Genomic DNA, 56,276 nt, shown 5'->3' with positions numbered 1-56,276 from the left:
CCCCGGGCTGACCGCGTTGATCCTGATACCGTCCCCGATGCACTCCAGCGCCGCCGTACGGGTCAGGGCACTGACGGCCGCCTTCGACGCGGCGTATGCGCTCAGCCCGGCCCGGCGCGTGTGGGCCCCGATGTTCGACGCGATGTTCACGATCACGCCCGATCCCTGGGCGCGCATCGCGGCGATCTCGTGCTTCAACGCGAGGAAGACGCCCGTCGTGTTGACCTGGAGGACACGTGCCCAGTCCTCCTCCGGCATGTCCACGACGGTGCCCGCCGCGAAGATCCCGGCGTTGTTGACCGCGACGTCGAGGCGGCCGAACCGGGCGACGATCTCGCCGACGAGCCGGGCCACGGCGGCCGAGTCGGTCACGTCGACCGTGATCGCGGCGGCCCGGCCGCCCTCGGCCTCGATCAGCTTGACGGTCTGCTCCAGCGCCTCCGGGCTCCGTGCGGCGGCCACGACGGTGGCGCCCTCCCGGGCGAACCCCTGGGCGAGCGCCCGCCCGACGCCGGAACCCGCTCCGGTGACCAGCACGACCTTGTCCGTGAATCTCATTTATCGCTCCCTTGTCTGCGTGAGGGCTGTCCGGGTGAGGACTGTTCGGGTGAGGGCTGTTCGGGTGAACGCGACGGCGACCGCCGCCGCCGTGAGAAGGAAGACCGGGGCCATGGCGGTGAGGGCGAATCCGTAGCCCTCGGTCACGGCCCGGGCGCCGCCCGCCGATACGTGGCCCGCGCGGGCCTCGGCGAGCGCCACGAGTACGGCGAGGCCCACCGTCGGCCCCGCCTCCATGGCGGTGTTGACCAGTCCCCCGGCCGCCCCCGCGTCCTCGGCGGGCACGTCGTCGAGGGCCGCCACGGTGGCGCCGGAGAAGGCCAGTCCCGAGGCCACCGGGAAGACCAGCAGCCCGGCGAGCACGCTTCCGCCGGCCGCGACATTGCCGAGCAGCAGCATCGACACCGCCGCGAGAAGCAACCCGGCGACCAGCACGCGCCGCACGCCGAAGCGGCGCAGCAGGCGGCCGCTCACCGGCCCCATGACCACGACCAGGAGAAAGGGCAGGAAGGCCAGGCTCGTGGAGATCGGCGACATCCCGCGCACCTGCTGCATGTGGAGACTGAGCAGGAACGTGGTCGTCGCGCTGGCGGCCGCCGTGACGAAGACGACGAGCAGGGCGGCGCCCCTGCGGCGGTGTGCCACGAGCCGGGGCGGCAGCAGCGGCCGCGGCGACCTCGTCTGAAGGACGAAGAAACCGGACGTCAGCAGCAGTCCGGTGACGGTGACGGCCGTCGCGCCCTCCAGCAGGCCGTAGGCGAACGTCACCAGCCCCGCCGTGGCGAGCAGCGCACCGGGCACGTCGAGGCGGACCTCCGCACGAGGCGCGGACGGCAGCAGGAAGGCCCCGGCGGCCACGGCCGCGACGCCGACGGCGGCGGGCAGGAGGAACGACCAGCGCCACGAGCTCACGGCTGCGACGAGGCCGGACAGCAGGCTGCCGGCGACGGCCCCGGTGACCGACAGGGTGCCCCACACGGCCAGAGCGCGCTCACGCTGCCGGACGTCCGGGCGGAGCCGCGTCACCAGGGAGACGGCCGCGGGGGCGGCCATCGCGGCGCCCACTCCCTGGGCGAAGCGCGCGGCGAGCAGGACGGCGTGGTCCGGAGCCAGCCCGCCCACCGCCGACGCCAGTGCGAGCAGGGCCATCCCGGCGAGGAACACCTCCCGGGCGCCCCACCGGTCGGCGAGCTTGCCCCCGAGGAGCAGCAGCCCGCCGAAGGTCAGCCCGTACGCCGAGGTCAGCAGCGCCAGGTCTCCCTGTCCGAGGCCGAACTCCCGCTGGACGGCCGGCAGCGGCACGGTGAGGAGAGTGATCGCCGCGACCAGCGTGACCTGCGCACCGCCGAGCACGGCGAACGCCGCCGTATTTCTAGACTGATCAGTCAAGAATGAAGGCATGAAAAGCGCACTCCTCTTTCCACGGAGAGATCAGCGGAGCATCGCGAGGGCGTGGGCGGCGGCGTCGCGGATGCGCGCGGGGTCGCCGCGGCTCTTCCCCATCACCCGCAGCCCCTGCAGGAAGACGAGCACGAACCGCGCCAGCGCCCGAGGGTCGGCGTCGGCGGAGATCTCCCCCTGGGCCCGGGCGCGAATGAGCGCCGAGGTCAGCGCCGTCTCCAGGCTCGTCCAACTGGCCTCGACGAGCCGGGCGACCGGCTCGTCGTCGGGCATGAGTTCGGTGGCCGCGTTCACGACCATGCAGCCGCGCCGGTCGGGATCGCGGATCGAGTCCTCGGTGTAGCGCTCGACCAGGGCCCGCACGGCCGGCAGGGCGGGACCGGGCTGCGACAGCATCTCGACCAGGTTCGGGTCGCACATCTGCGCGTACCGCTCCAGCGCCTTCACGTAAAGGTCGTGCTTGCCGCCGAAGGTGGCATACAGGCTGGCGCGGCCGATGCCGAGATGCTCGACCAGGTCGGCCATCGACGTGGCCTCGTATCCGCGGCGCCAGAACAGGTTCAGGGCCCGCCCCAGCGCGACGTCGGGGTCGAACTCCTTGGTCCTCGCCATGCCCTGAACTCTAAGCCATATGAGAACGATCAGTCAATTAAGCCGTGACGCGCTCGTCCCAGGCGATGCGGTGGTCGTACATCCAGGCCAGCGCGTTCCGCTTCTCCACCTGCCGCATGATCACGGGAAGGATCAGGTCGCGGACGAAGGCCCCGCCGGCGCCCGGCGCCTTGCCGTCCCCGTTGCGCTTGCCCTGCGCGACGACGCGCTCGACCCGCTCGCGCCGCAGCCGCTCGAAGGCGGCGAACGCGTCCGCGGTGTCCGGCAGGTCGCGCAGGCACTTGGCCAGCACCACGGCGTCCTCGATCGCCATCGACGCGCCCTGTCCGGAGGACGGCGAGGTGGCGTGGGCGGCGTCCCCGACGAGGACCATGCGCTCGGTGAACCACTTCGGCACGGTCGGGAAGTCGTAGGTGGTCCAGCCGGGCAGGATGTGCGGGGTCGCGGCGATGATCTCCCGCATCGGCCCGGTGTCGCCCTCGAACAGGTCCATGAGGCGGGCCCGCCACCGATCCGGGGTGATCGCGGCGAGCTCCTCCCGCGTGGGCTCCCTGCGGCTCGGCGGATTGGCGAACCACCACACCTCTCCGTCCGGGTGGATCAGATACCCGAAGAAGCACCGCCTGCCGAAGACGAAGTAGTAGCCCCCCGGCCTGCCCGGCACCCGCACCCCCTCGACGAAGCCGCCCGTGTTCAGCAGCCCGACGTACCGGGCGCGGGGGGCGTCGGGGTCGATGAGGGCGCGGGTGCGCGAACGCAGCCCGTCGGCGCCCACCAGCAGGTCGCCTTCGGCCTCACTGCCGTCCGCGAAGACCGCGCGCACCCCGTTCGGGGTGGCCGAGGCGTCGGCGAGCCGCTTGCCGTAGTGGATGGGTACACCGCGCCGTACGGCCTCGTCGCGCAGTTCCCGGTAGAGGTCGGCGCGCCGGAGCGAACGGCTCGGCTGGCTCGTGGTCGCCAGCAGCCTGCCGCGGGCGTTGCGCATCTCCATGAACGGTGTGTCCATGCCGAGGTCGCAGACGAGGTCGCGCAGATCGAGCAGCCGCAGGGCCTCCAGGCCGTTGCGCGCGAGCGTGAGGAAGGAGCCGACACCCTCGGCGCCCCGGTCGTAGGCCTCGAAGATCTCGCTGTCGATTCCGGCGCGCCGCAGCGCCATGGCCGTCACGGGACCCGCGATCCCGCCGCCGATGATCAGAGCTTTCTTGGTCATGCAATGACTATACATATTATGACTATTTTGCGGCAAGACCTCTATGATGGGCGCCATGTCCACACGGCGTTCTCCCCTGGCCACGGCCGTGCTCGCCCTGGTCTGCGAGTCGCCGATGCACGCGTACCGGATGCAGCAGTTGATCAAGGAGCGGCACCAGGACGACGTGGTCAACGTGGCGCAGCGCAACAGCGTCTACCAGACGATCGAGCGCCTGCTCCGCGACGGGCTGCTGGCGGTCCGCGAGACCACCCGCGAGGAGAACCGGCCGGAACGCACCGTCTACGAGGCCACCGAGCTGGGCCGGGAGACGCTCAAGCAGTGGATGCGGACCATGCTGTCCACCCCTGCACGGGAGTTTCCCGAGTTCCCCGCCGCGCTCGCCTTCCTGCCCGTGCTCACGCCGGAGGAGGTGCGGGCCGCGCTGCGGCAGCGGATCGCGGCGCTGGAGGGGCGGCTGTCCGCGCTCGACGCCGAGATGGCCGACAGCCTGAGCTTCGTGCCCCGCCTCTTCCTCGTGGAGTCCGAGTATCAGCGGGCCCAGATCGCCACGGAGCTGGAGTTCGTGCGAGGCCTCGCCGACGACCTGAACGAGGGCCGCCTCGCCTGGGACTACCGGATCTGACGCGCGCCGGGCTCGACTGGAGTCCACTCCAGGTACCTAGGGTGGGGGCATGGAATACGGACACCTTGGCCGCACCGGCCTGCTGGTCAGCAAGCTCTGCCTGGGGACCATGAACTTCGGTCCGCAGACCACGGAAGAGGACTCGTTCGCGATCATGGATCGCGCTCACGAGCTCGGCCTGAACTTCTTCGACACGGCCAACGTCTACGGCTGGAAGAAGGGCGAGGGGATCACCGAGAACATCATCGGCCGCTGGTTCGCCCAGGGCGGCGGCCGTCGTGAGCGTACGGTCATCGCCACCAAGCTGTACGGCTCGATGGGCGACTGGCCGAACGAGGAGAAGCTGTCCGCGCTGAACATCCGGCGGGCGGCGGAGGCCTCGCTGCGCCGCATGCAGACCGACTACATCGACGTCTACCAGGCCCACCACATCGACCGGGACACCCCGTTCGACGAGTTCTGGGAGGCCATGGACATCCTCAAGCAGCAGGGCAAGATCCTGTACGTCGGCTCGTCGAACTTCGCCGGCTGGCACATCGCCAAGGCCCAGGAGTCGGCCCGCCGCCGGAACACCCTCGGCCTGGTCAGCGAGCAGTCCCACTACAACCTGCTCGTCCGCGCGCCCGAGCTGGAGGTCATCCCGGCCTGCGAGGACTACGGCCTCGGGCTGATCCCGTGGAGCCCGCTGGCGGGCGGCCTGCTCGGCGGCATCCTGCGCAAGATCGACAAGGGCCGTTCGGCGTCCGACATGATCGCTGCCCAGCTCGACAAGCACCGCGACAAGATCGAGCGGTACGAGGCGTTCTGCGACGAGCTCGGCGAGGACCCGGCCAACGTCGGACTGGCGTGGCTGCTGCACCAGCGGGCGGTCACCGCGCCGATCATCGGCCCCCGCACGGTCGAGCAGCTCGACGGCACGATCCGGGCACTGGAGATCGAGCTGGACGACAAGGCACTCGCCCGGCTCGACGAGATCTTCCCCGGCTTCAAGACCGCCCCCGAGGAGTACGCCTGGTGATCAGGCGGTGTTGAGGAGTGCGCCGACGATCACGATGAGCACGAGCAGCGCGAGCACCGTGGGCAACAGCCAGCGACGAGGACGATCCACGCCATGGAGCCTAGTCGCGGACTGCCAATGGGTACGCCTCGACCTGCTCGTACCGCACGCTCGCCCCGGTGTGGCTGCGTACGAGGTGCACCGACGACACCTCCCAGCGCCGTCCGCCGAAGGCGCTCAGGGCGCCGACCAGGGGGCGCAGGTCGTCGCCGTGGCGTGACCGGGTTCTCGAACGGGCCAGGGTGAGATGGGGATGGAACCGCTTGCGGTCCGTCTCCGCCGCCCCGGCCCGCCGGGCCCCGGCCGCCACCGAGCCCGCGAGCCGGGTCAGTGCCGGTCCGGCGTCCAGGCCGACCCAGAAGATGCGTCCGCGGGAGGCGGAGGGAAAGGCCCCGGCGCCGCCGAACGACACCGTCTCGGGGGAATAGCGGCCGGCCGCCCGGGCCAGCCGTACGCGCAGCTCGGGCAGGACATCGTCGGGCACCTCGCCGAGGAAGGCCACGGTCACGTGCCACAGCGCGGGGTCGACCCAGCGCAGCTCCGTCCACTCGGCACGTACGGGCTCGACCGCCGTGGCGATCTCCGCCAGCGCCTCAGGCGGCGGCAGCAGCGCCACGAACAATCTGCTCACGTGCCGATTCTTCCCTGGCAGCCACGCGTGCCGCGACCATCCGGGTCACCAGCACCGCCAGGCAGACGCCGCACATGCTCAGCACGCCGGCGGCCACGACCGAGACCCGGGGACCGGCCAGTTCGGCGAGCCAGCCGACCAGCGGGGATCCGATCGGGGCTCCCCCGGTGAAGACCAGCACATAGATGCCCATCACGCGGCCGCGCATCTCGGGCGAGGCGCCGAGCTGCACGATCGTGTTCGCGGTCGTGTTGACCGTGATCATCGCCATGCCCGCGGGGACGAGCATCAGCAGGAAGGCCGGGTATCCGGGGACGAGACCGGCGGCGACCTGGAACAGCCCGAAGCACAGCGCCCCGGCGATCAGGAAGCGGGGGCTCGGCTTGAGCCTGCGCGCGGCCAGCAGCGCCCCGCCGAACGCCCCGACGGCGAACGCGCTGGACGCCACGCCGAAGGAGGACGCGCCCGCGCCGAACGCCTGCTTGGCCATCAGCGCGATGCTGGTCGAGAAGCTCTGCGCGAAGATCGCCATGAACGCCACGAGCAGCAGCGGCAGCAACAGGTCGGGGCGGCCGCCGACATAGCGCAGGCCCTCCCGCAACTGCCCCTTGCCCCGTGGCACCGGCTCCGGCGAGCGCAGCTCGGACGCCCGCATGAGCGCGAGCCCGGTGATCACGGCGGCGAACGACACCGCGTTCAGCACGAAGATCGGACCGGTGCCCATCCAGGAGATCAGCAGGCCGGCCACCGCCGGGCCGACGACCCGGGCGAGGTTGAAGGTCGAGCTGTTCAGCGCGATGGCGTTGGGCAGGTCCCGGCGCCCCACCATCTCGACCACGAACGACTGCCGCGTGGGCACCTCGACACAGGACACCAGGCCCAGCGTGAACGCCATGGCGTACACGTGCCAGACCTGGGCCGTCCCCGTGAGGACCAGCACGCCCATGGTGAGCGCCAGCAGCCCCATGAGGGTCTGGGCGGCCATGAGGATCCGGCGCTTGGGGTAACGGTCCGCGATCACCCCGCCGAACATCCCGAACAGCATCGTCGGCAGGAACTGCAGCGCCACGGTGACGCCGAGCGCCGAGCCGCGGCCGTGCGCGAGGTCGAGGACCAGCCAGTCCTGAGCGGTGCGCTGCATCCAGGTGCCGACGTTGGAGACGACGCCGCCGGAGGCGAACAGGCGGTAGTTGTAGTTCCGCAGCGAGCGGAACATGCCGCCTACATCGTGGACAGCTTCTCCAGGATCGGCGCCGCCGCGCGCAACGTCGCCCGTTCCTCCGGCGTCAGGTCCTTGAGCCGCTGCGCCAGCCAGGCTTCCTTCGTCCGGCGTTCCTCCTTGAGCAGCGCCGCCCCCTGGGCCGTCACCCGCACCGTCACCTGCCGGCGATCGGTCGGATGGGGGCTGCGTTCCAGCAGGCCGCGCTCCTCCAGCTTGGCGATCACGCGGGTCATCGAGGGCGGCTGCACCTTCTCGTGCTCCGCGAGCTCGCCGGGGGTCATTGCGGTGTGGCGCTCGACGGCGACGAGCGTCGCGAGCTGTGTGGGCGTCAGTGAGTGGTGCGCGGCCTGCTTGCGCATCCGTCGCGTCAACCGGGCGAGGGACACGCGCAGGGCGGACGCGAGAGCGGCGTCGCTGCGCAAGTTCTGGGCGTTCGTTAGCATGACTCATTACCTTTGCTAACTATATGTTTCATGCCCGCATTCCTCCAAATCGTCCGGCTCTGCGTGGGGATCGCGACACACCGTACCGGCGCGGTCCGGGGCATGAACGATCAAGGCCCGGCCCCCGTGTGGGGGCCGGGCCTGTGTACGCGCATCGCGTCAGGCGAAGTCCTCCGGCGCGAACTCCTTCGGCTCGACCAGGACGAGCCAGTTGCCCTGGTTGTCGCGGATAACCGCCTCCACACCGTACGGCCGGTCCGCGGGCTCCTGCAGGACCGTCACGCCCTTGGCCGTGAGCTCCCGGCAGGTCTTGCGGCAGTCGTCCACGCGCAGCCCCAGGGCGCCGGCCTGGCCCTTGTCGAGCTGCCTGCGATAGAAGTCGGCACCCTCCTCGTCGAGCGGCGGCCCCGGCTTCATCAGCGTGATCTCGAGTTCCGGCTGGTCCGGGTGGTTGATGGTGACCCAGCGGAACCCGTCCAACTGGACGTCGGCGTTGGGGACGAAGCCGAGGACGTCCACGTAGAAGTCGCGGGCCTCGTCCTGGTCCCGGCAGTAAAGCGTGATCAAGGAGACGTTCCGAATCATGCGCCAGATGCTACTTTGACCCCTCTGACCTGGGCTTCTCCGAAATTGCACAATCGTCGTCCCGCTTCGGCGCACCACGCAGGTCGAGCACTCCGTTCATGAACAGGAAGCAGCCGGGGACGCGGGGGCCGCCGCGCGCCGCCCACCGGTCGCGGTACTCGCTCGGGCTCTCTCCCACCATCCGGCGGAACTTGGCCGAGAACGACCCCAGGCTGCTGAACCCCACGGCCATGCAGACCTCGGTCACGGTCAGGTTGGCGAACCGCAGCAGGTCCTGGGCGCGCTCAAGCCGCCGCCGGGTGAGGTAGCGCATCGGCGTCTCGCCGTACGCCGCCTCGAAGCAGCGGACGAAGTAGAACTTGGAGACCCCGGCGACGGCCGCGAGCCGGTCGAGATCGAGCTCGCTCCGGTAGTCGCGGTCCATGCGGTCCCTGGCCAGGCGCAGCCGCGGCAGCAGCTCCACCGGCACCGTCCGCTGTCCCCTCACGGCCACGTCACGACCCTAATCCGGCCCACCGACAAACAGAGGCCGCCGCGGCACGGCCACGGCGGCCTCCGTACGGCGCGGGTCAGGACAGCCCGAGCAGGCTCTTGATGGGCTCCAGCGCGAAATACACGACGAACAGCGCGCCCACCAGCCACATCAGGGGGTGAAGGTCGCGCGCCCTGCCGCGGAACACCTTGATGGCGATGTAGCTCACGAAGCCCGCGCCGATGCCGGCGGTGATCGAGTACGTGAACGGCATGAGCACGATGGTCAGGAACGCGGGGATCGCGGTCTCGAAGTCGCTGAAGTCGATCTCCTTGACCTGGGTCATCATCAGGAAGCCGACGACCACGAGAGCCGGGGTCGCCGCCTCGAACGGCACGATCTCCGTCAGCGGGGCGAAGAACATGGCCAGCAGGAACAGCACGCCGGTGACGATGCTCGCCAGACCGGTACGCGCGCCCTCGCCGACGCCGGCCGCCGACTCGATGTAGGTCGTGTTGGACGAGACGCCGGCCGCGCCGCCGGCCGCCGCCGCGAGTGAGTCGACGAGCAGGATCTCCTTGGTGCGCTCGACGGTCCCGTCCTCCTGGACCAGGTTCGCCTGGCGGCCCACGCCGACGATCGTGCCCATGGTGTCGAAGAAGTCGGCGAGCATGAGGGTGAAGACGAACATCACGGCCGCCAGGCCGCCGATCTTGGCGAAGCTGCCGAACAGGCTGAACTGGCCGAGCAGCGACAGGTCGGGCAGCTCGATGAAGTTCTTCGGCCACGCGGGCACGTTGAGCGACCACCCGTTGGGGTTGCTCCCGTCGGGAGTCTGCGGCCCGATCTTGCCGATCCACTCGACGATCATGGCGAGCACGGTCGTGCCGACGATCCCGAGCAGGATGGCGCCCTTGACCCTGCGGGCGACGAGGAAGGCCGTCACGAGCAGGCCGACGACGAAGACGAGCGTGGGCCACCCGGTCAGCGAGCCGTTGCCCAGCGCGCCGAGCTTGACCGGGACCGTGGTGTTGCTCGCGTCCGGCATGCGCCGGACGAACCCGGCGTCGACGAACCCGATCAGCGCGATGAACAGGCCGATGCCGACGCTGATCGCGGTCTTGAGCTGTGCCGGGATGGCGTGGAACACCGCCACCCGGAAGCCCGTCACCACGAGGATCGCGATGACGATGCCCTCGAGCACCACCAGGCCCATCGCGTCCTCCCACGACATCTGGCTGGCGATGCCGAAGGCGAGGAAGGCGTTCAGTCCGAGGCCGGTGGCCAGGGCGAACGGCACCCGGCCGAAGACGCCCATGATGATGGTGAGGATGCCGGCGGCGAACGCGGTGGCCGCGGCGACCAACGCGATGTTGGGGTTCTCGCCGTCACCGAGGAACTGGCCCGTCTTGTCGGCGACGGTGCCGATGATGAGGGGGTTGAGCACCACGATGTAGGCCATCGTGAAGAAGGTGGCGAAGCCGCCGCGGACCTCCTGTCCGACGGAGGATCCACGGGCTGAGATGGAGAAGTATCGATCGAGAAAATTAGGGGTGTTCATGGGGTTCGCATTCACGCGCGCAGAGTCGCAGGCCCTTACCATCCGCGGAAAGAGCCAGGGGAGCAGCGTTGTCCTTTCGTGACCGGTTTGTCATGAAGATACCGGGTCGCTGCCGTGACCTTCTAAGCTGGCTGGCGTGAGCGAGCGCCGCCCGGACCCCATGCCTCTCAGAACGAGGGACACCCTCACGATCCTGGCCGGGACGGTCATGTGGGTGATCGCCCTGGCCGTCGTGCTGCTGGTGGTCAAGCCCGCCGGCCCGCGGCCGGTCTGGGTCTGCGTCGCCGGGATCGGCCTCGGCCTGTTCGGCCTCGTGTACGTCCGCCGCCGCGACGCCCGGCTGAGCGAGTCCGTCCCCGCCGCCGACGTGGGCGAGTCGGAACCCCGCCGCCCCTGAGGGGCGGAACGCGACAACCGTCGCCAACGCCGGCCCGTGGCCGGTCAGTGATCAGCGGGTTCCCACCACGTCAGGTGGGCGCTCGCCTCGGACACCGGCTCGATGATCTCCCACGCCTCCGCGATCAGCCCGCCGTCGAGCCGCCAGATGTCGACGACCGCGATCTCCGGCCCGGCACCGGGCAGCCGGCGCCGCGAGTGCATCACGACGTGGTCACCGTCGGCCAGCACGTGCCGGATCTCCACCTGCATGCCGGCGAGCGGGACGAACGCGGCGCGGACGGCGGCGAGCCACTCCGCCTTGGTCCTCGTCGCGTCCGGCCGGTGGTGGACGAAATCGTCGCTCAGCGACGGCGCGAGCGCGTCGACGTCACCTGTCGCGATCAGCGCGGCCAGCGCCTGCCGCACGATGCTGCCGTTGTCTGTGGTCATGTCCTTGGTTGGCATGACCGGCAGTGTTTCCGCCGTTGGCGTGGATTGTCGATGAAGTGGCATTTCATCGGCGTACGGCTCGCCCGGGATTGACGCGCTCCCCGGCCTGAAGGCCGGGGATTCAGCCCGTGCCGCGCGTTCACGTGACACCTCTGAGGCTTCCTGCTTCCTCGCGCTGTGCCAGGCCAGGGCCTGGTCTTACCCGCGCTCCACAGGCGTTTGGTCTCTCCGCCCGTCCGGCGGCGAGGATGTTCTTGGCGGCGTTGACGTCCCGGTCGTGGACCGCCCCGCAGGGGCAGGTCCACTCCCGGACGTTCAGCGGCATGGACTCGGCCAGTGCCCCGCATTCCGAGCACAGCTTGGAGGAGGCAAACCACCGGTCGATCCGGTGAAAGACCCGCCCGTACAGGCGAGCCTTGTACTCCAGCATGGTCACGAACTGCGACCAGCCCGCGTCATGCACGCTCTTGGCCAGCCTGGTGCGCGCCAGCCCCTTGACCGCCAGGTCCTCCACGTAGATCGCTTGGTTGTCGCGGACTATCCGGGTGGACAGCTGGTGGTGGAACTCGCGGCGCGCGTCGGCGACCTTCGCGTGCTGGCGGGCAACCTTCTGCCGGGCCTTGGCCCGGTTGTTCGATCCCTTGGCTTTGCGGGACAACGCCCGCTGGAGCCGCTTGAGCTTCTTTTCGGCCCGGCGCAGGAAACGCGGGGAGTCGATCTTCCGGCCGTTCGACAGGGCCGCGAAGGCCGACAGGCCCAGGTCGATCCCCGCCTCGGGCTCGACCGGCGGCAGGGGCCGCTCGGCGACCTCGACCACGAACGATGCGAAGTACCGCCCGGCGGCGTCCTTGACCACCGTCACCGAGGATGGTTCGGGGGGCAGGTCCCGCGACCAGCGAACCGGCACATCGCCGATCTTCGGCAGGCGCAGCTTCCCGCCCGCCGTGACCTGGAACCGGGCGTTGCGGGTGAAGCGGATCGCCTGCCGGTTGTCCTTGCGGGACCGGAACTTCGGCGGGGCGACCTTCGGCCCCTGCCGCTTGCCCGTGATGGAGGCGAAGAAGTTCCGGTAGGCGGTGCTCAGATCGGCAAGCGCCTGCTGCAACACCACGGCTGAGACTTCGGCCAGCCAGGAGCGTTCCGGGGTCTTCTTCGCCTCGGTGATGACCCGCGTGGACAACTCCCCGTCGCAGATGTACGGCAACCCGGCGGCGTGGGCTTCCCGCCGCAGGCGCAGCCCGTCGTTGAACACCACTCTGGCGCACCCGAAGGCCCGTGCCAGCGCGTGACGCTGACCCGGCGTCGGGGACAGGCCGGTAGTTGTACCGAAGCCGCACACCAAGGTTTTACCATCCGTTGATGGGCGAGTACGGGGAGTCAGGGCAAGCAGGGGCGGCGTTTCCGGCCGGCACACCCCTATGGTTTCCGTGACCACGTTCCGGCATCGGGTGTTCACCGGTGCCCACCTGGAGCGCATGAGGCAGATCATGTGGAACGTCTGTACCGACGTGGACTGCGAACTGGCCGGCTCCAACGGCGAGGCCGGCCACGTGCACCTGCTGGTGAACATCCCGCCGCCCTGTCCCGCCTCGCCAACTCGTTGAAAGGGGTGTCCTCCCGGCGGATGCGGACCGAGTTCCCCGAACTGGCCCGCCACTACTACCGGGCGAACACGCTGTGGTCGGGCTCCTACTTCGCCGGGAGCGTGGGCGGCGCACCGATCAGCGCCCTCAACCAGTACATCGAGCAGCACAACCGCCCCGTCTGATCTGCTAAGACGCCGATCCGCCTGACGGCGAACCGGCTTTCCCTGTCCCGCTACGCGGGAGAGTCCGCTTCACCCCCGGCCTGAAGACCGGAGCACTGCGGACGAATCCGGTAGCATCGGCGGCCATGCACGCCGTCGGGGAACTGTTGCGGCGCTGGCGGCATCACCGGCGGCTCAGCCAGCTGGATCTCGCGATCGCCGCCGACGTCTCGGCCCGCCACGTCAGCCTGGTGGAGACCGGCAAGTCCCACCCGAGCGCCGACATGATCCTTCGGCTCGCCGAACAGCTCGACGTGCCGTTGCGCGAGCGCAACCGGCTGTTGCTCGCCGCCGGCTTCGCACCCCGCTACGCCGAGCGGCCGCTCGGCGGGGACGCGCTGTCGGCCGCCCGGGATGCGATCGGGAGGGTCCTGCGGGCGCACGAGCCGTACCCCGCGCTGGTCGTCGACCGCCGGTGGAACATCGTGATGACCAACAGCGCCCTCGACCCGTTCCTCGCACACGTCGCGCCCGATCTGCTGCGGCCGCCGGTCAACATGGTGCGGCTCGGGCTGGACCCGCGCGGGCTCGCTCCGCACATCGTCAACCTGGCCGAGGTGCGTGCGCTGCTCCGTGTCCGGATCGGGCGTCAGCTCGTCGTCGCTCCCAGCGCCGAGCTGACCGCGCTCTACGAGGAGTTGCTGGCTCCCGGCCCGGGCCGCGAGGACGCGCGGCACCCGATCGAGTCCGAGATCGCCGTTCCGATGATCTTCCGCTTCGGCGGACGGGAACTGCGGCTGTTCTCGACCACCACCACGTTCGGCACGCCGATGGACGTCACCCTGGACGAGGTCGCGATCGAGTCGTACTACCCCGCGGACGCGGAGAGCGCCGCGTACTTCACCACGCCCGGCCGGGTCTCCTACGAGGCTTAGATCGAGGCCGTGGGGTCGAGGTCGGCCTCGGCGAGCAGCAGGGGGACCCGGGCGGGGTCGCGGAGCAGCGCCGCCACGGCGAGGCGGTCGCCCCACTGGCCGGCCGCCCAGGCGAGACCCCTGGCCAGGCCGTCGACGCCGGTGGCGTGCACCACGCCCTCGTAGAACCGCCACGGCACCGGCCTGCCGTCCACGAGCAGCTCGTCGTGCTCGACATACGTCGAGGGCGCCGCGGGCAGCAGCGAGCGCACCTCGGGCGGCACGGGCCTTTCCGCGCCGGTCGAGGTGACCGCCCCGGTGACCTCCTCCCCGGCGAGCGGCAGGTCGAGCACCTCCGACAGCGCCTCGGCGAGGTCGAACGGCGCGAGCACGAGCGGCCGGTCCTCGACCAGAGGGAGCAGGTCGGGCGCCTCCACCACGACCGGGCCGTCCTCGACGTCCGCGACCGTGACCGTGCCCTTCAGCACGGCGCGTACGGCCTCGGGCGGGCTCACCCGGGCGGGATCGACGGCCGCCAGCGCGATCCACAGGGACCGCAGCTGGGCCCGGTCGACCTCCGCAGACGTGTCGGCCAGCAGGTCGAGCAGCTCTTCCGGGCCGCCGTGCGAGCCGAGCAGGTCGGCGAGGGTGGACCGGACGCCGATCATCGTCAGCGCGGTCTCGTCGATCCCCGCGGGGGCCTCGCCGTACAGGCCGAACAGCAGCGGGTCGCCCGCCGGGAGCCGCAGCTCGGTCGGCTTGCGCCCGCCGAGCACCGGGTGCCGCGACAGCCACCAGGCCGTGTACGACGGCACCTCCACGGTCTGTCCCGCCGCGATCACCCGCATGGGCCGCAGGGCGGCGCGCAGCGGGGGCCGCGACAGCAGCGCGAGCGCGTTCTGCCAGTCCGCGACATACTCCAGGTCGCGGACGGCGGTGAACTCCCGGACCACCGGCGGCACGTCGAGATCGGCGTCCAGCAGGCCGGGCAGCAGGTCGAGCACGGACTCCAGCCACTCGTCCTCGAGGTCGAGGTCGTGGTCGCACTCGGCGGGGTCGAGCAGCACGTCGGAGTCGTTGACCACGGCGAAGCCGTCGAGCACCCCGGCCGCCGCCAGCACGTGCGGGCCGAACCTCTCCACCAGGTCGGGCGCGGCGACGCCGAAGGGCACCTCGGGGTCGATCAGACCGGCCAGCGAGCCCTCGGCCAGCAGCAGCTCGCCCGCCGCGTAGAGCTCGCCGTCGGCACCGCGCAGCGCCAGCTCGGCCAGCCACGGGGCCTCCCCCGCGGTCAGGCCCGCCGCGTCGACCAGGGCGAGCACGGCCTGGGCCACCGGCTCGGGGTCGGCGCTGTTCAGCGACTCGGACACGGCCGCGTGGGTGAGCGGGTCCTCCAGCACCGTACGCGGGGTCGCCTCGGCCGCGCCCAGCCGCAGCAACAGCGGGTGGACGGCGTCCGGATGGACGATACGCAGCCCGAGCGGCCCCAGCAGGGAGGGGTCCAGGGAGCCCTCGGTGGAGAGCACGAGCGTGCCGCGCGGGCCGCGCACCAGGCGGCCGTCGGCCAGCGGCACCGGGATGGCGCCGATCGCCTCCAGGTCGTCGGCGGGCAGCACCTCATACAGCGACCGCCACCACGCCGGGTCCTTGTCCTCCACGGCCTCGCCGGACAGCATGTCGACGACGTCGGCCAGGTCGACCCGGCGCACGCCGAGCGTGGTCAGGGCCGGGCGCCGGGAGGCCCAGCCCGCCGGCAGCAGCCCGGGGACGATACCGGCGACCTTCGCGAGGAACTCGGCCGGCCCCTCGACCGCCCTCGCCTCGCTGCCGGGCACGACGCCGTCGCAGATCGTCGGCAGCAGCGGCGTGTCCGGCAGGGCCTCGACGATCTCCCGCCTGATCGCCGCATCGAGCGCGCCCTTGCCCATCAGGCCGGGCACGAGACCGAGCAGGTCCGGGGTCGCCGGCAGCTCGCCCAGCAGCCGCACGTACGCCGCCGCGGCCCGCGTGACCAGGAAATCGGCGAGCGGTCCTGGGGCGACGTGCCGCCGGTCGGTGGTCATCGGGAACGACGCGATGAGCAGGGCGGGCAGGTCGAGCGGCTCGTCGCTCGGCGTCGGCGCGTGCACCACGCCCGGCACCACCCCCGGCATGTCGCCGCGGCGATCGACGGGGACGGCCCAGCGGACCTCCCAGTACGGCCGGGCCCGCTCCTCGGTCGGCCGGTCGGCGAACAGCTCGGCCACCTGCTCCGGGGTGAACGTCCCCGAGTCGGCGACCACGTGCCAGCCCTCGCCCGTGATCGTGCGGGTCCGCCCGTCCACCTCGATCTCGACGGTCTCCAGCGCCGGCATCGACAGCGGCAGCGCGGGCCCCGCCTCCTCCAGCATCCGCCGTACGACCTGCTCGGCGGCCTGGTCGCGCAGCGGGAGCCGGACGACCGTGTCGTAGCCCTCGGGCACGTCGAGCGTGTCCTCGGGGAACGGCAGGCGCAGCAGCGGGACGTGCCCCTCGCGACCCTCGAGCTCGGCGGCGAGCTCCGGCCGGGCCGCGACCAGCCCGGCGGTCTCCTCACGAGACCACCGCACGCCTCCGGTGGCGCGGGAGGCGATCGCGGGCGCGTCGGTGACCGACACCACGGCGGCGAAGCCGACGCCGAATCGGCCGGCCGCTCCCGCCTCGTCCTTCTTGCCCGAGACGCGCAGGGTGCACAGGCCCTCGACACCGGCCTGGTCGAGCGGCGCGCCGATGTTGGCGGCCAGCAGCACGCCGTCGGCGAGCGTCAGCCGCAGGCGGCCCGGCACACCGGCCCGCATCGCGGCGTCGGCCGCGTTCTGGGCGAGTTCCACGACCAGCCGGTCGCGGTAGCCGCCGAGGGCGAAGTCCTCCTCGGCGTTGGCGTCCTCGCGGAAGCGTGCGGGTGAGGCCGTCCAGGCCGCGAGAACGGTGTCACGCAGGCGCGCGGTATCGAACATGATCAGACGTGGCCCAGGGGTTCGGAGCCGGCCTCGTCCGCCGAGCCCGGCTCGATGATGTCGTATCCCAGGTCGTCCAGGATCGGCGGCGCCGAATCCGTGACCATCGAGGGAACGGTGGTCGCCTCGGAGTGCGCCCCGCAGCCGTGGTCGGCCGACACCACGCGGCCGTCGTCCGGCGCGTACTCGTTGGTGCAGACTCCGAAGCCGAGGCCCAGCGCTCCGGCGAGCGGCCAGTAGAAGCCGCAGGTGGAGCATTGGGCGGGGGCGGCGTTCGCGATCGGGGTGTGCGGGCCGGACTCACCCGCCCGCCAGCGCCGCGCGGCCAGGTCCCGGCCGAGCACCGACAGGACGCGGGCGCGTCCCAGTCCCAGCTCGAAGGCCATCTGCTTGTCGATGTCCTCGTCGGCGGAGGCGAACCCGGGCACGAGCCGGTCGTCGTCGGCCTCGGTCGGCAGCAGGTCGCCCACGCCGAGGTCGCCCGGGAGCAGCCGCTCGTTCCACGGCACCCACGCGGGCGCGAGCAGCGCGCCCGCACCGGGCAGCAGCACGGTCTCGCTCACGGTTACGACGCGCGCACGGGAGGCACGGGTGACGGTGACCGCCCAGCGCCAGCCGCGGTAGGCGCGGTCGAGGCACTCGAAGTAATGGGTGACGACCCGGTCGCCCTCGTTGTCGAAGCCCAGGTGCTCTCCCACCTCCCCGGGACGCGCGGTCTCTTCCGCGGCCCGGCGGGCGAGGTCGACCGCCGCCGCACAGGCCTGGTCGACTGGAGTGCTACGGATTCGGGTACGACTCACACTCCATTTTCACCCACGCCGCGAGCGGACCGCACCGACTCGATGGGCAAATCTTGAAAGGACCCTCGGTGCCTATGGTGAAGATTTGGGCGAAAGTCGCGGGTGTTGTGAGAGCGCCGGCGCGGGCGACGCGCCGTCTCACGCACGCCCAGGGAGCGGGCCGCACCGGTCTCGGCCACCTCATCGAGCTGACGGCCGCCCATTCGGCCGGAGACGCGCTGGTCACCGTGGCCCTCGCCGGGGCGCTGCTGTTCGGGCTGCCGGTCGGCCAGGCCCGCGGTCAGGTCGCGGCCTACCTGCTGATCACGATGCTGCCGTTCGCGGTGGTGGCGCCCTTCGTCGGGCCGGTTCTCGACCGGCTCCGCTCGGGCCGCCGCTACATCATGGCCGGCACCCTGCTGGCGCGGGGCCTGCTGTGCTGGGGGATGGCCGGCGCGATCCACACCTCCGACGCCGTCACGCTGTTCCCTTCGGCGCTCGCCGTGCTGGTCCTGTCGAAGGCCTACAACGTGTCCCGGGCGGCGATCATGCCGAGCGTGCTGCCCGCCGACATCCCGCTGGTGACCGCCAACGCCAGGGTCGCGTTGTTCGCGCTGGTCTCGGCCGGCGTCGGCGCCGGCGTGGCCACCGGCCTGTCCGCCGCCGCCGGAGCCGACTGGGTGCTGCGCGGCGCCGTGCCGCTGTTCCTGCTGTCCGGGGTGTTCGCCGTACGGCTGCCGCGGCACGTGGACGCGCCCGACCTGGAGGAGGACGAGCCGCGGCCCCGCTGGCGCACCGTGCTCAATTTGGGCCCGGTGGTGGGCGAGGCCATGGGCGCCAACGCCGCGATCCGGGTGCAGTCGGGCTTCCTCGTGTTCTTCCTGCTGTTCCTCGTGCAGGACGGCCACCTGCGCGGCGTGGACCCGAAGGTCGCGCTGGCGCTGCTGGCCGTCGCCGCGGGAGCGGGCGGCCTCGTCGGCGCCGCGGCCGGCTCCTGGTCGCGCTCCCGGTCGCCGCACCTGACCGTCATGGCCACGCTCGCGCTGGCCACGCTCGCCACCGTCGCCGCGGCGTTCTTCTTCACCGTGTGGACCGCCGCCGCCGTGGCACTCGTGGGCGCGTTCGCCCAGGGCCTCGGCAAGCTCGCGTTCGACGCCATCGTGCAGCGCGAGATCGGCGAGGAGGTGCGTTCCTCGGCGTTCGGCGTCGCCGAGACACTGCTTCAGATCGCCTGGGTGCTCGGCGGCCTGCTGGGTCTGGTGATGTCGCTGTTCGTGGCCGGTCCCGCCGGGCTCGGCGTGATGTCCGCCGCCCTCGCGCTCTCCTTCGGCCACCTCGTCACGCTCCGCCGCCGCAGGCTCGCCGCCCGCGCCGCCGCGGTCACCTGAACTCCCGGGGCACATGATTACCGGGGCGCCCGAACTTTCGCGGCACGTTTGTTCTCCGGGGGCCCGCCGCCCACGCCCACGAGGCCGGGCGGCGGGCGTCACTTCCCGGGCGCCGACTACGCGTCGGCGACGCGTCGACTATGCGTCGAGATCGTCGGCCACGGCGCGCAGCACGGTCGCGATCTTCTTGGCGTGCGCCGCGTCCGGGTGCTTGCCCCGCTGGTAGGAGTTGGAGATGTCGTCGAGCAGTTTGATCAGATCCTCGACGATGACGACCATCTCGTCGGGCTTCTTCCGCTTCGCCTTGCCCTTGGCGGTCTTGGCCAGCGTGGGGGGCTGGTCGATCACCCGCACCGAGAGCGCCTGCTGGCCGCGGCGGCTTTCGGCGACTCCGAACTCGACCTTCTGCCCGGGCTTGAGCGCCTCGGCGCCCTTGGGCAGGGCGGAGGAATGCACGAAGACCTCACCGCCGTCGTCGCGGGTGAGGAAGCCGAAACCCTTGTCGGCGTCGTACCACTTGACCTTGCCACTCGGCACAGGGGTGACCTCGTTCAGACTGTCGTGAAGGTGACTGGATGTAGGTTATGCCCAGAGAGAGCCCCCGTGGACCCACCAAAGGGCCAATGAAGCATCCCGTGACGAGATTCTTGTGGATCTTCTCCGTGAGTGCGCGAAACCCCTGCCGTACGGGCGCTCAGGCGGCCGGATGAACGCGCCGCCCTACCATGGAGAAGATGACGGGCACGGACTTCAGCGAGTGGTTGCGCGGCCGTTCCGACGAGCGGCTGCGGGCGCTCGTGGCGGCGCGGCCCGAACTCGTGACGCCCGTCCCCGCCCACATCGACGGCCTCGCCGCCCGGGCCTGCAGTCCCTCGGCCATCGGCCGCGCGCTCGACCGGCTCGACCGGTTCTCGCTCGCCGTGCTGGAGACGCTGGCCCTGCTGCCCGGCCCCGCCACCCGGGAAACCCTGCTGCCGCCGCTCCGCCGCGCCGTTCCGGATGATCAGGACGACGAAGCGGTCGGGGCCGCTCTCGACGCCGCGCTCGACCTGCTGACCACGCGTGCTCTGGCCTACGAGTGCGAGGGCGCGCTGCTGCCCGCGCCGGGCGTGGCCGACGCGCTCGAGCCGCCGGCCGCCCTCGGGCCGCCGGCCGCCGAGGTGTTCCGCCACCACGCGCCGGAACGGCTCGACGTGCTCCTGCGGGACGTCGACCCGGCGTACGAGGATGGGGCGCAGGCGGACGGCAGGGAGCGTCTCGCGGCGCTGCTGGCCGAGCCGACGACGGTCGGCCGGCTCCTGGACGAGGTCTCCCCACAGGCCAGAACGGCCCTGGACGGGCTGGTCTGGGGCCCGGCGACCGGGCGGCTGCCGAACGCCCGCCGCGAGGTGGACACGGCGAGCGCGCAGTCGCCCATCGAGGAGTTGCTGGCCCGCGGGCTGCTGGGCGCGACCGGGGAGGAGACCGTCGCGCTTCCCCGCGAGGTCGCCCTCGTGCTGCGCGACGGCCGCGTGCACCGCGATCTGTCCCCCGGCCCGCCCGCTCTGGACGGCGCCGTACGCGACCAGGACCTGGCCGACCGTACGGCCGCCGGCCAGGCCTTCACGTTCGTGCGCACGGTCGAAGAGCTGTGCGAGGTGTGGAGTGTGGACCCGCCGGGCGTGCTGCGCGCGGGCGGCCTCGCCGTACGCGACCTCAGGCGGACGGCCCAGCTCCTCGACCTGCCGGAGTGGGCGGCGGGGCTGGTCGTCGAGGTCGCGCACGCGGCCGGGCTGGTCGCGGCGGGCGAGGGGGAATGGCTGCCGACGGGCGGCTACGACGGCTGGCGGATCAAGGCCACCGAGGACCGGTGGGCCGTGCTCGCCCGTGCGTGGGCCGCGATGGAACGCGCCCCCGGGCTGATCGGCGAGCGGGACGACCGGGACCGCCCGCTGAACGCCCTCCACCCCGACCTGCGCAGACCGGGGGCCGCGCAGACGCGGGCGCGGACGCTTGCCGTGCTGGAGTCCGCGCCGCCCGGCCTCGCGCCGACGCCCGAGTCCGTGCTGGCCCGCCTCGCGTGGGAGCAGCCCCGTCGCCGCCCCGCGCTGCGCGACAGGCTCGTACGCTTCGCGCTGCGCGAGGCCGAGCACATCGGCGTGACCGGGCTCGGCGTGCCGTCCTCACACGGCCGGGCGGTGGCCCGGGGCGACGACACGGCCGCGAGCCTGCTCGGCCCGCTGCTGCCCGAGCCGGTCGACCACGTGCTGCTGCAGGCCGACCTCACCGCCGTGGCGCCCGGCCCGCTGACCACCGGCCTCGGCCGCCGGCTGGCGCTGATGGCGGACGTGGAGTCCAAGGGCGGCGCCACGGTCTACCGGTTCGGCGAGCAGTCGGTCCGACGGGCGCTCGACGCCGGTCACTCCGCCGACGACCTGCTCGCCGTGCTGGAACGGCACTCGGCGACCCCGGTCCCGCAGCCGCTGAGGTACCTGGTGACCGATGTCGCCCGCCGCCACGGCCGGATCCGGGTCGGCGCCGCGTCGGCGTACATCCGGTGCGACGACCCGGCCCTGCTCGACGAGGTGCTCGCCGACAAGCGGGCCCACCTGCTGCGGCTGCGGCGGCTCGCGCCGACCGTGCTGGCGTCCAAGACGTCGCGGGCCGCGCTGGTCGACTCGCTGCGGGCGATGGGGTACGCGCCGGTGGCCGAGTCGCTGGAAGGCGACGTGGTCGTCGCGCGGGCGGACGCCCGGCGGACCGAGGGACAGCTCACCGCCCGGGTGACCGCGAACACCGCGCCCGACCCCGAGGTCATCGACGCCGCCGTGCGCGCGATCCGGGCGGGAGACGCGCGGCGGACGCCCGTGGATGCACCGGAGGGTGAGGTGCCGCACTCCCCCTCCACCACCACGATCAGCGCCCTGCGGGAGGCCATCCGTCAGGGAACGCGGGTGTGGATCGGCTATCGGGACTCACAGGGCCACGCCACCAGCCGCATCCTCGAACCGGCCAGGATCGAGGGCGGCTTCCTCACCGCGTACGACGAGACCCGGGCGACCGTCCATCGCTTCGCCCTACATCGGATCACCGGCATCGGCGAGATCGGAAGATGACCTGTTCGTGGTAAACCTTGAGATCTCCCGTAGTAAAGGATTTCAGGGTGACGACTCCAGAGCAGCCGGGGCAGGGACCCCAGGATTGGCAGACGCCGTCCAATCCCTATGGACCGCCGTCCGGCTCCAATCCTTATGGACCGCCGTCCGGCTCCAACCCCTATGGCCAGCAGCAGTACGGACCGTACGGAGCACCGGCCCCCGACCCGAACCAGCAGTACGGGCCGTACGGGACACCGAACCCCGACCCGAACCAGCAGTACGGGCAGCCGGGGCCGAATCCGTACCAGCAGCAGCAGTACGGCTACTACCCGCCCGGTGGTTACCCCCCGCGGCAGGAGGGCCCGCGCACGCACGCGATCGTGGCCCTCGTCGTCAGCATCGTGCTGTCGTTGAGCTGCTACGTGACCCTCGGCGGCATCGCCGGGGCGATCCTGTCGGGGATCGCGCTCAGCAAGGTGGACACGAACCCCGATCAGGCGCGCGGGCTGCTGAAGTGGGCGTGGATCGCCATCGGCATCAACGTCGTGCTGGTCGTGCTGGGGGTCGGCGCGGTCATCTGGGCCGGGATCAACGGCCACCTCGACTGATCGCGGGCTGATCGCACCCCTGCGGCATTCGCGAGACCGGGACTGATTCGGCCCGGCCTCGTGTTTGATATGCGGTAAGCCGTACGAGGGGGGCAGGCATTGAGTGACGGGCCGCTGATCGTTCAGTCGGACAAGACGCTGCTGCTGGAGGTCGACCACCCGAGGGCGGACGAGTGCCGCAAGGCCATCGCCCCGTTCGCGGAGCTGGAACGCGCGCCCGAGCACGTCCACACCTACCGGGTCACCCCGCTCGCGCTGTGGAACGCCCGGGCCGCCGGGCACGACGCCGAGCAGGTCGTCGACGCGCTGATCGGCTTCAGCCGCTACCCCGTGCCGCACGCGCTGCTCGTCGACATCGCCGAGACCATGGCACGGTACGGCAGGCTGCGGCTGGAGAAGCACCCCATCCACGGCCTGGTGCTCACCAGCACCGACCGCGCCGTGCTGGAGGAGGTACTGCGCTCCAAGAAGATCCAGCCGCTGGTCGGGGATCGCTACGGCGCCGACATCGTCGCCGTCCACCCCTCGGAGCGCGGCAACATCAAGCAGACGCTGCTCAAGCTCGGCTGGCCGGCCGAGGACCTGGCCGGATACGTCGACGGCGAGCACCACCCCATCGACCTGCGCGAGGACGGCTGGACGCTCCGGCCCTACCAGAAGGAGGCGGCCGACGCCTTCTGGCACGGCGGATCCGGGGTCGTGGTGCTGCCGTGCGGCGCGGGCAAGACGATCGTCGGCGCGGCGGCGATGGCGCACGCCCGGGCGACGACGCTGATCCTGGTCACCAACACCGTCTCGGCCCACCAGTGGAAGCAGGAGCTGCTCAGGCGTACCTCGCTGACCGAGGACGAGATCGGCGAATACACCGGCACCAAGAAGGAGATCCGCCCGGTCACGATCGCCACTTACCAGGTCATGACGACCCGGCGGCAGGGCACCTACCGGCATCTCGAGCTGTTCGACGCCCGCGACTGGGGGCTGGTCGTCTATGACGAGGTCCACCTGCTGCCCGCGCCGATCTTCCGGATGACCGCCGACCTGCAGGCCCGCCGGCGCATCGGCCTCACCGCCACGCTCGTGCGCGAGGACGGCCGGGAGGGCGACGTCTTCTCGCTCATCGGGCCCAAGCGGTACGACGCGCCCTGGAAGGAGATGGAGAACCAGGGCTACATCGCGCCCGCCGAGTGCGTCGAGGTGCGGGTGACGCTCAGCGACGACGAGCGCCTGGCCTACGCCATGACCGAGAGCGACGAGCGCTACCGCTTCTGCTCGACCACGCCCGCCAAGACGAGGGTGACCGAGGCGCTGGTGCGGCGTCACGCGGACGAGCAGGTGCTGGTCATCGGGCAGTACATCGACCAGCTCGACGAGCTGGGCGAGCACCTGGACGCGCCGGTCATCAAGGGCGAGACGAAGGTCAAGGAGCGCGAGCGCCTGTTCCAGGCGTTCCGCGACAAGGAGATCCGGGTGCTGGTGGTCTCGAAGGTCGCCAACTTCTCCATCGACCTCCCCGAGGCCGCCGTGGCGATCCAGGTCTCCGGCACGTTCGGTTCGCGCCAGGAGGAGGCCCAGCGGCTCGGCCGCGTGCTGCGTCCCAAGGCGGACGGCGGCGGCGCACGCTTCTACTCCGTGGTCAGCCGCGACACCGTCGACCAGGAGTTCGCCGCGCACCGGCAGCGGTTCCTGGCCGAGCAGGGCTACGCCTACCACATCATCGACGCCGACGACGTGGGCGAGGAGGACCCGGCGCTCTGATCCCCTGGGCGAGGAGGACCCCCGCGCGCTGATCCCCCCGGGCGCTGATCCCCCCGGGCGGGGAGCCGGGGCGCACGACCTGGCACAGGGCCCGTGGCGGGCGCTGGGCCGGGCGGGGGCCGAAAGGCCGGCCGAGCTCAACCTGCCCGCTCCGCTCCACCCACGAGAATCTCCGTGGGTGGGGCGACGGCACGGCGAGCGCGCCACCTGGACCGGGCGGCAGGGCGTGTGTCACTCAGACGCAACCCAGTCGTGTCCTAGGTCCAGGAAATGCCCTTGGGCCTTGTCACCACATCACCCCCTCGTGCCTAACCCTCACATGAAGCAGTCGTGATGGCGGCAATACCCAGCAGACAAGGCGAATCACACAATATGCGCATTTTTCGTCTTAGTTCTGGTTTCTGCTGCCCGTTACCGCGCGCCGCCGATGAACCCCTACGACTCATACAACAGGACGTTCTAGGACAAATCACCCCACTGCCGCATGCCGTTTCCCCGGCAGCCCGATAGTGGAGCGCTCCACCATCGTCGCCGGAAGGTTTCCGGGCCGGTCACCGGACTCGGTCATTGCACGGCGAGGCCGCCGACGAACAGCACCCCCACCGCGACCGCCCAGACCACCACGGCGACGCCGTACAGGGACTCGCGCCGAGCGAGCCAGGCCATCCCCGTGAGGCACGCCGCGACCACGGCGACCACGACGGACACCGCGATCACCGAGGCGATCCGGTCCGCGCACCCCGGCGACGGTTCCAGGCTCGTCTCGCAGAAGGCCCGCCTGCCCCAGTCGCCGAATACCGCGAACCCCCACAGCGTGGCGAGCAGCAGGCTCGCCGCCGCCGGGATCGCCGGAGGAACCACGGTGCGCGTCACCCGGGTACAGATACCCGCCCGGGGAAACGGCGACACGCGCGAGAAATACCGTTTCGGCATCGGGGCGTCCATCGCTAAGCTCTTGTGCTTCCCGCTTCCACCAGCCCTGTCCTCGCCATGCCCTGAGGAGTTTTCGTATGCCCGGAAATGTGCTCGAAGCCGAGCGCGCCCATCTCGCGGCCTCCCGCGCCGCACTGCGAGCGATGCGTGAGCACGCGCTGTCGCTGTCGGCGGACGCCGCCGGCGACTGGGTGTCGCAGCAGGTCCTGCAGGGCCTGCTCGACCAGCGGGTGGCCGCCCTAGCCGATCACCCCGACACTCCGCTGTTCTTCGGCCGCCTGGACCGCGCGTTCGACGACGACCTGCCGACCACGGTCTACGTCGGCCGCAGGCACGTCCACGACGAGAGCAGCCGCCCGCTCGTGATCGACTGGCGCGCCCCGATCTCACGTGCCTTCTACCAGGCCGGTCCCGCCGACCCGATGGGTATCAGGCTGCGCCGCAGATTCGGCTACCAGGGCGGCGACCTCACGGCGTATGAGGACGAACCGCTCGACGGCCGGGCTCTCGGGCAGAGCAGGCTGCTCACCGAGGAGATCGAGCGGCCCCGCACCGGCCCGATGCGGGACATCGTGGCGACCATCCAGCCGGAGCAGGACGAGATCGTCCGGGCCGACCTCGGCGTGACCGTCTGCGTGCAGGGCGCGCCGGGCACCGGCAAGACCGCCGTGGGCCTGCACCGCGCGGCCTACCTGCTGTTCACCCACCGGGAGAAGCTGTCCCGCGCGGGCGTGACGATCGTCGGCCCCAACCGGGCCTTCCTCGCGTACATCTCCTCGGTGCTTCCCGCCCTGGGCGAGGTGAAGGTCGACCAGAAGACGGTGGCCGGCGTCCTCGGCGACCACGCTCATCCCGAGGACCCCGCGGTGGCGGCCGTGAAGGGCGACGCCCGCATGGCCGAGGTGGTGAAGCGGGCGCTGTGGCTGCACGTCACGAAGCCCGTCGAAGGGGTGCTGTTCACCAAGGGCGTCAACCGCTACCGGGTGCCCGACCACGAGGTCCGCGAGATCGTCGCCTCGCTGCGCGGCACGACGAGGTACGGCCCGGGACGCGCCACCCTGGCCCAGCGCCTCGCCCACGCCGTGCTCGTCCAGATGGAACGGCGCGGCGAGTCGCCCGACGACCGGGTGCAGGACGCGGTGGCCCGCTCGAAGCCGGTCAAGGCCGTGCTCGACGCCGTCTGGCCGAAGCTGACCCCCGAGCAGGTGCTGTTCCGGCTGCTGTCGGACGCGGAGTTCCTCGCCAGGGCCGCCCGGTCGGACCTCACGCCCGAGGAGCAGCAGCTCATCGTGTGGCGTAAGCCGTACAAGTCGCACCGGTCGGCCAAGTGGACGGCCGCCGACGCGGCGCTGCTGGACGAGCTCGGCGACCTGATCGAGCGGACCCCGTCACAGGGGCATCTCGTGGTGGACGAGGCGCAGGACCTGTCGGCGATGCAGTTGCGCGCGCTCGGACGCCGCTGCCGCACCGGATCGGCGACCGTCCTCGGCGACCTCGCGCAGGGCACCACCCCTTGGTCGGCACGCTCCTGGAAGACCGTACTCGATCACCTCGGCCAGCCCGGGGGCGAGGTCACCGAGCTCACGCTGGGCTTCCGCGTGCCCCGCGAGATCCTCGACTTCGCCGCGCGGCTGCTGCCCTCCGTCGCGCCCGAGCTCGCCCCGCCGCGCTCGCTGCGCCCCGGCGCCGGCTCCCTGTCCGTACGCCGCGAGGCCGACGTCGCCGCCGCCCTCCCCGAGGCCGTGCGGCAGGCCCTCGCGCAGGAGGGCTCCATCGGGGTCATCGCGGCGGACTTCGCCCTCCCCGCGCTGTCGGCGGCCCTGGAGGCCGCGGCGGTGCCGCACACGGTGCTCGGCCCGGACTCGACGGGCGACGACCGGGTGCTGCTGATACCGGCGACGCTCGCCAAGGGTCTCGAGTACGACCACGTGATCGTCGCCGAGCCGGCCGCGATCGCGGAGGCCGAGGAGCGCGGCCTCGCCCGCCTCTACGTGGTTCTCACCCGGGCCGTGACCTCCCTGGCCATCCTGCACAGCCGCGAGCTGCCCGAGGAGCTGCGATGAACGCACCGGACGTACGAATCCGCAACGGCGTCTCCGAGGACGTCGAGACCGTCCTGCGGTTCTGGCGTGAGGCCGCCGAGAACACCGACAGGCACGACGACGCCGGCAAGGTCGTGGCTCTGATCGAGCGCGATCCCGAGGCGCTGCTGATCGCCGAGATCGACGGCCGCATGGTCGGCACGCTCATCGCCGGATGGGACGGCTGGCGGGCCCACCTCTACCGGCTCGCCGTGGACCCCGCCCACCGGCGCATGGGCATCGGTTCACGGTTGATCGAAGCCGCGGAGGAGCGGTTCCGGGCGTTCGGCGCGTTCCGCGCGGACGCGATGGTCCTGCACGACAACGCCCTGGCGCACCACGCCTGGACGGCGGCGGGATACGCGATGCAGACCGACTGCGCCCGCTGGGTCAGGCGCCTCACCTGAGCCTGGGGCGAAAACGGGAAAGGGCGGCTCCCCCGAGGGGGAACCGCCCTTCCGCTGAGACGAAGCAGGCAGATGGATCAGAAGTCCATGTCGCCGCCGCCGGGCATGGCGGGGGCCTTCTCCTTCTCGGGCTTCTCGGCGATGACGGCCTCGGTGGTCAGGAACAGCGCCGCGATGGACGCCGCGTTCTGCAGCGCCGAGCGGGTGACCTTGGCCGGGTCGATGATGCCGGACTCGAACATGTTGACGTACTCGCCGGTCGCGGCGTTGAGGCCCTCACCAGCCGGGAGGTTGCGGACCTTCTCCACCACGACGCCGCCCTCGAGGCCGGCGTTGACGGCGATCTGCTTCAGCGGCTCCTCGAGGGCCTTGCGGACGATGGCGGCACCGGTGGCCTCGTCGCCGTTGACCTCGAGCTTGTCGAACGCGTTGGCGCCGGCCTGCAGCAGGGCCACGCCACCGCCGGGGACGATGCCCTCCTCGACCGCGGCCTTGGCGTTGCGGACGGCGTCCTCGATGCGGTGCTTGCGCTCCTTGAGCTCGACCTCGGTGGCCGCGCCGGCCTTGATGACGGCGACGCCGCCGGCCAGCTTGGCGAGGCGCTCCTGGAGCTTCTCGCGGTCGTAGTCGGAGTCGGTGCGCTCGATCTCGGCGCGGATCTCGTTGACCCGGCCGGCGATCTGCTCGGCGTCACCGGCGCCGTCGACGATCGTGGTCTCGTCCTTGGTGATGACGACCTTGCGGGCGCGGCCGAGCAGGTCGAGAGTGGCGTTCTCGAGCTTGAGGCCGACCTCCTCGGAGATGACCTGGCCACCGGTGAGGGTGGCGATGTCGCCCAGCATGGCCTTACGGCGGTCGCCGAAGCCCGGAGCCTTGACGGCCACGGACTTGAACAGGCCGCGGATCTTGTTGACGACCAGGGTGGCCAGGGCCTCACCCTCGACGTCCTCGGCGATGATGACCAGCGGCTTTCCGGACTGCACGACCTTGTCGAGCAGCGGCAGCAGGTCCTTGTTCGCCGAGACCTTGGAGTTGACGATCAGGATGTAGGGGTCCTCGAAGACCGCCTCCATGCGCTCCGGGTCGGTCACGAAGTAGCCGGACACGTAGCCCTTGTCGAAGCGCATGCCCTCGGTGAGCTCGAGCTCCAGGCCGAAGGTGTTGCTCTCCTCGACGGTGATGACGCCTTCCTTGCCCACCTTGTCCATCGCCTCGGCGATGAGGGCGCCGATCTCGGTGTCGGCGGCGGAGATGGAGGCGGTGGAGGCGATCTGCTCCTTGGTCTCCACGTCCTTGGCGAGCTTCGACAGCTCCTCGCTGACGCGCTCGACCGCGGCCTCGATGCCCTTCTTCAGCGCCATCGGGTTGGCGCCGGCGGCCACGTTGCGCAGACCCTCGCGTACCAGCGCCTGGGCGAGCACGGTAGCCGTCGTGGTGCCGTCACCGGCGACGTCGTCGGTCTTCTTGGCGACTTCCTTGACGAGCTCGGCGCCGATCTTCTCCCACGGGTCCTCGAGCTCGATCTCCTTGGCGATCGAGACACCGTCGTTGGTGATCGTGGGGGCGCCCCACTTCTTCTCCAGCACGACGTTGCGGCCCTTGGGGCCGAGGGTCACCTTCACGGCGTCGGCGAGCTGGTTCATACCGCGCTCGAGACCGCGCCGGGCGTCCTCGTCAAACGCGATCATCTTGGCAGCCATTAGGCTAGACCTCCCAGTAGCAGGGTGTCTTCAACGGACCGAGCCGACGCCCGCGACGGCTTGGACCCGCTATCCCTGCGCGGGCCCCATCGCCCCGATCCCGGTTGTTGTCACTCTCGACCTCAGAGTGCCAAACAAGTATTTAGCACTCTCCCCCTGAGAGTGCAAGCGGAAGCCACTCTGACCAGCTTGGACGGTATGTCCAGAACAGCCCAGCAGGCCGCACCGAGCGAGCCGTCGGGGCGCGCCGCCGGTCTGGACTGAGGAGCTGCGCGGGAGCGAAGCGACCAAGCAGCGACGAGGGCCGCGTCCCCGGCGCGCCTCCGCCGGAAGTGAGCGCCCCGACGAGCGAAGCGGGGAACACCGAGCGAGCCGTCGGGGCGCGCCGGCGTCTGGACTGAGGAACGCGCGCAGCGAGGAACGAGCGAGCACGTGACGAGGGAAGACGCTGGGAGTGAGCGCCCCGACGAGCGAAGCGGGGAACACCGAGCGAGCCGTCGGGGCGCGCCGGCGTCTGGACTGAGGAGCTGCGCGGGAGCGAAGCGACCAAGCAGCGACGAGGGAAGACGGCGGGTGTGAGCGACCCGGCGAGCGAAGCGGGAAATACAGCGGAAGGCCCGGCTCGCGGGGGCCGCGAGCCGGGCCTTTCGATGGTCGTTGACGGGATCAGACGGCCCGAACGGCCTCCGCCTGTGGGCCCTTCTGACCCTGCGTGATGTCGAACTCAACCCGCTGACCCTGCTCGAGGGCCTTGTAGCCGTCCATCATGATTGCCGAGTAATGGACGAACACATCCTTCCCACCGTCTACCGCGATGAAGCCATAGCCCTTGTCCGCGTTAAACCATTTGACGGTGCCCTGCGCCACTTCCGACTCCTCTTGCTGGGCTGGGGACCACACCCAAGAAGCCCCCGGTTTCGTCGATCGTCCTCGACCATACCCGCGTCAAGGCGTAGGACAACAGAGTCAATCCGCAAACTACTACTTGGCGTTCGCTCAAAGCGGTACCGAAGAATATTCACTTTACCGGTGAATAGTTGAGAGCTGCACCTTTTGTCATAGCACCGTATGACTTCTTCACGGTAGAAGTGCACTTCAGGTGCTCAGCCCCGGTGCGGCGGCTCAGCCTCCGGCGACGGCGGGGATGACCGAAATCTGCACCCCGTCCGGGGTGGCGGTGTCGAGGCCGTCAACAAATCGGACGTCCTCTTCCCCAACGTAGACGTTGACAAAACGCCGAATCTTGCCCGTCTCGTCCAGGATGCGCCCGCCGATGCCGGGGTAGTCCGCGTCCAGCTTCTGCAGGACCTCGCGGAGCGTTCCCCCCTCTCCGCTCACCTCCGCGGCTCCGTTGGTGTACGTCCGGAGAATCGTCGGAATCCGTACGGAAACGCTCATTGTTCGCTCGCTTTCGTTGCTGCCGATGGGCCTTGTGAAACGCTTTCAGTTGGCGAATGCCGCACGGAACGCGTCGAGAGAGGGGCGGATGACGGCCGTGGGACGGGCGTGCTCGGCCACCGCGTCGAGCGTCTTGAGCCCGTCGCCGGTGTTCAGCACCACGGTCTCGGCGTCGGGGTCGAGGCGGCCCTCGCGCACCAGCTTGCGCAGCACGCCGACCGTGACGCCGCCCGCCGTCTCGGCGAAGACGCCCTCGGTCCTGGCCAGCAGGCGGATCGCCTCCACCACCTCCTGGTCGTTCACGTCCTCCACCGCGCCACCGGTCCGCCGGGCGATGTCGAGCACGTACGGCCCGTCCGCCGGGTTGCCGATCGCCAGGGACTTGGCGATGGTGTCGGGCCGCACCGGCTGCACCACGTCCTGCCCGGCCTTGAAGGCCCGGGAGACCGGCGAGCAGCCCTCGGCCTGGGCGCCGAAGATGCGGTAGGGCCGCTCCTCGACCAGCCCCAGCTTGATCAGCTCACGGAAGCCCTTGTCGATCTTGGTGAGCTGTGAGCCCGAGGCCACCGGGATGACGATCTGGTCGGGCAGCCGCCAGCCGAGCTGTTCGGCGATCTCGTACGCCAGCGTCTTGGAGCCCTCGGCGTAGTAAGGCCGGAGGTTGACGTTGACGAAGCCCCACTTCTCGCCCAGCTCGTCACCGATGAGCTCGGAGCAGAAGCGGTTCACCTCGTCGTAGGTGCCTTCGAGGGCGACCAGGCGGCCGCCGTACACCGCGGCCATGGTGACCTTGGCCGGCTCCAGGTCGGCGGGGATGAACACGCAGGAGTCCAGCCCGGCCCGGGCGGCCGCCGCACCCACCGCGCCGGCGAGGTTGCCGGTGGAGGAGCACGACAGGGTGTGGAAGCCGAAATTGCGCGCGGCCTCCAGCGCGATCGAGACGACCCGGTCCTTGAAGGAGTGCGTGGGGTTGCCGGAGTCGTCCTTGACGTGCAGCGACCGCAGCCCGAGCTCGGCCGCCAGCCTGTCGGCCTTCACGAGCTTGGTCCAGCCGGGCTGGAGGTTGGGCTTGGCCGCCACGTCGGCGGGGACGGGGAGCAGGGAGCGGTACCGCCAGATGTTCGCCGGGCCGGACTCGATGTCCTCCCGGCGGATCTCGCCGAACTCGTACGCCACCTCAAGTGGGCCGAAACACTCCGTACAGGCGAAGATCGGGCCGAGGTCATAGAGAGCGCCACACTCGCGGCACGAAAGACCGGTGGCGGGGCCGAACTCGACGGGGTTAGCGGCAGTGCTGGTGTGCGCCATGAAGCGAGGCCTTTCCCTCATCTTCGCTCGCGACCACCCTGGCCGCGAGCCGGAATTGGCACCTGTCCCGGCCGGGCCTCGTGGGCACGAGTACGACACCGGGGAGGTTGCCGGGGCTTCGCAGGGCCGGTCCCTCCACCCCTCTGGATGAGCATGTTCAGTTGTGAGACCTTCGCGAGAAGGTCCGTGAAGCGCCGCACCGTGCGGGCGAATCGCGCCGATCGCGGCACTAGCACTGTACCCCGGCGTCCCCTGTGTCCGTTCCGTCGTCTCAAATCATGAGACGATTTGTATCAGCCGTACGCCTCGCCAAGAGCGGTCTGCACGTACTTGCGTGCCTGGTGGATACGGGATTTGACCGTCCCGAGGGGGATCTTCAGCTGGTCGGCGACCTCCGCGTAGTCGAGCTGGCAGATGTCGCGCAGCACGAGCGCCTGAGCGAGGTCGGGCCGCTCGGCCTCAAGCGCCTCCATCGCGTCGAGCAGGTCGAGCCGCGACCCGGCGATGACGCTCACCCTCCGAGGATCGGGCCGCTGCTCGGGCAGCTCCTCCGCCTGCTCCGACGAGCGCCGCTTGAGCGTGCGGTAGGTGGTCCTCGCGCAGTTCACGGTCACGATGTGCAGCCAGGTGCTGAACTTGGCCCGCCCCTCGAACCTCGCGATGTTGCGCGCCACGGCGAGCAGCGTGTCCTGCGCGGCCTCCTCGGCGTCCTGCCGATACGGTAGAAGCCGCTCACAGTGCCGCAACACGTCGGGCTCGATGCGCCGCAGCAGTTCACCGAGCGCGCGATGGTCCCCCTGGGCAGCCGATCGGGCCAGGTCCTCGGTCGTGTCGTCCAGTGCCATGCCGTATTCAGCCCTCCCGCGATCGGTTGACATCCTATTGACGGAGGTCGGCTTTTATTAATCTTCCGGCATGCGCGCCCGCTCTGATCGAGGGAACCCCAAGATGAGCAGCACCGTTCTGATCGCGTCCAACCGGGGCCCGGTGTCCTTCACGCTGTCGGACGACGGCGGCCTGACCATGCGCAGGGGCGGGGGCGGGCTCGTCTCCGGCCTGTCCGAGGTGGTCAGGGACACCGACGTCCTGTGGGTCTGCGCGGCGCTGTCGGACGGCGACCGGGGCGCGGTGCGCCAGGCGCCCGGCGGGCGGCTCGACCGGGCCTTCGAGACGGGGCCGATCCGCATGCTGGACATCCCGCCCGCGGTCTTCCACCGGGCCTACAACGCCGTGGCCAACTCGACCCTCTGGTTCGTCAACCACCTGCTTTACAACACGCCCTTCGCCCCCGAGTTCGGCACGCGCTTCCGCCGGGAGTGGGAGTCGTACCGCACGTACAACGGCGCCTTCGCGCTGGCCCTGGCCGAGGAGGCGGCGCACCGCGCGCGTGTCATGGTGCAGGACTACCACCTGACGCTGACCCCGGCGATGCTCCGCGTGGAGCGGCCCGACCTGCGCATCGCCCACTTCTCGCACACGCCCTGGGCGCCACCCGAGTACTTCGCGCTGCTGCCCGGGGACGTCATGGCGGAGGTGCTGACCGGCATCCTCGGCGCCGATCACGCCGGGTTCCTCACCGCGCGCTGGGCCCGCGCCTTCATGGACTGCTGTGAGACGCTGCTCGGGGCCCGGGTGGACCGCGACGCCCGTACGGTGACGTTCGACGGGCGCACCACCCGGATCGGCGTCCACGCGCTCGGGGTGAACGGCGAGACGCTGCGGGCGCGGGCGGCCGAGCCGGACGTCGAGTCGCACATGACCGCGATCAGGGACCACGTCGGCGACCGCAAGCTGATCGTGCGCATCGACCGCACCGAGCTGTCCAAGAACATCGTGCGCGGCCTGCGGGCCTATCAGGAGTTCCTCGCCGCCCACCCCGAGTGGCACGGCCGAGTCGTCCATCTCGCGTTCGCCTACCCCTCACGGCACGACCTGCCGGAGTACCGCGAGTACACGGCGGCCGTGCAGCGCTGCGCGAAGGAGATCGAGGACGAGTACGCCACCGAGGACTGGGATCCGCTGATCCTCAACGTGAACGACGACTACCCGCGCTCACTTGCCGCCTATCGGCTCGCCGACGTGCTGCTCGTCAACCCGATCAGGGACGGCATGAACCTGGTGGCCAAGGAGGGCCCGATCCTGTCGCCCCGGTGCGCGCTGGTGCTGTCCCGGGAGGCGGGCGCGGCGGCCGAGCTGGGGGCCGACTCGTTGCTGGTCAACCCCTACGACGTGTCCGGCACGGCGGCGGCGCTGCACGAGGCGCTGACGCTGCCGGAGCAGGAGCGGCTCACCCGCGGGCTGCGGCTGCGGGAGGCCGCGACCGCCCTGCCGCCCCAGCGTTGGTTCGAGGACCAGCTCGCCGCGCTGCGCTGAGCTCCACTCCCGCGCAGCGCCGGCCGCCGCACCGGATGACCGGCTCTCGTCCGCGGATGATCCGTTGCGCTACCCTTTCCTGGTTTTGGACCGCAACATAAAGGTCACCAGAGACAGTCCCACCTGGTTGATCTACCTCCAGCTCGCCACCTTCGCCACCTACCTGTACGGCCTGTCGGCCGCCCTGCCTCTCCTGCGCGCCGAGCTCGGCGTGTCCCAGGCCGTCGCCGGGCTGCACGGCACCGGGATGGCGCTCGGCGGCATCGCAGGCGGGCTGGCCCTGCCCACGCTGACCAGGCGGTTCGGACGCCGCGCCGTCACCTGGGCCGGCTTGACCGGGATGAACGCCGGGGTGCTCCTCGTCGCGTCCGGGCACGCGCTCCCCTTCACACTGGCCGGCTTCACGCTCGCCGGCGCCTGCGGTTCGACGGCGCTGTACGTCATGATGGCGGTGCTCAGCGACCACCACGGCCCTGCGGGGGCGGCGGTCATCAGCGAGGCCAACGCGGTCGCCGTCACCGCCGGAATCGCCACCACCTACGCGTTCAGTGTGGTGGCCGAGTCCCCGGCCGGCTGGCGGCCCGCGCTGTTCGTGCCGGTGGCCTCCACCCTCCTGGTGGCCCTGCTCATGGGCAGGGTCTGGGTGCCGCCGGTGCCCGCCCCGCCCCCGTCGTCCGCGGAGGCGGTGGGATCGGGCCGCAAAGTGCCGTACGGCTGGCGCTTCCACGTCGCGGGAGCGGTCCTGCTGTGCTGCGTAGCCCTCGAGTTCGCCTTCAACCTGTGGGCCGCCGAGCTGCTTTCCCAGCGGACCGGGCTGTCGCCCGGCGTGGCCGCGACCGGGCTGACCGCGATGCTGGCCGGCATGGCCGCCGGCCGGTTCGGCGGCGCCCGGCTGGCCCTGCGCTTCGCGCCGGGGTCGGTGCTGCTGGGCTCGCTCGGGGTGACCCTGGCGGGCTGGGCGCTGTTCTGGACCGGGATCTCGGCGCCGGTCTGCTACGCCGGGCTCGCGCTCAGCGGGCTCGGCATCTCGGTCCAGTTCCCGATGGGCCTCACGCGCGTGATCGAGGTGTCGGGAGGCCGGCCGGACCAGGCGTCGGGCACGGCCTCGATCTGGGCGGGCGTGGGCTCGGGCAGCGGGCCGTTCGTGCTCGGCGCGCTGGGCGACGGCTTCGGAACGCACACGGCGTTCCTGCTCGTGCCCGCCCTGATCGCGATGGCCGCGGGCGGAGTGGCCGCGTCCAGGACGCGTGCCTGAACTCCGGACCGTCAGCTCCAGGTCGCGTTCTTGAGGATCGCGCTCAGCTGCGGGTGGTCCCACTGGTCGAGGACCAGGACCTTCGACGTGGGCAGATACCACTCGCGCTGGTTGTAGTGCAGCTTCACCCGCCACTTCTTGTCGACGCAGGTCGCCGCCCACTTGTGGTAGTCCGCCCGGTGGCCTGCCCCGACCGGCCGCAGCCCCTTCTCGGCGAGCTTCCACTCGCCCTTGTACAGCTTGTAGCTCTTGGGGCAGATGCTGACGTCGGTCGCGGGGTCGTAGCCGTACTTCGACTTGTAGGACTGGAACGTGTGGCCCCCGATCTTGAGCGCCTTCGGGCCCAGCACCCAGAAGCTGTGGCACCCATAGTCGCGGAAACCGAAGTCCTCGGTGCCGTAGGTGGGGCACGAGCCGGTGATGACGCGCACCCAGTCCTTGTCGTCCTTGGCCACCTTCCACGACGTGGGGATCGTGAGGGTCAGGCCGCCCCGCAGGTGGACCTGCTTGGTGCCGCCGCTTTCGCTCGCGAACGCCGCAGCCGGAGCCGTCAGGGTGGCCGCCAGCACGGCCAGGCCGGCCGCCGCGGCCGAGATCGTCTTTCTGAACATGTCCGGCACACTAGACGCGGTCACTTGCGGACGACTTGCGGCCTAATAGCCAGACTTGGGAGCTGACAGACGAAGGGTCCCCAAACGCGGCGTCAGCTCCACGTGGCGTCCTTGAGTATCGCGCTCAGGCCCGGGGTCCTCCACTGGTCGATCACCAGGATCTTCGACGTCGGCAGGTACCACTCGCGCTGGTTGTAGTGCGCCTTCACCCTGTACGAGCTCATGGTCACGCAGGTCCCCGCCCAGTCGCGGTAGTACGCCTTGTGCCCCGGCCCGACCTGCCGCAGCCCCTTCGCGGCGAGCTTGCTCTGGCCGATGTAGAGGTTCTTCCCGACCGGGCAGGGCCCGACGTCGGTGGCCGGGTAGAACGGGCCGTCCGGCGTGTACTTCTGGAACAGCTCGTGGCCGACCTTGATGGCCTCGGGTCCCATGACCCAGAAGCTGTGGCACCCCGAGTCGCGGAAGCCGTACGTGTCCGTGCCCTTGGTCGGGCACGACCCGGTGATGACCCGCACCCAGTCCTTGCGACTGGCGTCGACCTTCCAGGACGACGGGATCCTGAGAGTCAGGCCCTCGCGCAGGTGCAGCGGCTTGGTGGCCGCGCTGTCGTTCGCGAACGCCGCCGCCGGAGCCGCCAGGGACGCCGCCAGCACGGCGAGTCCGGCCGCGGCGGCCGAGATCGTCTTCCTCATGCCCCGGAAACTACGCCCGGCCGCTTGCAGACGGCTTGCCGAGCCGTGCCACGAGGTCGCCGAGGAAGGCCACGACGCCGTCGGGACCGTCCACCACCACGTCGGCGCGCTCCGCCAGGGCGGTCACCTCCGTCGACCCGCTGCACACCCGTACGCCGGGGACGCCGGCCGACTCGACCGCGCCGAAGGCGGCGAGGTCCCCCAGGTCGTCGCCGACGAACATCACCGAGCGGGCGTTCCGCTCGGCGAGGAAGGCCGACAGGGCCTGCCCCTTGTCCATTCCGGCCGGCCGCAGCTCCAGCACCATGCGGCCGGGCTCGACCGCCAGCCCGGCCTCCTCGGCCAGTGCCGCGACCGGCCCGCGCAGCGCCTCCAGCGCCCCCGCGGGGTCGGCGCAGCGCCGGGTGTGCACGGCGACGGCCCGGTCCTTGTCCTCGATCCACACGCCGTCGAGGCCTCTCGCGAGCTCGGGCAGCCTGGCGCGGACGAGGTCGAGCCCCGGCGGCGGAGGCGGGGCCGTCAGGCGGCCGTCCTCCCAGCGCTCGAGTCCGTAATGACCGAGGATCACCAGGCCGGGCACGTCGGCGAGGGAGGGCCCGCCGGGGACCTCGCCGAGGGCCAGCGCCGTACGCGGCGGACGTCCCGTGACGATCACGACGGCGCGCACCAGCGGGGCGAGGGCGGCCAGCACGCCCGGCACGCCGGGATGCACCCGGGCGGTGGCGGGGTCGGGCACGATCGGGGAGAGCGTGCCGTCGTAGTCGAGCCCGATCACGGCGCCGGCCGGATCGGAGACGATCGCGTCGAGTCCTGCGTGCGCGGGCAGGGTCATGGCCTCACTCCGAAGGGGGTCAGTGCGTACGCCTCGACGGCCTCATGCCCGGAGGGCGGAATGCATGCATGCGAGGGGGACTATGAGTTGAGTCCGAAGCGGCGGGCCGAGCGATCACGCCGCCGGCCGGCCCTCATCCGGCGCAGCCGCTTGACGAGCATGGGGTCGTGCTCCAGCGCCTCGGGCCGGTCGATCAGCTCTCCGAGTAACTGGTAGTACCGGGTCGCGGAGATGCCGAAGGCCTCCCTGACCGCCTGTTCCTTGGCGCCCGCGTAACGCCACCACTTGCGCTCGAACGCGAGCATCTCGCGGTCGCGGTCCGAGAGGTCGGGCCCTTCGCCGCCGGCCGGTTCGGTGTCCATCGGCTCCTCCTCGATCGGCTCGCGGGCCCGTCCCATGGTAATGCCAAGCCCGGGAGACGAACCCGGGGTGTTCAGGCCGGGCGGCACGGACGTAATGTCACGTGGTGTGAGCTCTGTAATCACGCTTCTGACCGACTACGGGCTGGAGGACGGGTTCGTCGCCGCGTGCCACGGCGTGATCGCGGGGATCGCCCCGCAGGCTCGGATCATCGACGTGGGTCATCTCGTCCCCGCAGGGGACGTACGGCGCGGCGCGGCCATCCTCGCGCAGACCCTGCCCTACCTGCCTGCCGGCGTCCACCTCGCGGTCGTCGATCCGGCCGTGGGCGTGAACCGGCGCGCGGTCGCCGTGGAGGCGGGGGGACGGGTGTTCCTCGGCCCCGACAACGGCATCCTCTCGTGGGCCGTCCGCGCCGCGGGAGGCGCCGAGGCCGCCTACGAGATGACGAACAAGGACCTGTTCCTGGCCAGCGTCTCTCCGACCTTCCCGGGACGTGACCTGTTCGCCCCGGTGGCCGCCCACCTGTGCACGGGACGTGCGGTCGCCGACGTGGGGCCGCCGATGCCGGTGAACCGCCTGGTGACCCTGCCCGCGCCGACCTGCCGGTTGCGGGACGGCGCGGCCGAGGGCGAGGTGATGTCGGTGGACAGGCACGGCAACGTCCAGTTGTCGATCACCGCCTCCGACCTGGCCGAACTCGGCGTACGGCTCGGCGACACCCTCGCCGTGTGGCTCGGGCGCCGCCAGATCACCGTGCCGTTCCGGGAGACGTTCACCGCCGTCCCGCCGGGCGACCTGGTGGCGTTCGCCGACTCCGCCGGCCTGGTCGCGATGGCGATCAACGCCGGGGACGCCGCCGACCGCCTGGGCCTGCCCCCGGGCGCGCACGTGCGGCTGTCGCCCGGGCGCTGACCCGGCCGGGGTCCTACTGGGCGTTCACCACGTCGCGGACCTCCGCGAAGTGGCAGGCGCTGGGGTGGTCGCTGCCCTGGCGCGCCTGGAGCGCGGGCGCCTGCTCGGCGCAGATGTCCTGCGCCTTCCAGCACCGCGTGCGGAAGTGGCAGCCCGAGGGCGGGTTCGCCGGCGAGGGCGGGTCGCCCTGGAGGATGATCCGCTGGCGGGTCTCCCGGCCCTCCGGATTCGGCACCGGCACGGCCGACAGCAGCGCCTGCGTGTACGGGTGCGTCGGGGTGTCGTAGATCTCCGCGTCGGTGCCCAGCTCGACGATCTTGCCGAGGTACATCACCGCGACCCGGTCGGAGATGTGGCGGACCACCGACAGGTCGTGCGCGATGAAGATGTAGGCGAGGTCGAACTCGCTCTGCAGCCGCTCCAGCAGGTTCATGACCTGGGCCTGGATCGACACGTCGAGCGCGGAGACCGGCTCGTCGCAGATGATGATCTCGGGCTGGAGCGCCAGGCCGCGGGCGATGCCGATGCGTTGGCGCTGGCCGCCGGAGAACTGGTGCGGGTAGCGGTTGATGTGGTCGGGGTTGAGACCGACCACCTCCAGCAGCTCCTGCACGCGGCGCCGCCGGCCGCCCTTGGGCACGACGTCCGAGTGGATCTCGAACGGCTCCCCCACGATGTCGCCGACGGTCATCCGCGGGTTCAGCGAGGTGTAGGGGTCCTGCATCACCATCTGGATGTTGCGGCGCATCCGCTTGAGCTCGCCGCCCCTGGCCGTGGCGATGTCCCTGCCGTGGACGCGCACGGAGCCCGACGTGGGCCGCTCCAGCGCCATCAGCAGCTTGGCCAGGGTGGACTTGCCGCAGCCCGACTCGCCGACGATCCCGAGCGTCTCGCCCCGGTGCAGGTCGAAGGAGACCCCGTCGACGGCCTTGATCGCGCCGATCTGCCGCTTGACGACGATGCCCTGGGTGAGCGGGAAGTGCTTGACCAGGTCGCGGACCTCGAGGATCGACTCAGCGTTCGCCTTCATCGATGACCTCCCTCCAGTAGTGGCAGGCACTGCCGCGGGTGCCACTGATCGTGTACAGCGGCGGAACGTCGGTCACGCAGTTGTCCCGCCGGTACGGGCACCGCGGGTGGAAGGCGCAGCCCGTCGGCATCTCCAGCAGGTTGGGCGGCAGGCCCTTGATCGCGTAGAGCTCCTGCCCCTTGTGGTCCACCCGGGGGATGGACTCCAGCAGGCCCTTCGAGTAGGGGTGGGCCGGGTTCTTGTACAGCTCGTGGACCAGGGCGTTCTCGACGATGCGCCCGCCGTACATGACCGCGATCTTGTCCGCGACGTCGGCGACGACGCCGAGGTCGTGAGTGATCAGGATCAGGCCCATGTTGCTGTCGCGCTGCAGCTCCGCGAGCAGACCCATGATCTGCGCCTGGACGGTCACGTCGAGCGCGGTGGTCGGCTCGTCGGCGATCAGGATCTCCGGGTCGAGCGCGATCGCCATGGCGATCATGATGCGCTGCCGCATGCCGCCGGAGAACTGGTGCGGGAAATCGTTGACCCGTTCCCTGGCGGCCGGGATCCTGACCCGGTCCATCAGCTCGACGGCCTTCTTCCTGGCCTCGGCCCGGGAGGTGCCGCGGTGCATGCGGAACATCTCGGCGATCTGCCAGCCGACCGGGAAGACCGGGTTCAGCGCGGACAGCGCGTCCTGGAAGACCATGGAGATGCCCTCACCGCGGATCTTCCTGCGCTGGTCCTCCGGGAGCTTGAGCAGGTCGACGCCGCGGAAGCGGATCTCGCCCCCGGTCACCTTCCCCGGGGGCATGTCGAGGATGCCCATGATGGTCTGGGCGGTGACGCTCTTGCCCGAGCCCGACTCGCCCAGCACGGCGAGCGTCTCGCCGGCGTCCACGCTGTAGGTCACGCCGTTGACGGCCTTGGCCACGCCCGCCCGGGTGCGGAACTCGACGTGGAGGTTGTCGACCTCCAGCAGGGCCCCGCCGTGGGAGCCTCTGCCCATCTGCTCGGAAAGCACTTCCGTCACTCGCTGTGCCTCCTCATCGAAGCTTCGGGTCGAGGGCGTCGCGTACGGCTTCGCCGAGCATGACGAAGGTCAGCACGCACAGGGACAGGAACCCGGCCGGGAAGAACATGGCGTGCGGCCCGGTCCTGAGATAGTCCTTGTGGTCGGCGATCGCGATGCCCCAGGAGATGACCGGCGAGCGCAGGCCGATGCCGAGCAGCGACAACGTCGCCTCGGCGCCGATGAAGCTGCCGATGGTGATCGTGGCGTACACGAGGATCGGCGCCAGCGAGTTCGGCAGGAGGTGCCTGAAGATGATCCGCATCGGTCCGGCGCCGAGTGCCCTGGCGGCCTGCACGTAGTCCTGGTGCTTGGCCTGGATGACGGCCGAGCGGGCGATGCGCATCAGGATCGGCCAGCCCAGCAGGGCCAGCACGACGATCACGACCGTCATGATCGTGAACTTGCTGGGGTTCGACTGGGCCGGCGCGATGGTGCCGAGGATGATGATCGCGCCCAGCACGTACGGCAGGCCGAGGAACATCTCGCCGACGCGGGAGACGACGGCGTCGATCCAGCGCCCGAAGTAGGCCGCGAGCACGCCCGTCAGGCCGCCGAGCACGACGGTGGCCAGCGTGGCCAGCACGCCCACGATGATCGAGGTGCGGGCGCCGTAGATGGTCCTGGCCCACACGTCCCGGCCCTGCAGGTCGTAGCCGAACCAGGCCTCCGCGCTCGGCAGCTCCATGCTCTTGGAGAGCGTGGCGTACTCCGGGTCCTTGTGCGTGAACAGCGACGGGAAGGCCGCCATCAGGAGGAACAGGATCAGCAGCACGAGCGAGATCCAGAAGATCTTGCGCCGCTTCAGGATGTCCCACGTGTCGCGCCAGAGGCTGCGCTGGCTGTCCCGGACCGCGACCGGGCTCGCGGCCGGGTCGTCCGCTCCCTTGATCAGGTCTTGCGTCGCGGTCGGGTCACTCATAGCGGATCCTCGGGTCGAGCACGCCGTAGAGGAGGTCGACGAGCAGGTTGGCGATCAGGTACACGAGCACGAGCAGCGTGGCCACGGGGACCACGACCGTGTAGTCCTGGCGGTTGATGGCCGTCCACAGCAGTCCGCCGATGCCGTGGATGTTGAAGATGCCCTCGGTGATGATCGCGCCGGACATCAGCGAGCCGACCTCGGTGCCGAGGAACGTCAGCACCGGGATGAGCGAGTTGCGCAGCAGGTGGATGCCGACCACCCGCCGGTTGGTCAGGCCCTTGGCCACCGCGGTGCGCACGTAGTCGGACCGCAGATTCTCCACGATGCTGGTACGCGTCAGCCTGGAGGTGAACGCCATGTTGAGGCTGGCCAGCACCAGGGCCGGGACGATCAGCTGGACGACCGTCGCCTCGTCCGGCACGGTCGGCGTGATGATGCCGAGGCGCACGCCCAGCAGCCACTGCAGCAGGAAGCCGGTGACGAAGATGGGCAGCGACAGCAGGAACAGCGTGGAGATCGTCACCACGTTGTCGAGGAAGCCGCCGCGCTTGAGCCCGGACAGCACCCCGGCGCCGATCCCGATGACGGCCTCGAAAGCCACCGCCATCAGTGCGAGCCTGATGGTGATCGGCCAGGCGTCGCCGAGCTGGCTCGCCACCGAGACGCCGTTGAAGTCGGTGCCCATGTTGCCGGTGAGCAGGTTCTTCAGGAAGTTCCCGTACTGCAGCAGGATGGGCTGGTCCAGGCCGAACTGCTCGCGCATGGCTGTGACGTAGCTGTCCGGACAGGGCCGCTGGCCGCATCTACCCGCGAACGGATCGCCGGGGAGCTGCCAGACCATGTAGTTGATGATGAACGTCGTGCCCAGCACGACAGGCACGAGTTGCAGCAGGCGCCGGATCGCGTATCGGCCCATGCGCACCTCCGATCTGACGCTAAAGGTCGTACATGCGCCCCCCGCGGGTCAACACGGAGTTCGCAACGGACAGCCCTCGAGGCCGGCCCCGGTAGGGAACCGGCCTCGGGGGGTAAACGCGTACGAGCTGTCTCGGTCGCGCCTCTCGGATCTTCCGCCGACTACGGCGAGACCCGAGGGCCGCTCCCTACGCTTCCTTGATCGCGATCGACAGCGGGTCGAGCACGCCGAAGGGGGTGACCTTCACGCCGGTCACCCACTTGGAGGTGCCGGCCTGCAGACCGTACGACCACAGCGGAATCGCGGGCATGTCCTGCTGCAGCATAGCCTCCGCCTCCTGGTAGAGGGCGTTGGCCTGGGCGGGGTCGGCGGCGGTGTCGGCCTCGTGGAGCTTCTTGTCGAGCTCCTTGTTGCTGTAGAGACCGTCGTTGGAGGAGGCGCCGGTCTTGTACAGCGGGTTGAGGAAGTTCTCGACGTGGGGGTAGTCCATCTGCCAGCCGGTGCGGAACGCGCCCTTGATCTTGTGCTGGGTGATGGTGTCGCGCAGCTCGGCGAAGGTGGGCATGTCCTTGTGGACGAACTTCACGCCGGCGTCGGGGCCGAAGGCCTGGTTGATGCTGTTGACCGTGGCCTCGATCCAGTCCTTGTGGGTGCCGTCGGCGTTGGACCAGATCGGGAACTCGGCCGGCGGGGTGTAGCCCTCGGCCTTGGCCTTGGCGAGGTACTCCTTCGCCTTGGCGGGGTTGTAGGTGCACAGGTCGCCGCAGGCCCCGTCCTTGAAGCCCTCGACGATCGGGGAGACCCAGCCGTTGATGGGCACGCGGCCCTTGTTGAAGATCTTCTCGGTGATCGTCTTCCGGTCGATCGCGTACGACACGGCCTTGCGGAAGTCCGCGTTGCCGCCGAACTCCTTGTCGTACAGCGGGAAGGTGACCGTCTGGATGATCCCCTGCTGGCCGTCGATCGCGCGGTCGCCGAGGTCGCTCTTCCACTTGTCGCCGGCGAGGGCCGACGGCGGGATCAGCTCGGTGAAGTCGAGGTTGTTCGAGACCAGGTCCGCGTACGCCGCGTTGTCGTCCTTGTACATCTTGTAGACGATCTTCTTGACCTTGGGCTTCTCCGGCCCGGGGTAGTCGGGGTTCGCCTCGACGATGATCTGCGAGTTGTGGTCCCACTGGACGAACTTGAAGGGGCCGTTCGTCGTCGGCTTCTGCGCGAACGCCTTCGGGTCCTTGAAGAACGACTCCGGCAGCGGCGAGAACGCCACGTAGCCCAGCTTGGTGCGGAACACGGCGACGGGAGCGCTCAGCGTGACCTTGAAGGTGAGGTCGTCGACGACCTCCAAGCCTTCCAGCTTGTCGGTCTCCGGTTTGGGGGCCTCCTTCGGCCCGTCGGGGCCGTCGGGGTCGGCGGTGTTGACCTTGTCGTAGCCCACGATGTCGCCGAACCAGAAGCTGCCGAGCTGGGCGTTCGGCGAGTAGGCGGCGTAGTTCCAGGCGTCGACGTAGTTCTTCGCGGTGACCGGCGTGCCGTCGGTCCACTTCAGACCGGGCTTGAGCTTGATCGTCCACACCTTGTTGTCGGTGGTCTCGATCGACTCGGCCTGGTCGAGCTCGGGAGCGGCAGTGTCCGAGTTGTACTTCACGAGGCGGCTGTACACGAAGTCGTTGATCGTGCCACCGCAGGTCTCGTTGATGTTCCCCGGTGCGAAGCCCGTCTGGGGTTCACAGCCGCGGATGTAGACGGTTCCGGTGGCGGCCCGGGGGTTGTCCCCTCCGCCGCTACTGGAGCCGCCGCCCCCGCCGCACGCGGCGACGCCGAGCGCAAGCAGCGCGGTGCCGGTGGCGATCTTCGCGCCCTTAGTCACGCGCATAGTGGATTGGTCCTCCCTCTAAGGTTGGGCGTTCCCGCTGGTTAGCACCCGGTTTGCCGGGCTTGGTCAAACCAGCTGACGTCCTGCCAGTCGTCCGGAGCATCCCTCACCGGACGCACCAGAGGAGTCTCCGGCACGTTGCAGTTCGGTCACACGTGCGTCAGTTGGGCGTCACACACATTCCTGCGAGCTCAACCTTAAATGCCCAGCACGGCATCAAACTCCCCTTTAGAGTACATATACCGACAGACGGGAGGTCCTTTGGCCAATGGTGAGGGCGACACCCGCTCCCCTGTCCCCGGATCAGGATGTCCTGGGCTACCTTTGACCAGTCGCAGCCACGTTCGGTGCGACAGCCGTCCCACCGACCTCCATCCAATAGAGTCCATGCCATGAGCCAGCCGGAATCCGCGCTCGCGGAGGCCCAGGGTGGCGGCCGAGCCCCGGAGTCGCTGGCCGCGCTCGCCGAGCGTCACGGACTACGACGCGCCATCGCACGCCCCAGCATGCCCGCCTACCTACGCCAACTGTGGGACCGGCGGCACTTCATCCTCACGTACGCCACATCGCGCAACGTTTCGAAGTACTCCGAGTCGATGCTCGGCCAGCTGTGGCAGGTGCTGACCCCGCTGCTCAACGCCGCGGTCTACTGGCTGATGTTCGGCGTCATCCTCGGGCAGAGCAAGTCGATCGAGAACTACCCGGCGTTCCTCATCACCGGGGTCATGGTGTTCACCTTCACCCAGCGCACGGTGATCAGCGGCGCCAAGTCCATCTCGTCGAACCTGTCCCTCATCCGGGCGCTCCACTTCCCGCGGGCCTCGCTCCCCCTCGCGTACACCATGCAGGAGCTTCAGCAGCTCGGCTACTCCATGGCCGTGCTCGTCCTCCTGGTGCTCGTCACCCAGGAGCCGATCACCTGGCTCTGGCTGCTGATCCCCGTCACGCTGCTCATGCAGCTCGTCTTCAACGTCGGCATGGCCATGTTCATGGCCCGCCTCGGCGCCTTCATGCGGGACCTGAACCAGCTCATGCCGTTCATCACCCGCACCTGGCTGTACGCCTCCGGCGTCTTCTACGCGATCGACGACAAGACCAGGGAGCTGCCGGAACTCCTCAGATGGGTCCTGGAGTTCAACCCCGCGGCCGCGTACATCGAGTTCATGCGCGACCTGCTGATCTACCAGAGGTTTCCCGAGCGCTGGGCGTGGGTCACCTGCATATTCTGGGCAGTGTTCGCGCTGATCGTCGGCTTCTGGTACTTCTGGCGGGCCGAGGAGAGGTACGGCCGTGGCTGAACTGACCGAGGAGCTGTCGCAGGTGGCGCCCCAGCATTCCGAGACGCAGAACTCCGAGACGAAGAACTCCGAGACGCAGACCCCCCAGACGCGCAACCCCAAGGTCGGAACCCCGACCGTCATCGTCGACGACCTCCACATCGTCTACAAGGTGTACGGCGCCGCCAGCGAGTCCGAGAAGGGCAACGCCGCCAGCGCCCTCATGCGCATCCTGCGGCGGCAGGGCCGGCCGCAGATGAAGGAGGTCCACGCCGTCAAGGGCGTGAGCTTCGTCGCCCATCACGGCGACGCCATCGGCATCATCGGCCGCAACGGCTCGGGCAAGTCGACGCTGCTGCGCGCGATCGCCGGCCTCCTGCCCCCGCACAAGGGCGCCGTCTACACCAACGGCCAGCCGTCCCTCCTCGGCGTCAACGCGGCCCTCATGAAGGAGCTGACGGGCGAGCGCAACATCATCCTCGGCTGCTACGCGATGGGCATGACGCCGGCCCAGGTACGCGAGAAGTACGACGAGATCGTGGACTTCTCCGGCATCGGCGACTTCGTCCAGTTCCCCATGTCCACGTACTCGTCCGGCATGGGCGCCCGGCTGCGCTTCGCCATCTCCTCCGCCAAGACGCACGACGTGCTGCTCATCGACGAGGCCCTCGCCACCGGTGACCGCGAGTTCAAGAAGAAGAGCCAGCAGCGCATCAAGCAGATGCGCGAGTCCGCCGGCACGGTCTTCCTGGTCGCCCACAACCTCGATGTGATCGAGGAGACGTGCAACCGGGTGATCTGGTTGCACAAGGGGAAGATCAGAATGGAAGGCGACCCCCAGGAGGTCCTGGAGGCGTACAACAAAGCCTGAGAGAAACGGAGGGGCGAACGTGCCGACGCCGCCACCGATCCCGTATGACCATCTGCCCGAGGTGCCCGCGCTGACCGTCGAGAGCGACGACGTGCGCGACGGCGAGCGGCTCCCCGAGGCCCACGTGTTCGACGACTGGGGCATGAGCGGGCAGAACGTCTCCCCGCACCTGCGCTGGTCGGGCGCTCCCGAGGGCACCAGGAGCTACGCGGTCACCTGCTTCGACCCGGACGCGCCCACGGGCAGCGGCTTCTGGCACTGGGTGCTGTACGACATCCCGGCCGGCGTCACCGAACTGCCGGCCGGCGCGGGCAACGGCCCCGACTTCAAGGGGCTGCCCGAAGGCGCCAAGCACGCGCGCAACGACTTCACCACCAAGGAGTACGGCGGAGCGGCGCCGCCGCCCGGGCACCCGCACCGCTACCTGTTCGCCGTGCACGCCCTGGGCACGGACTCCCTGGGCGTCGACACCGACACGCCGCCGGCCGTGGTCGGCTTCAACATCACGGCCAACACGCTCGCCCGCGGCTATATCGCACCTGTGTACGAAACCTGATGCGGGAGGGCCGCTTGTTCCACTATGATTCGAACGGAGATTCGACATAGGGGAGGGTCGGATGAGCGACCTGGCGACGGCGATCGACAATCTGGCCGCCGAGGATCCCTCGGAGCTTCCCGTTGGGCTGATCACCGAGCAGCTCCTCGAGCTGCACTGGCAGATGGCCCGTCTGCAGGCCCAGATCGCCAGGCGCACCCACCTGCGCGCGAGCTTCGGCTCACCGAACTAGGCAGGTCGTGTCCGACCCCCCGGCGCCCTGCCGCGGGCGGCCCGGGCACGACGCCGGACGGCCGGCGCCCCTGAGGGGCGCCGGCCGCTTCCGTTGTCGACGTCGTCCCTCGGCATGCCGCCTCAACGGCGACGAGGGCCCTCAGCCGCGGATCAGTTGCCGTACCCGCCCTGCCGGGCGGTCGGTGCGAAGCCGGCCACGGTGCCCGGGGCGGACGAGGCCGCGCTCGACGCCGAGGCGTCGGCCGTGGCAGCCGCGGAGGTGGCGAGGTCGGCCGCCGCTCCCGTCGCCGCTGCCGCTCCCTGCGCCGGGACGTCCGTGGTGCTGTTGACGGTCCTGGTGGTCGCGTAGGCGTTGGCGTCGGCCCGGGCGGCGGCCTCGGCGGCCGTCGCCGAGGTGCTGCTCATGACGCCGTCCGCCGGAGTGTCGCACGGCACCAGCGCCAGCAGGCCGCCCGCGCTGCCGGCGGTCGCCGCGACGGCGCCCTTGACGTTGAGCAGCGCGTGGAGCCTCGCGGTGACGTTGAGCCCGGCGCGTACCGCGGCGCCCGCGGTGGCGACGGCCGCCGCGGAGGCGTCCACGGCGGCGGCGGTCTGGCCGGAAGCGGCGACGACCGGCTTGCCGACCTGGGCCGCGACGGCCGCGGCGGCGTTCGCCTTGGCGGCGACGGTGGCGTTGACGTTGGCGTGGACGTCCGCGATCGCGACCAGGGCGGCCGTCAGGTGGGCCTCCAGCCTGGCGACGACGTTGGCGTCGACGGTGACGGCGGCGTCGGCCACGATGTCGGCCGCGATGTCGGCCGCGGCGTTGATCTGCGCGTTCACCTCGGCCGACAGATTGGCCGTCACGGTGCCGCAGAGCTTCGCGACGGCGTCGAGGTCGGCCCTGATGTCAGCGGTCAGGTTCACCGCCACCTCGGCGGCCGCGTCGGCCTGCGCGGCGACCCCGCTGGTCGCCCCGCCGACGGCCGTGCCCTGCAGATCGGCCAGAAGCCTCGCCAGCGACGCGACCCGATGCTCGGTGCACCTGTCAGCGCACACGGCGTCGGCCTGCGCGGGCGCGGCGAGCATGCCGGCGATGCCGATCGTGACGGCGACGACGGCTGTCCTAACCACTCGTTTCATTGACTTGCCCCCGGTTCATATTCCTTTTCACGAGAGTGGGAATGACGAACCCAAGAACCCCCGTGCGTCGGCGAGGCACGCCGACAAAGACGTCGGCATTTCTATCACTGCCGATCACGGCGGACGGCCCTGCCGACCAGGGGATCCGTACGCGGCGCCCCGCCGGGAAAGTCGGTATATCGAGCATCGGAGGACCACTTCGCGGTCACCCCAATCCCGCCTTCGGAGCAAGCGACGGTAAACGCGCCTCCCAGGCTCGGCGGCAGATCTTTCCGCTCACTTTTAGCGACGCGCCGACGAGTGGCGTGACACGGACCGCCCGGGCCCGATCACGAACCCGCCCTATCGCGACATATCTCGATAAGAGCTACGCTGGCGATGTGACCTCACTCACCCCGTACGCGGGCGACGACCCCGCACAGCGTGCTTCGGACGCCGACCGCGACCGGGTCGCGGCCGTTCTCGGCGAAGCGCTCGCCACCGGCCGCCTGACGAGCGTCGAGCACGCCGACCGGCTCGACGCCGCCTACAGCGCCCTGACCGTCGGCGACCTCGCCCCCCTGGTCGGAGACCTCCCCGACGCGGCACGTCCACAGACCACGCTCTCCACCGAGCACCACCGGGTCTCCGCGGTGTTCAGCAAGATCATACGACGTGGGCGCTGGGTCGCCGGGCGGCACACCGAGCTCAGCTCGGTCTTCGGCGCGCTGATCGTGGACCTCAGCGACGCGGTCCTGCCCGGCCGCGAGGTGACGCTGGAGCTGAACTCCTTCTGCGGCAAGCTCATCGTCACCGTGCCGGCCAACGCCCGGGTGGTCGACGAGGGCAGCGCGGTCTTCTCGAAACGCTCGGTGACCGGCGGGGACGGCGACGGCGACGGCCCGCTGATCCGCGTCACCGGCAACGCGCGCTTCGGCAAGATCGTGGTCTACCGCGGGACGCGTCACTGACGGCCTACGATGCGGCCATGCAGCCCGCCGGCCGTGCGCTGCCCGTGGCCCTCGACGCCATGGGCGGCGACAACGCGCCCGTAGAGATCGTCGCGGGAGCCGTACAGGCCGTGCGGGAGCGGGGCGTGCCCGTCGTGCTCGTCGGCCAGCCCCGCCTGCTTCACCAGGAGCTGGCCGAGCACGACGCGGTCGCCGAGATCCCCATCGTCCGCGCCGAGGAGGCGCTGGCGATGGACGAGGGCGCGCTGGCGAGCCTGAGACGGCCCCGTTCCAGCATCGCCGTCGCCTGCCACCTCGTCCGGCGCGGCGACGCCTGCGCGGTCGTGTCCGCGGGGTCGACGGCGGGCGTCGTCGCCACCGGCCGGCTCCGCCTGCGGGCCCAGCAGGGCGTCGTACGCCCCGCGATCGCGGTCGGCCTGCCGACCCTGCCCCAGCCGACCGTGCTGCTCGACGCGGGCGCCACCGCCGACGCCAAGCCGGAAATGCTGGTGCAGTTCGCCCATCTCGGCGTGGCGTACGCCGAGACCGCGCTCGGCCTCCGGCGTCCCCGCGTCGGCCTGCTCACGATCGGCGCCGAGGCCGAGAAGGGCAACAAGCTCGCCAAACGGGCTCACGAACTGCTCGTCGCCACGCCCGGCATCGACTTCACCGGCAACATCGAGGGGCACGACCTGCTCACCCGGAAGGTCGACGTGGTCGTCACCGACGGGTTCACCGGCAACGTCGCGCTCAAGACCGTGGAGGGCACGGTGCGGTACGCCTTCGACCAGCTCAGGGAGACGATCGCGGAAAGCCGGGTGGCCAGGCTCGGCGGGATGCTGCAGCGGGCCCGGCTCCGGGAGCTGGCCGGCCGGCTCGACCCCGAGGCGCACGGCGGCGCCGTACTGCTCGGCCTCAACGGAACGGTGGTGATCGCACACGGCTCGTCACGGGCGCGCGGCGTGGCCGCCGCATGCGAGCTCGCGGCCCGCCTGTCGGCCCAGGGCATCGTCGCCAGGATCGGCGAGCGGATCGCCTCCACCAACAAGTCGCACCGTCGCCGGTGACCACCGCATATGGGAAGGCGGCCGGAAGTCCCGCGCCGATAAGCTTGGCGCATGACCGACCCGCAGCTCGTGCTCACCGGACGGGTCCAGCAGGCGCTGGGTTCCGCCTTCGGTCCGGAGCACGCCACCGAAGATCCGCTGATCAGGCCCTCTCAGTTCGCCGACTACCAGGCGAACGTCGCGCTCAGCCTGGCGAAGCGGCTCCGACGTGCCCCGCGGGAGGTCGCCCAGGCCATCGCCGACCACCTCGACACCACCGACGTGAGCGTGGAGGTCAGCGGTCCCGGCTTCCTCAACCTGACGCTGCGCGACGGCTGGATCGCCGAGCAGGCCGGGCAGCGGCTGCTCGACGAGCGCCTCGGCGTGCCGCAGCCGGCTCCGCAGACCGTGATCATCGACTACTCGGCGCCGAACGCCGCCAAGGAGATGCACGTCGGTCACCTGCGCACCACGATCGTCGGCGACACCCTCGCGCGTACCCACGAGCACCTGGGCAACCAGGTGATCCGGCAGAACCACCTCGGCGACTGGGGCACGCCCTTCGGCATGCTGATCGAGCACCTGCTCGACGTCGGCGAGGAGGAGGCGCTGGGCCGGCTGGCCGCCGGTGACGGCAACGCCTTCTACCAGGAGGCGCGGCACAAGTTCGACACCGACAAGGAGTTCGAGGAACGCTCCCGCCGGAGAGTGCCGCTGCTGCAGGGCGGCGACCCGCCCACCCTGCGCCTGTGGCACGAGTTCATCGAATACACCAAGCGCTACTTCAACAAGGTGTACCGGACGCTCGGTGTCACTCTCACCGACGACGACATCGCGGGCGAGAGCATGTACAACCCCATGCTCGCCGACGTCTGCGACGAGCTGGAGCGCACGGGTGTGGCCGAGATCAGCGAGGGCGCGCTGTGCGTGTTCCCGCCCGGCTTCACGGGCCGCGACGACCAGCCGCTGCCGCTCATCGTGCGCAAGAGCGACGGCGGGTACGGCTACGCCACGACCGACCTCGCCGCGATCCGCTATCGGGTGCGCGACCTGAAGGCCGACCGGATCATGTACGTCGTGGGCGCCACCCAGTCGCTTCACTTCCAGATGGTCTTCGCCGCGGCGCGGATGGCCGGTTGGCTGCACGACGACGTCAAGGCGGAGCACGTCCAGATCGGCAGCGTGCTCGGCAGCGACGGCAAGATGTTCAAGACCCGCAGCGGTGCCTCGGTCAAACTCACCGAACTGCTGGACGAGGCCGTCGTCCGGGCCGAGGCCGTGATCGCCGACCGCGGATACGACCCGGAGGCCCGCCGGCAGATCGCGCGCCAGGTCGGCATGGGCGCCGTCAAGTACGCCGACCTGTCGGTCAGCCACGACAGCGAGTACGTGTTCGACTTCGATCGCATGCTCGCCCTCACCGGCAACACCGGGCCGTACCTCCAGTACGCCACCGCGCGCATCCGGTCGATCTTCCGCAACGGCGGGATCGAGCCGGAGTCGGCCACCGGCCCGATCGTCCTGGGCCACCCGGCCGAGCGGGCGCTCGCGCTGCAGTTGCTCGGCTTCGGCTCGGTCGTCGCCGCCGTCGCCCAGCTTTCCGAGCCCCACCGGCTGTGCAACTACCTGTTCGACGTGGCCCAGGCGTTCACGTCGTTCTACGAGAGCTGCCCCGTCCTGAAGGCCGAGGAGGAGTCCGTACGGCAGTCGCGTCTGGCTCTGTCCGCGCTCACCCTGCGCGTACTGCTGCGCGGCCTCGACCTGCTCGGCATCGAAGTCCCCGAGCGGATGTGAGCGGGGTGCCGCACTCCGGCGAAGACCGCGACGGGGACGACATCCCCCGACGGTCAGGGCCGGCCGCCCGCTCCAGGGCCGCCCGGCCCCACGGTTCCCCCCGGTCAGGCGCGTCCACGGCGCGCCTCGTCCATGTCTGTCGCACCAAGCGTCTAGTCTGGCGCGGTCAAGGGAGTGCCAGCCGACCCCTCGGGGAGCGTTCCGCGTGAGCATGGACCTGACCACGAGTCCGGACCCTGGAAACCTGGCCGAGGCCACGGAGCTGCACCGCTACGCCGAGGCGCTGATCGTCAGCCTGGCGGCCGACGGGACCACACCCGACCTGCCGCCGGGGATCACCGACGTCCCCGGCTACTGGCTGGGGCCCGCCGTCGAGGCCCTCGTCCTCATCATGTCCGGCAAGGACGCCCTGGAGCCGCTGGCTCTGGCCAACCAGCTGGACGAGCGGCGCACCGCCGTGTTCCTGTGCCTGGCCCTCGCCGTTTGCGGCCATGGCGACCGGATCCACGCCTCCTGGCTGGGCACCGCCTTCGGCGACCTGTCCGAGGAGCACCCGGTGGCCCCCGGCCAGCGGGCGCTGTGGCTCGCCGCCGCCCGCGGAGCCTACGGACCGGTCGGCAAGATCTTCGTACTGCGCAAGCTGGACGCGGTGAACGTGCCGGCCGATGACGACCGATGGCTGAAGGCCCTCGTGCCCGGTCTGCCGGAAACATCCGTGCCCGCCTCCCTCGAGGGGTTTCCCGAGCTGGCGAAGGTCTCCGAGATCGAGCGGTCACTGAGGGCGTCGGTCACCCTGCGCCGCCTGCGCGAGCGCTGCGTCGAGATCACCTCTACGCGGCAGGCAGGCGAGGTCACCAAGGTCGTGCGCGGCACCGTGTGGGCCGAGGACGAGCCGCTGGCCGTGCTCCGCGCCCTCGCAGGCCAGGGCGGGCAGGAGGGGCCGCTGAGCTCGCTCACCGGGCATCTGCTGCAGGACCTGCGTCCCGACGCCGACCCCCATATGGCGGCGCTCGCCCTGCACGTGGCGGCGCCTGCGATTCGGACCGCGGCCGAGTCCCTCGTCGAGGTGGTGCGCGAACCGCCGCCCGACACCCTGGACGTGCCGATCCTCGGCTATCCGATCAAACTCCGGCCCGAGGGCCCCGACCAGGAGTCGATGGCGGCGGCCGAGCAGCTGCTCGTGACCGAGAGCGTGCCGAAGCGTGCCCGGCCCTGGCCCGGATACGTCCTTCTGGTCCTCGCCGTCGCCGTCATCGCCGCCGGGCTCGTGGTCTCGCTGCCGCTCGTCCTCGTCGGCCTGATGGTCGCCGCCGCGGGCGGGCACGTGCTGTGGCGGCACCGCGTCCGGGAACATTCGGACGTCCGGTACGTCCAGACACGGGCCGGCAAGCTCGCCGACCTCGCCGACAAGGCCGTCTGGGCCCTCCACGAGTACGCCAGGGAATCCGAGGATCGCGCCTCCACCGCCGCCAGGGACCTGGCGGAGGTGTCCACACTCCTGCGCCGAGGCCCGCGGGCTGCGTAGGCAGGACCGGCGGACTGCGCAGGCAGGACCGGCGGGCTGCGCAGGTAGCCCAGGGAGAACCGGCGGGGTTGCGCAGGGAGGACCGGCTGGCTGCGTGCCAGAGCCGGCGCGTTGCGTCGGCAGGATCACGAGCGCCCAGACGACAGGCGCGTGCGCCGACGCGTCGGGCGCCTCGAACGGTTGTGCCCGCCGACCGGAAGGGCGGCGGGCACACGGCTCAGATAGGGACGAGGACTCGGACGGGTCGGCTCAGGCGCTGGAGACCTCCACCGTCGCCGGAGTGATCAGGAAGACCTTGTCCGCGATCCGCTCGATACGTCCCTCACAGCCGTAGGCCAAGCCCGCGGCGAAGTCCACCATTCGTGTGGCCTCCGCGGTCGACATGCTCGCCACGTCCATGACCACAGTATGGCCCTCGCGGAAGTGCCGGCCGATCGTCAGGGCGTCGTCATACTTCTGCGGGCGGATCATGACAATCCGGGCCGGGTCGGCGTTGGGGTGCCAGCGCTTGGCAGCACGCTCGGCCGCCGGCATCCAGTCGTCCTCGTACTCGTCCTCGACGTAGGTCTCGTCGTCGTACTGCTCTGCCCCACCCAGGCCAAGGTAGCTCGCCACCTTGCGCACAGCCCCCATCGGTTCGTCCTTTTCCGGCTTGTCCTTTTCCGGGCTCGTCCCGACACACGGGACCCTCATCGACGATTCAGCGAACCCCCGCCGACGCGCTCGGCCGTTTTGATGTTGTTGGCTGGATAATGCGGAGGCCGGGCACGTAAGTCTTCATCGTCAATTCCGTCAGCCCTTCCAGGGTAACTCGCAAACCCGTCTACCCCATGGAACCCTTCGCAAACATTTCTCACAGTCGTCTCGATCGACGGCACGCCTTCAGTAGATCACAACGGGCGCCGCCGATCACGGGTTCCCAAATCGGGATCTTGCTGGTAGAGGCCTCGATCGTCCAGGCACGAGGGGGTGTCGGTAAGCGCGATTCCCGGACGCGCCAAACAAGATCGAATTTGGCCGCGGGGACATCTCGAAATGCGGTTTCGAAAAAAGGTTCGATAGTGTTGGAGTTGTTGATCACCATGCTCACAACGACCCTCCGCACAGTTCTCCCATGGTCTCCCGCCGGAACGGAACCGCACTGCGCCACGAATAGAGAGGCGCGCCAGAGAAATCCCTTTCCATCCTCGGGTCAACCAGGGTCTGCCATCGTGCTCTCGTCCCCGCGGCCGCGGGCGGTGATGGTGGCCGATCTCGTCGGCCACCATCACCAGGCCCCTGCCGGAACCCCTGGGACTGCCGAGACGCTGCCACCACCACACAATTAGATGCACGGCGAGGCTGAGAGGTTCTGAGGCGGCCGATATTTCTCGGCAGCCCTCGGGGACAATCACATACGGCGACGCGCCTCACAGGCCGACACGGCCGCGATCAGGTGCGGTCCCGGCGATCAGGTGCGGCCCCGGGCAGGGTGCGGGACATCACGAAGTGTCTCTCGGCGCAATGCCCTCGCAGGGGATCTCAGAGCCGCCCCTGCAATGCCCCCGCCGGTTCTTTGAGCCGCCCTGCACCGGAGTGCGCGCTGCCTGGTGAGACGGGTTTCCCCGTGGAGTGGTTGAGGCGTCACTGCGTCGGAGTGCGGAATCCCGCGGAGACGTGTACCTGCATGGAGTGGTTGAGCAGAGCGGTTGAGCAGAGGGCCTGAGGCGTCACTGCTGCGTCGGAGTGCGGAATCCCGCGGAGACGTGTACCTGCATGGAGTGGTTGAGCAGAGCGGTTGAGCAGAGGGCCTGAGGCGTCACTGCTGCGTC

53 protein-coding genes, 1 pseudogene and 1 riboswitch (1 of these 55 cut by a window edge) are annotated in these 56,276 nt (G+C 70.5%); of the genes and pseudogenes, 22 read left to right on the top strand and 32 right to left on the bottom strand.

Features of this window, described 5'->3' with window-relative positions; all coding sequences use genetic code 11:
- The 4 genes in view from AB0O28_RS23535 to AB0O28_RS23520 are tightly spaced (at most 42 nt apart) and all read right to left on the bottom strand, a layout consistent with a single transcriptional unit that may run on beyond the window.
- Window positions 1–558, bottom strand: the 5' portion of a protein-coding gene (locus AB0O28_RS23535) for an SDR family NAD(P)-dependent oxidoreductase (RefSeq protein ID WP_363643499.1). It extends 195 nt beyond the left edge of the window; only the first 558 of its 753 coding nucleotides appear in the window; the start codon lies at window positions 556–558; its stop codon lies off the left edge, out of view.
- A complete protein-coding gene (locus tag AB0O28_RS23530; protein WP_363643497.1) occupies window positions 559–1,947 on the bottom strand; it encodes an MFS transporter in 1,389 nt (462 codons plus the stop codon).
- A 42-nt stretch (window positions 1,948–1,989) separates the two neighbouring features.
- Window positions 1,990–2,571, bottom strand: coding sequence for a TetR/AcrR family transcriptional regulator (locus AB0O28_RS23525; RefSeq protein ID WP_363643495.1), 582 nt, complete (start codon window positions 2,569–2,571; stop codon window positions 1,990–1,992).
- Between the two features lie 37 nt (window positions 2,572–2,608).
- Window positions 2,609–3,781: an FAD-dependent monooxygenase gene (locus AB0O28_RS23520; RefSeq protein ID WP_363643493.1), complete on the bottom strand. Its 1,173-nt coding sequence runs from the start codon at window positions 3,779–3,781 to the stop codon at window positions 2,609–2,611.
- Window positions 3,782–3,836: 55 nt separating this feature from the next.
- On the opposite strand from AB0O28_RS23520, the gene AB0O28_RS23515 reads away from it, so the two are divergent.
- Complete coding sequence (locus tag AB0O28_RS23515) at window positions 3,837–4,406, top strand: PadR family transcriptional regulator (RefSeq protein ID WP_363643491.1); 570 nt, start codon at window positions 3,837–3,839, stop codon at window positions 4,404–4,406.
- Between the two features lie 49 nt (window positions 4,407–4,455).
- Complete coding sequence (locus AB0O28_RS23510; RefSeq protein WP_363643489.1) at window positions 4,456–5,424, top strand: aldo/keto reductase; 969 nt, start codon at window positions 4,456–4,458, stop codon at window positions 5,422–5,424.
- Between the two features lie 100 nt (window positions 5,425–5,524).
- On the opposite strand, the gene thpR is transcribed toward AB0O28_RS23510, so the two are convergent.
- From thpR to AB0O28_RS23480, 6 genes are all read right to left on the bottom strand, one after another.
- Window positions 5,525–6,094 carry an RNA 2',3'-cyclic phosphodiesterase gene (gene thpR, locus AB0O28_RS23505; protein WP_363643487.1) on the bottom strand — a complete coding sequence of 190 codons (570 nt, stop codon included), beginning with the start codon at window positions 6,092–6,094 and terminating at the stop codon, window positions 5,525–5,527.
- Window positions 6,057–7,310 (bottom strand): MFS transporter, encoded by a 1,254-nt coding sequence (locus AB0O28_RS23500; RefSeq protein WP_363643485.1) that lies wholly within the window; start codon window positions 7,308–7,310, stop codon window positions 6,057–6,059. Before AB0O28_RS23500 ends, thpR begins: the two co-directional genes overlap by 38 nt.
- Before the next feature lie 5 nt (window positions 7,311–7,315).
- Window positions 7,316–7,759 carry a MarR family transcriptional regulator gene (locus AB0O28_RS23495; protein ID WP_363643483.1) on the bottom strand — a complete coding sequence of 148 codons (444 nt, stop codon included), beginning with the start codon at window positions 7,757–7,759 and terminating at the stop codon, window positions 7,316–7,318.
- A 159-nt stretch (window positions 7,760–7,918) separates the two neighbouring features.
- Window positions 7,919–8,344 carry a VOC family protein gene (locus tag AB0O28_RS23490; protein ID WP_363643481.1) on the bottom strand — a complete coding sequence of 142 codons (426 nt, stop codon included), beginning with the start codon at window positions 8,342–8,344 and terminating at the stop codon, window positions 7,919–7,921.
- A gap of 10 nt (window positions 8,345–8,354) precedes the next feature.
- A complete protein-coding gene (locus AB0O28_RS23485; RefSeq protein ID WP_363643479.1) occupies window positions 8,355–8,837 on the bottom strand; it encodes a helix-turn-helix transcriptional regulator in 483 nt (160 codons plus the stop codon).
- 76 nt (window positions 8,838–8,913) lie between these two features.
- The gene (locus AB0O28_RS23480; protein WP_363643477.1) at window positions 8,914–10,377 is read right to left on the bottom strand and encodes an NCS2 family permease; all 1,464 of its coding nucleotides are present in this window, start codon (window positions 10,375–10,377) and stop codon (window positions 8,914–8,916) included.
- 136 nt (window positions 10,378–10,513) lie between these two features.
- Here AB0O28_RS23480 and AB0O28_RS23475 point away from each other — a divergent pair, with 136 nt between their 5' ends.
- On the top strand, window positions 10,514–10,774 hold the full coding sequence (locus AB0O28_RS23475; protein ID WP_363643475.1) for a DUF2530 domain-containing protein: 261 nt from the start codon (window positions 10,514–10,516) through the stop codon (window positions 10,772–10,774).
- A gap of 44 nt (window positions 10,775–10,818) precedes the next feature.
- Here AB0O28_RS23475 and AB0O28_RS23470 read toward each other — a convergent pair whose 3' ends face one another.
- Both AB0O28_RS23470 and AB0O28_RS23465 read right to left on the bottom strand, forming a co-directional pair.
- Window positions 10,819–11,220 carry a nuclear transport factor 2 family protein gene (locus tag AB0O28_RS23470; protein WP_363643473.1) on the bottom strand — a complete coding sequence of 134 codons (402 nt, stop codon included), beginning with the start codon at window positions 11,218–11,220 and terminating at the stop codon, window positions 10,819–10,821.
- A gap of 124 nt (window positions 11,221–11,344) precedes the next feature.
- Entirely contained in the window at window positions 11,345–12,544 is a 1,200-nt protein-coding gene (locus tag AB0O28_RS23465) for an RNA-guided endonuclease TnpB family protein (RefSeq protein WP_363643471.1), read from the bottom strand.
- Window positions 12,545–12,623: 79 nt separating this feature from the next.
- Between AB0O28_RS23465 and tnpA the strand changes: the two are divergent.
- Both tnpA and AB0O28_RS23455 read left to right on the top strand, forming a co-directional pair.
- Window positions 12,624–12,973, top strand: a pseudogene (gene tnpA, locus AB0O28_RS23460) (IS200/IS605 family transposase).
- Window positions 12,974–13,098: 125 nt separating this feature from the next.
- Window positions 13,099–13,887, top strand: coding sequence for a helix-turn-helix transcriptional regulator (locus AB0O28_RS23455; RefSeq protein WP_363643469.1), 789 nt, complete (start codon window positions 13,099–13,101; stop codon window positions 13,885–13,887).
- Here AB0O28_RS23455 and AB0O28_RS23450 read toward each other — a convergent pair.
- Both AB0O28_RS23450 and AB0O28_RS23445 read right to left on the bottom strand, forming a co-directional pair.
- Window positions 13,884–16,841 (bottom strand): hypothetical protein, encoded by a 2,958-nt coding sequence (locus AB0O28_RS23450; protein WP_363643467.1) that lies wholly within the window; start codon window positions 16,839–16,841, stop codon window positions 13,884–13,886. The two genes, AB0O28_RS23455 and AB0O28_RS23450, sit on opposite strands and share 4 nt — an antisense overlap.
- A 2-nt stretch (window positions 16,842–16,843) precedes the next feature.
- Window positions 16,844–17,641, bottom strand: a complete 798-nt coding sequence (locus AB0O28_RS23445) for a DUF3027 domain-containing protein (RefSeq protein ID WP_363643465.1) — start codon at window positions 17,639–17,641, stop codon at window positions 16,844–16,846.
- Between the two features lie 107 nt (window positions 17,642–17,748).
- Between AB0O28_RS23445 and AB0O28_RS23440 the strand changes: the two genes are divergently transcribed.
- Window positions 17,749–19,008 carry an MFS transporter gene (locus tag AB0O28_RS23440; protein WP_363643463.1) on the top strand — a complete coding sequence of 420 codons (1,260 nt, stop codon included), beginning with the start codon at window positions 17,749–17,751 and terminating at the stop codon, window positions 19,006–19,008.
- 138 nt (window positions 19,009–19,146) lie between these two features.
- Here the strand turns inward: AB0O28_RS23440 and AB0O28_RS23435 are convergent, their stop codons facing one another.
- A complete protein-coding gene (locus AB0O28_RS23435; RefSeq protein WP_363643461.1) occupies window positions 19,147–19,545 on the bottom strand; it encodes a cold shock domain-containing protein in 399 nt (132 codons plus the stop codon).
- A 197-nt stretch (window positions 19,546–19,742) separates the two neighbouring features.
- Here AB0O28_RS23435 and AB0O28_RS23430 point away from each other — a divergent pair, with 197 nt between their 5' ends.
- From AB0O28_RS23430 to AB0O28_RS23420, 3 genes are all read left to right on the top strand, one after another.
- Window positions 19,743–22,103, top strand: a complete 2,361-nt coding sequence (locus AB0O28_RS23430; RefSeq protein WP_363643459.1) for a helicase-associated domain-containing protein — start codon at window positions 19,743–19,745, stop codon at window positions 22,101–22,103.
- Between the two features lie 47 nt (window positions 22,104–22,150).
- Window positions 22,151–22,693 carry a hypothetical protein gene (locus AB0O28_RS23425; protein ID WP_363643457.1) on the top strand — a complete coding sequence of 181 codons (543 nt, stop codon included), beginning with the start codon at window positions 22,151–22,153 and terminating at the stop codon, window positions 22,691–22,693.
- Window positions 22,694–22,792: 99 nt separating this feature from the next.
- The gene (locus tag AB0O28_RS23420; protein WP_363643455.1) at window positions 22,793–24,448 is read left to right on the top strand and encodes a DNA repair helicase XPB; all 1,656 of its coding nucleotides are present in this window, start codon (window positions 22,793–22,795) and stop codon (window positions 24,446–24,448) included.
- A 564-nt stretch (window positions 24,449–25,012) separates the two neighbouring features.
- Here AB0O28_RS23420 and AB0O28_RS23415 read toward each other — a convergent pair.
- Window positions 25,013–25,321: a hypothetical protein gene (locus AB0O28_RS23415; RefSeq protein WP_363643453.1), complete on the bottom strand. Its 309-nt coding sequence runs from the start codon at window positions 25,319–25,321 to the stop codon at window positions 25,013–25,015.
- 137 nt (window positions 25,322–25,458) lie between these two features.
- Here AB0O28_RS23415 and AB0O28_RS23410 point away from each other — a divergent pair, with 137 nt between their 5' ends.
- On the top strand, window positions 25,459–27,444 hold the full coding sequence (locus AB0O28_RS23410) for an AAA family ATPase (RefSeq protein ID WP_363643451.1): 1,986 nt from the start codon (window positions 25,459–25,461) through the stop codon (window positions 27,442–27,444).
- Window positions 27,441–27,869: a GNAT family N-acetyltransferase gene (locus AB0O28_RS23405; RefSeq protein ID WP_363643449.1), complete on the top strand. Its 429-nt coding sequence runs from the start codon at window positions 27,441–27,443 to the stop codon at window positions 27,867–27,869. Before AB0O28_RS23410 ends, AB0O28_RS23405 begins: the two co-directional genes overlap by 4 nt.
- A gap of 77 nt (window positions 27,870–27,946) precedes the next feature.
- Here the strand turns inward: AB0O28_RS23405 and groL are convergent, their stop codons facing one another.
- From groL to AB0O28_RS23380, 5 genes are all read right to left on the bottom strand, one after another.
- On the bottom strand, window positions 27,947–29,569 hold the full coding sequence (gene groL, locus AB0O28_RS23400) for a chaperonin GroEL (RefSeq protein WP_363643447.1): 1,623 nt from the start codon (window positions 29,567–29,569) through the stop codon (window positions 27,947–27,949).
- Window positions 29,570–30,235: 666 nt separating this feature from the next.
- Window positions 30,236–30,436, bottom strand: coding sequence for a cold-shock protein (locus AB0O28_RS23395; RefSeq protein WP_030509192.1), 201 nt, complete (start codon window positions 30,434–30,436; stop codon window positions 30,236–30,238).
- A 255-nt stretch (window positions 30,437–30,691) separates the two neighbouring features.
- On the bottom strand, window positions 30,692–30,967 hold the full coding sequence (locus AB0O28_RS23390; RefSeq protein WP_363643445.1) for a MoaD/ThiS family protein: 276 nt from the start codon (window positions 30,965–30,967) through the stop codon (window positions 30,692–30,694).
- Between the two features lie 45 nt (window positions 30,968–31,012).
- Entirely contained in the window at window positions 31,013–32,275 is a 1,263-nt protein-coding gene (gene thrC, locus AB0O28_RS23385; RefSeq protein ID WP_363643443.1) for a threonine synthase, read from the bottom strand.
- A gap of 14 nt (window positions 32,276–32,289) precedes the next feature.
- Window positions 32,290–32,429: riboswitch (SAM riboswitch) on the bottom strand.
- Between the two features lie 139 nt (window positions 32,430–32,568).
- Window positions 32,569–33,120 (bottom strand): RNA polymerase sigma factor, encoded by a 552-nt coding sequence (locus AB0O28_RS23380; protein ID WP_363643441.1) that lies wholly within the window; start codon window positions 33,118–33,120, stop codon window positions 32,569–32,571.
- Between the two features lie 103 nt (window positions 33,121–33,223).
- Between AB0O28_RS23380 and AB0O28_RS23375 the strand changes: the two genes are divergently transcribed.
- Together AB0O28_RS23375 and AB0O28_RS23370 are read left to right on the top strand one after the other, a co-directional pair.
- The gene (locus tag AB0O28_RS23375) at window positions 33,224–34,648 is read left to right on the top strand and encodes a trehalose-6-phosphate synthase (RefSeq protein WP_363643439.1); all 1,425 of its coding nucleotides are present in this window, start codon (window positions 33,224–33,226) and stop codon (window positions 34,646–34,648) included.
- Window positions 34,649–34,733: 85 nt separating this feature from the next.
- A complete protein-coding gene (locus AB0O28_RS23370) occupies window positions 34,734–35,903 on the top strand; it encodes an MFS transporter (RefSeq protein WP_363643437.1) in 1,170 nt (389 codons plus the stop codon).
- An 11-nt stretch (window positions 35,904–35,914) separates the two neighbouring features.
- Here AB0O28_RS23370 and AB0O28_RS23365 read toward each other — a convergent pair whose 3' ends face one another.
- The 4 genes from AB0O28_RS23365 to AB0O28_RS23350 all read right to left on the bottom strand — a co-directional run bounded on the left by AB0O28_RS23365 (window position 35,915) and on the right by AB0O28_RS23350 (window position 38,400).
- A complete protein-coding gene (locus AB0O28_RS23365; RefSeq protein ID WP_363643435.1) occupies window positions 35,915–36,514 on the bottom strand; it encodes a hypothetical protein in 600 nt (199 codons plus the stop codon).
- A 92-nt stretch (window positions 36,515–36,606) separates the two neighbouring features.
- Window positions 36,607–37,206, bottom strand: coding sequence for a hypothetical protein (locus tag AB0O28_RS23360; protein ID WP_363643433.1), 600 nt, complete (start codon window positions 37,204–37,206; stop codon window positions 36,607–36,609).
- Between the two features lie 10 nt (window positions 37,207–37,216).
- On the bottom strand, window positions 37,217–38,038 hold the full coding sequence (otsB, locus tag AB0O28_RS23355) for a trehalose-phosphatase (RefSeq protein WP_363643431.1): 822 nt from the start codon (window positions 38,036–38,038) through the stop codon (window positions 37,217–37,219).
- Between the two features lie 80 nt (window positions 38,039–38,118).
- Window positions 38,119–38,400, bottom strand: a complete 282-nt coding sequence (locus AB0O28_RS23350) for a DUF3263 domain-containing protein (protein ID WP_363643429.1) — start codon at window positions 38,398–38,400, stop codon at window positions 38,119–38,121.
- Between the two features lie 106 nt (window positions 38,401–38,506).
- Between AB0O28_RS23350 and AB0O28_RS23345 the strand changes: the two genes are divergently transcribed.
- Entirely contained in the window at window positions 38,507–39,313 is an 807-nt protein-coding gene (locus AB0O28_RS23345) for an SAM-dependent chlorinase/fluorinase (protein WP_363643427.1), read from the top strand.
- A 13-nt stretch (window positions 39,314–39,326) separates the two neighbouring features.
- Here AB0O28_RS23345 and AB0O28_RS23340 read toward each other — a convergent pair whose 3' ends face one another.
- From AB0O28_RS23340 to AB0O28_RS23320, 5 genes are all read right to left on the bottom strand, one after another.
- Entirely contained in the window at window positions 39,327–40,343 is a 1,017-nt protein-coding gene (locus AB0O28_RS23340) for a dipeptide ABC transporter ATP-binding protein (protein WP_363643425.1), read from the bottom strand.
- Window positions 40,327–41,358: an ABC transporter ATP-binding protein gene (locus AB0O28_RS23335; protein ID WP_363643423.1), complete on the bottom strand. Its 1,032-nt coding sequence runs from the start codon at window positions 41,356–41,358 to the stop codon at window positions 40,327–40,329. The genes AB0O28_RS23340 and AB0O28_RS23335 overlap by 17 nt, the downstream gene beginning before the upstream one ends.
- 13 nt (window positions 41,359–41,371) lie before the next feature.
- Window positions 41,372–42,319 (bottom strand): ABC transporter permease, encoded by a 948-nt coding sequence (locus tag AB0O28_RS23330; protein ID WP_363643421.1) that lies wholly within the window; start codon window positions 42,317–42,319, stop codon window positions 41,372–41,374.
- Window positions 42,312–43,238, bottom strand: coding sequence for an ABC transporter permease (locus tag AB0O28_RS23325; protein WP_363643419.1), 927 nt, complete (start codon window positions 43,236–43,238; stop codon window positions 42,312–42,314). The genes AB0O28_RS23330 and AB0O28_RS23325 overlap by 8 nt, the downstream gene beginning before the upstream one ends.
- A 187-nt stretch (window positions 43,239–43,425) precedes the next feature.
- Entirely contained in the window at window positions 43,426–45,111 is a 1,686-nt protein-coding gene (locus tag AB0O28_RS23320; RefSeq protein WP_363643417.1) for an ABC transporter substrate-binding protein, read from the bottom strand.
- Between the two features lie 392 nt (window positions 45,112–45,503).
- Between AB0O28_RS23320 and AB0O28_RS23315 the strand changes: the two genes are divergently transcribed.
- From AB0O28_RS23315 to AB0O28_RS23300, 4 genes are all read left to right on the top strand, one after another.
- Window positions 45,504–46,409, top strand: a complete 906-nt coding sequence (locus tag AB0O28_RS23315) for an ABC transporter permease (protein WP_363643415.1) — start codon at window positions 45,504–45,506, stop codon at window positions 46,407–46,409.
- A gap of 121 nt (window positions 46,410–46,530) precedes the next feature.
- On the top strand, window positions 46,531–47,259 hold the full coding sequence (locus AB0O28_RS23310) for an ABC transporter ATP-binding protein (protein ID WP_363643783.1): 729 nt from the start codon (window positions 46,531–46,533) through the stop codon (window positions 47,257–47,259).
- Window positions 47,260–47,278: 19 nt separating this feature from the next.
- Window positions 47,279–47,815: a YbhB/YbcL family Raf kinase inhibitor-like protein gene (locus tag AB0O28_RS23305; protein WP_363643413.1), complete on the top strand. Its 537-nt coding sequence runs from the start codon at window positions 47,279–47,281 to the stop codon at window positions 47,813–47,815.
- A 61-nt stretch (window positions 47,816–47,876) separates the two neighbouring features.
- Window positions 47,877–48,047: a hypothetical protein gene (locus AB0O28_RS23300; protein WP_363643411.1), complete on the top strand. Its 171-nt coding sequence runs from the start codon at window positions 47,877–47,879 to the stop codon at window positions 48,045–48,047.
- A 152-nt stretch (window positions 48,048–48,199) separates the two neighbouring features.
- Here AB0O28_RS23300 and AB0O28_RS23295 read toward each other — a convergent pair whose 3' ends face one another.
- Complete coding sequence (locus AB0O28_RS23295) at window positions 48,200–49,162, bottom strand: hypothetical protein (RefSeq protein WP_363643409.1); 963 nt, start codon at window positions 49,160–49,162, stop codon at window positions 48,200–48,202.
- 389 nt (window positions 49,163–49,551) lie between these two features.
- On the opposite strand from AB0O28_RS23295, the gene AB0O28_RS23290 reads away from it, so the two are divergent.
- From AB0O28_RS23290 to AB0O28_RS23275, 4 genes are all read left to right on the top strand, one after another.
- Window positions 49,552–50,121, top strand: a complete 570-nt coding sequence (locus AB0O28_RS23290; RefSeq protein WP_363643407.1) for a DUF1707 domain-containing protein — start codon at window positions 49,552–49,554, stop codon at window positions 50,119–50,121.
- A gap of 17 nt (window positions 50,122–50,138) precedes the next feature.
- Entirely contained in the window at window positions 50,139–51,167 is a 1,029-nt protein-coding gene (gene plsX, locus AB0O28_RS23285; RefSeq protein WP_363643405.1) for a phosphate acyltransferase PlsX, read from the top strand.
- 51 nt (window positions 51,168–51,218) lie between these two features.
- Window positions 51,219–52,940, top strand: a complete 1,722-nt coding sequence (gene argS, locus AB0O28_RS23280) for an arginine--tRNA ligase (RefSeq protein ID WP_363643403.1) — start codon at window positions 51,219–51,221, stop codon at window positions 52,938–52,940.
- A gap of 211 nt (window positions 52,941–53,151) precedes the next feature.
- On the top strand, window positions 53,152–54,465 hold the full coding sequence (locus AB0O28_RS23275) for a hypothetical protein (RefSeq protein WP_363643781.1): 1,314 nt from the start codon (window positions 53,152–53,154) through the stop codon (window positions 54,463–54,465).
- 249 nt (window positions 54,466–54,714) lie between these two features.
- Here AB0O28_RS23275 and AB0O28_RS23270 read toward each other — a convergent pair whose 3' ends face one another.
- Entirely contained in the window at window positions 54,715–55,098 is a 384-nt protein-coding gene (locus AB0O28_RS23270) for a cell division protein SepF (RefSeq protein ID WP_363643401.1), read from the bottom strand.
- Between the last annotated feature and the right edge of the window lie 1,178 nt (window positions 55,099–56,276).

The sequence above is a fragment of the Microbispora sp. NPDC088329 genome, from assembly GCF_040685655.1.
GTDB lineage: Bacteria > Actinomycetota > Actinomycetes > Streptosporangiales > Streptosporangiaceae > Microbispora.
This window is presented reverse-complemented; position numbering and strand designations above follow the sequence as displayed.

Excerpts from the sequence above, each read along its gene's own strand:
- AB0O28_RS23525 (WP_363643495.1), bottom strand. The coding sequence starts at position 2,571 with ATGGCGAGGACCAAGGAGTTCGACCCCGACGTCGCGCTGGGGCGGGCC.
- AB0O28_RS23520 (WP_363643493.1), bottom strand. The coding sequence starts at position 3,781 with ATGACCAAGAAAGCTCTGATCATCGGCGGCGGGATCGCGGGTCCCGTG.
- AB0O28_RS23515 (WP_363643491.1), top strand. The coding sequence starts at position 3,837 with ATGTCCACACGGCGTTCTCCCCTGGCCACGGCCGTGCTCGCCCTGGTC.
- AB0O28_RS23510 (WP_363643489.1), top strand. The coding sequence starts at position 4,456 with ATGGAATACGGACACCTTGGCCGCACCGGCCTGCTGGTCAGCAAGCTC.
- AB0O28_RS23500 (WP_363643485.1), bottom strand. The coding sequence starts at position 7,310 with ATGTTCCGCTCGCTGCGGAACTACAACTACCGCCTGTTCGCCTCCGGC.
- AB0O28_RS23495 (WP_363643483.1), bottom strand. The coding sequence starts at position 7,759 with ATGCTAACGAACGCCCAGAACTTGCGCAGCGACGCCGCTCTCGCGTCC.
- AB0O28_RS23490 (WP_363643481.1), bottom strand. The coding sequence starts at position 8,344 with ATGATTCGGAACGTCTCCTTGATCACGCTTTACTGCCGGGACCAGGAC.
- AB0O28_RS23480 (WP_363643477.1), bottom strand. The coding sequence starts at position 10,377 with ATGAACACCCCTAATTTTCTCGATCGATACTTCTCCATCTCAGCCCGT.
- AB0O28_RS23470 (WP_363643473.1), bottom strand. The coding sequence starts at position 11,220 with ATGCCAACCAAGGACATGACCACAGACAACGGCAGCATCGTGCGGCAG.
- AB0O28_RS23455 (WP_363643469.1), top strand. The coding sequence starts at position 13,099 with ATGCACGCCGTCGGGGAACTGTTGCGGCGCTGGCGGCATCACCGGCGG.
- AB0O28_RS23450 (WP_363643467.1), bottom strand. The coding sequence starts at position 16,841 with ATGTTCGATACCGCGCGCCTGCGTGACACCGTTCTCGCGGCCTGGACG.
- AB0O28_RS23430 (WP_363643459.1), top strand. The coding sequence starts at position 19,743 with ATGACGGGCACGGACTTCAGCGAGTGGTTGCGCGGCCGTTCCGACGAG.
- AB0O28_RS23410 (WP_363643451.1), top strand. The coding sequence starts at position 25,459 with ATGCCCGGAAATGTGCTCGAAGCCGAGCGCGCCCATCTCGCGGCCTCC.
- AB0O28_RS23405 (WP_363643449.1), top strand. The coding sequence starts at position 27,441 with ATGAACGCACCGGACGTACGAATCCGCAACGGCGTCTCCGAGGACGTC.
- groL (WP_363643447.1), bottom strand. The coding sequence starts at position 29,569 with ATGGCTGCCAAGATGATCGCGTTTGACGAGGACGCCCGGCGCGGTCTC.
- AB0O28_RS23390 (WP_363643445.1), bottom strand. The coding sequence starts at position 30,967 with ATGAGCGTTTCCGTACGGATTCCGACGATTCTCCGGACGTACACCAAC.
- thrC (WP_363643443.1), bottom strand. The coding sequence starts at position 32,275 with ATGGCGCACACCAGCACTGCCGCTAACCCCGTCGAGTTCGGCCCCGCC.
- AB0O28_RS23380 (WP_363643441.1), bottom strand. The coding sequence starts at position 33,120 with ATGGCACTGGACGACACGACCGAGGACCTGGCCCGATCGGCTGCCCAG.
- AB0O28_RS23375 (WP_363643439.1), top strand. The coding sequence starts at position 33,224 with ATGAGCAGCACCGTTCTGATCGCGTCCAACCGGGGCCCGGTGTCCTTC.
- AB0O28_RS23365 (WP_363643435.1), bottom strand. The coding sequence starts at position 36,514 with ATGTTCAGAAAGACGATCTCGGCCGCGGCGGCCGGCCTGGCCGTGCTG.
- AB0O28_RS23360 (WP_363643433.1), bottom strand. The coding sequence starts at position 37,206 with ATGAGGAAGACGATCTCGGCCGCCGCGGCCGGACTCGCCGTGCTGGCG.
- otsB (WP_363643431.1), bottom strand. The coding sequence starts at position 38,038 with ATGACCCTGCCCGCGCACGCAGGACTCGACGCGATCGTCTCCGATCCG.
- AB0O28_RS23350 (WP_363643429.1), bottom strand. The coding sequence starts at position 38,400 with ATGGACACCGAACCGGCCGGCGGCGAAGGGCCCGACCTCTCGGACCGC.
- AB0O28_RS23340 (WP_363643425.1), bottom strand. The coding sequence starts at position 40,343 with ATGAAGGCGAACGCTGAGTCGATCCTCGAGGTCCGCGACCTGGTCAAG.
- AB0O28_RS23330 (WP_363643421.1), bottom strand. The coding sequence starts at position 42,319 with ATGAGTGACCCGACCGCGACGCAAGACCTGATCAAGGGAGCGGACGAC.
- AB0O28_RS23325 (WP_363643419.1), bottom strand. The coding sequence starts at position 43,238 with ATGGGCCGATACGCGATCCGGCGCCTGCTGCAACTCGTGCCTGTCGTG.
- AB0O28_RS23320 (WP_363643417.1), bottom strand. The coding sequence starts at position 45,111 with ATGCGCGTGACTAAGGGCGCGAAGATCGCCACCGGCACCGCGCTGCTT.
- AB0O28_RS23315 (WP_363643415.1), top strand. The coding sequence starts at position 45,504 with ATGAGCCAGCCGGAATCCGCGCTCGCGGAGGCCCAGGGTGGCGGCCGA.
- AB0O28_RS23300 (WP_363643411.1), top strand. The coding sequence starts at position 47,877 with ATGAGCGACCTGGCGACGGCGATCGACAATCTGGCCGCCGAGGATCCC.
- plsX (WP_363643405.1), top strand. The coding sequence starts at position 50,139 with ATGCAGCCCGCCGGCCGTGCGCTGCCCGTGGCCCTCGACGCCATGGGC.
- argS (WP_363643403.1), top strand. The coding sequence starts at position 51,219 with ATGACCGACCCGCAGCTCGTGCTCACCGGACGGGTCCAGCAGGCGCTG.
- AB0O28_RS23275 (WP_363643781.1), top strand. The coding sequence starts at position 53,152 with ATGGACCTGACCACGAGTCCGGACCCTGGAAACCTGGCCGAGGCCACG.
- AB0O28_RS23270 (WP_363643401.1), bottom strand. The coding sequence starts at position 55,098 with ATGGGGGCTGTGCGCAAGGTGGCGAGCTACCTTGGCCTGGGTGGGGCA.